Origin of the sequence: Chryseobacterium sp. Marseille-Q3244, assembly GCF_940807095.1 — a bacterium.
Classification (GTDB): domain Bacteria; phylum Bacteroidota; class Bacteroidia; order Flavobacteriales; family Weeksellaceae; genus Chryseobacterium.
This window is the reverse complement of record NZ_CALNWX010000026.1, coordinates 1-49,299: the sequence shown is the minus strand read 5'-3', so window position 1 is coordinate 49,299 and position 49,299 is coordinate 1. Positions and strand designations below refer to the sequence as shown.

48 protein-coding genes are annotated in these 49,299 nt (G+C 35.0%); 26 read left to right on the top strand and 22 right to left on the bottom strand.

What is annotated here, in order from left to right:
- Positions 1-106: 106 nt before the first annotated feature.
- From tatC to NBX25_RS24125, 4 genes are all read right to left on the bottom strand, one after another.
- The gene (gene tatC, locus NBX25_RS24140) at positions 107-934 is read right to left on the bottom strand and encodes a twin-arginine translocase subunit TatC (protein ID WP_123911201.1); all 828 of its coding nucleotides are present in this window, start codon (positions 932-934) and stop codon (positions 107-109) included.
- Between the two features lie 216 nt (positions 935-1,150).
- The gene (locus tag NBX25_RS24135; protein ID WP_250255770.1) at positions 1,151-1,837 is read right to left on the bottom strand and encodes a type 1 glutamine amidotransferase domain-containing protein; all 687 of its coding nucleotides are present in this window, start codon (positions 1,835-1,837) and stop codon (positions 1,151-1,153) included.
- Between the two features lie 97 nt (positions 1,838-1,934).
- Positions 1,935-2,498 carry a Crp/Fnr family transcriptional regulator gene (locus NBX25_RS24130; RefSeq protein WP_250255769.1) on the bottom strand — a complete coding sequence of 188 codons (564 nt, stop codon included), beginning with the start codon at positions 2,496-2,498 and terminating at the stop codon, positions 1,935-1,937.
- Positions 2,499-2,513: 15 nt separating this feature from the next.
- Complete coding sequence (locus tag NBX25_RS24125) at positions 2,514-3,473, bottom strand: KpsF/GutQ family sugar-phosphate isomerase (protein WP_250255768.1); 960 nt, start codon at positions 3,471-3,473, stop codon at positions 2,514-2,516.
- A gap of 158 nt (positions 3,474-3,631) precedes the next feature.
- On the opposite strand from NBX25_RS24125, the gene recQ reads away from it, so the two are divergent.
- The 10 genes from recQ (at position 3,632) to NBX25_RS24075 (ending at position 15,632) form a co-directional block, all read left to right on the top strand.
- On the top strand, positions 3,632-5,836 hold the full coding sequence (gene recQ, locus NBX25_RS24120; protein WP_123911205.1) for a DNA helicase RecQ: 2,205 nt from the start codon (positions 3,632-3,634) through the stop codon (positions 5,834-5,836).
- An 87-nt stretch (positions 5,837-5,923) separates the two neighbouring features.
- Entirely contained in the window at positions 5,924-6,373 is a 450-nt protein-coding gene (locus tag NBX25_RS24115) for a hypothetical protein (protein WP_250255767.1), read from the top strand.
- A gap of 370 nt (positions 6,374-6,743) precedes the next feature.
- Positions 6,744-7,826, top strand: a complete 1,083-nt coding sequence (locus NBX25_RS24110; protein ID WP_123911207.1) for a glycosyltransferase — start codon at positions 6,744-6,746, stop codon at positions 7,824-7,826.
- An 18-nt stretch (positions 7,827-7,844) separates the two neighbouring features.
- Positions 7,845-8,237, top strand: a complete 393-nt coding sequence (locus NBX25_RS24105) for a cupin domain-containing protein (RefSeq protein WP_250255766.1) — start codon at positions 7,845-7,847, stop codon at positions 8,235-8,237.
- 99 nt (positions 8,238-8,336) lie between these two features.
- Positions 8,337-9,449, top strand: coding sequence for a helix-turn-helix domain-containing protein (locus NBX25_RS24100; protein WP_250255765.1), 1,113 nt, complete (start codon positions 8,337-8,339; stop codon positions 9,447-9,449).
- A 79-nt stretch (positions 9,450-9,528) separates the two neighbouring features.
- Positions 9,529-10,170 (top strand): DUF2306 domain-containing protein, encoded by a 642-nt coding sequence (locus tag NBX25_RS24095; protein ID WP_250255764.1) that lies wholly within the window; start codon positions 9,529-9,531, stop codon positions 10,168-10,170.
- A gap of 169 nt (positions 10,171-10,339) precedes the next feature.
- Entirely contained in the window at positions 10,340-10,681 is a 342-nt protein-coding gene (locus tag NBX25_RS24090) for a hypothetical protein (protein WP_250255763.1), read from the top strand.
- Positions 10,682-10,808: 127 nt separating this feature from the next.
- On the top strand, positions 10,809-12,212 hold the full coding sequence (gene lpdA / locus NBX25_RS24085; protein ID WP_123911212.1) for a dihydrolipoyl dehydrogenase: 1,404 nt from the start codon (positions 10,809-10,811) through the stop codon (positions 12,210-12,212).
- A gap of 490 nt (positions 12,213-12,702) precedes the next feature.
- Positions 12,703-13,545 carry a proline and serine-rich protein 1 family protein gene (locus NBX25_RS24080; protein WP_250255762.1) on the top strand — a complete coding sequence of 281 codons (843 nt, stop codon included), beginning with the start codon at positions 12,703-12,705 and terminating at the stop codon, positions 13,543-13,545.
- A gap of 131 nt (positions 13,546-13,676) precedes the next feature.
- Positions 13,677-15,632 carry a hypothetical protein gene (locus tag NBX25_RS24075; RefSeq protein ID WP_250255761.1) on the top strand — a complete coding sequence of 652 codons (1,956 nt, stop codon included), beginning with the start codon at positions 13,677-13,679 and terminating at the stop codon, positions 15,630-15,632.
- A gap of 125 nt (positions 15,633-15,757) precedes the next feature.
- On the opposite strand, the gene NBX25_RS24070 is transcribed toward NBX25_RS24075, so the two are convergent.
- Positions 15,758-16,204, bottom strand: coding sequence for a hypothetical protein (locus NBX25_RS24070; RefSeq protein ID WP_250255760.1), 447 nt, complete (start codon positions 16,202-16,204; stop codon positions 15,758-15,760).
- 127 nt (positions 16,205-16,331) lie between these two features.
- On the opposite strand from NBX25_RS24070, the gene NBX25_RS24065 reads away from it, so the two are divergent.
- From NBX25_RS24065 to NBX25_RS24045, 5 genes are all read left to right on the top strand, one after another.
- A complete protein-coding gene (locus tag NBX25_RS24065; RefSeq protein WP_123911216.1) occupies positions 16,332-17,159 on the top strand; it encodes a CvfB family protein in 828 nt (275 codons plus the stop codon).
- A 227-nt stretch (positions 17,160-17,386) separates the two neighbouring features.
- Positions 17,387-17,980, top strand: coding sequence for a TetR/AcrR family transcriptional regulator (locus NBX25_RS24060; protein WP_250255759.1), 594 nt, complete (start codon positions 17,387-17,389; stop codon positions 17,978-17,980).
- Positions 17,981-18,067: 87 nt separating this feature from the next.
- Positions 18,068-19,435 (top strand): TolC family protein, encoded by a 1,368-nt coding sequence (locus NBX25_RS24055; protein WP_250255758.1) that lies wholly within the window; start codon positions 18,068-18,070, stop codon positions 19,433-19,435.
- Positions 19,436-19,441: 6 nt separating this feature from the next.
- Entirely contained in the window at positions 19,442-20,503 is a 1,062-nt protein-coding gene (locus NBX25_RS24050; RefSeq protein ID WP_123911218.1) for an efflux RND transporter periplasmic adaptor subunit, read from the top strand.
- 7 nt (positions 20,504-20,510) lie between these two features.
- Positions 20,511-23,696, top strand: a complete 3,186-nt coding sequence (locus tag NBX25_RS24045) for an efflux RND transporter permease subunit (RefSeq protein WP_123911219.1) — start codon at positions 20,511-20,513, stop codon at positions 23,694-23,696.
- 331 nt (positions 23,697-24,027) lie between these two features.
- Here NBX25_RS24045 and NBX25_RS24040 read toward each other — a convergent pair whose 3' ends face one another.
- The 4 genes from NBX25_RS24040 to NBX25_RS24025 form a co-directional block, all read right to left on the bottom strand.
- A complete protein-coding gene (locus tag NBX25_RS24040) occupies positions 24,028-24,474 on the bottom strand; it encodes a KTSC domain-containing protein (protein WP_068943585.1) in 447 nt (148 codons plus the stop codon).
- 147 nt (positions 24,475-24,621) lie between these two features.
- Positions 24,622-25,518 (bottom strand): retropepsin-like aspartic protease, encoded by an 897-nt coding sequence (locus tag NBX25_RS24035; RefSeq protein WP_250255757.1) that lies wholly within the window; start codon positions 25,516-25,518, stop codon positions 24,622-24,624.
- Between the two features lie 173 nt (positions 25,519-25,691).
- Positions 25,692-26,456, bottom strand: a complete 765-nt coding sequence (locus tag NBX25_RS24030) for a hypothetical protein (RefSeq protein WP_123911221.1) — start codon at positions 26,454-26,456, stop codon at positions 25,692-25,694.
- Between the two features lie 159 nt (positions 26,457-26,615).
- Complete coding sequence (locus NBX25_RS24025) at positions 26,616-27,374, bottom strand: hypothetical protein (RefSeq protein WP_250255756.1); 759 nt, start codon at positions 27,372-27,374, stop codon at positions 26,616-26,618.
- A 238-nt stretch (positions 27,375-27,612) separates the two neighbouring features.
- Here NBX25_RS24025 and NBX25_RS24020 point away from each other — a divergent pair, with 238 nt between their 5' ends.
- Positions 27,613-29,913: a tetratricopeptide repeat protein gene (locus tag NBX25_RS24020; protein ID WP_250255755.1), complete on the top strand. Its 2,301-nt coding sequence runs from the start codon at positions 27,613-27,615 to the stop codon at positions 29,911-29,913.
- Positions 29,914-29,932: 19 nt separating this feature from the next.
- Positions 29,933-32,395, top strand: coding sequence for an SEL1-like repeat protein (locus NBX25_RS24015; RefSeq protein WP_250255754.1), 2,463 nt, complete (start codon positions 29,933-29,935; stop codon positions 32,393-32,395).
- 134 nt (positions 32,396-32,529) lie between these two features.
- Here the strand turns inward: NBX25_RS24015 and NBX25_RS24010 are convergent, their stop codons facing one another.
- The 10 genes from NBX25_RS24010 to NBX25_RS23965 form a co-directional block, all read right to left on the bottom strand.
- Positions 32,530-32,910: a VOC family protein gene (locus NBX25_RS24010; RefSeq protein WP_250255753.1), complete on the bottom strand. Its 381-nt coding sequence runs from the start codon at positions 32,908-32,910 to the stop codon at positions 32,530-32,532.
- A gap of 598 nt (positions 32,911-33,508) precedes the next feature.
- Complete coding sequence (locus NBX25_RS24005; protein WP_123911226.1) at positions 33,509-34,153, bottom strand: DUF2306 domain-containing protein; 645 nt, start codon at positions 34,151-34,153, stop codon at positions 33,509-33,511.
- An 11-nt stretch (positions 34,154-34,164) separates the two neighbouring features.
- Positions 34,165-34,353, bottom strand: a complete 189-nt coding sequence (locus NBX25_RS24000; protein WP_250255752.1) for a hypothetical protein — start codon at positions 34,351-34,353, stop codon at positions 34,165-34,167.
- Positions 34,354-34,362: 9 nt separating this feature from the next.
- Positions 34,363-34,623, bottom strand: a complete 261-nt coding sequence (locus NBX25_RS23995; protein WP_250255751.1) for a DUF2750 domain-containing protein — start codon at positions 34,621-34,623, stop codon at positions 34,363-34,365.
- Positions 34,624-34,655: 32 nt separating this feature from the next.
- Positions 34,656-35,048, bottom strand: coding sequence for a hypothetical protein (locus tag NBX25_RS23990; RefSeq protein WP_250255750.1), 393 nt, complete (start codon positions 35,046-35,048; stop codon positions 34,656-34,658).
- An 81-nt stretch (positions 35,049-35,129) separates the two neighbouring features.
- Complete coding sequence (gene nudK, locus NBX25_RS23985) at positions 35,130-35,711, bottom strand: GDP-mannose pyrophosphatase NudK (RefSeq protein ID WP_250255749.1); 582 nt, start codon at positions 35,709-35,711, stop codon at positions 35,130-35,132.
- 31 nt (positions 35,712-35,742) lie between these two features.
- Complete coding sequence (locus tag NBX25_RS23980; RefSeq protein ID WP_123911230.1) at positions 35,743-36,651, bottom strand: TIGR01777 family oxidoreductase; 909 nt, start codon at positions 36,649-36,651, stop codon at positions 35,743-35,745.
- A gap of 28 nt (positions 36,652-36,679) precedes the next feature.
- The gene (locus tag NBX25_RS23975) at positions 36,680-37,024 is read right to left on the bottom strand and encodes a hypothetical protein (protein ID WP_123856133.1); all 345 of its coding nucleotides are present in this window, start codon (positions 37,022-37,024) and stop codon (positions 36,680-36,682) included.
- 6 nt (positions 37,025-37,030) lie between these two features.
- A complete protein-coding gene (locus NBX25_RS23970) occupies positions 37,031-37,633 on the bottom strand; it encodes an HPP family protein (RefSeq protein ID WP_123911231.1) in 603 nt (200 codons plus the stop codon).
- 124 nt (positions 37,634-37,757) lie between these two features.
- Positions 37,758-38,480 carry a polysaccharide lyase family 7 protein gene (locus NBX25_RS23965; RefSeq protein WP_250255748.1) on the bottom strand — a complete coding sequence of 241 codons (723 nt, stop codon included), beginning with the start codon at positions 38,478-38,480 and terminating at the stop codon, positions 37,758-37,760.
- A gap of 187 nt (positions 38,481-38,667) precedes the next feature.
- On the opposite strand from NBX25_RS23965, the gene NBX25_RS23960 reads away from it, so the two are divergent.
- On the top strand, positions 38,668-39,693 hold the full coding sequence (locus NBX25_RS23960; protein WP_250255747.1) for a methyltransferase: 1,026 nt from the start codon (positions 38,668-38,670) through the stop codon (positions 39,691-39,693).
- A gap of 290 nt (positions 39,694-39,983) precedes the next feature.
- On the opposite strand, the gene NBX25_RS23955 is transcribed toward NBX25_RS23960, so the two are convergent.
- The 3 genes from NBX25_RS23955 to NBX25_RS23945 form a co-directional block, all read right to left on the bottom strand.
- Positions 39,984-41,150, bottom strand: coding sequence for an iron-containing alcohol dehydrogenase (locus tag NBX25_RS23955; RefSeq protein ID WP_250255746.1), 1,167 nt, complete (start codon positions 41,148-41,150; stop codon positions 39,984-39,986).
- A 67-nt stretch (positions 41,151-41,217) separates the two neighbouring features.
- Positions 41,218-42,093, bottom strand: coding sequence for an AraC family transcriptional regulator (locus NBX25_RS23950; protein WP_123856128.1), 876 nt, complete (start codon positions 42,091-42,093; stop codon positions 41,218-41,220).
- 283 nt (positions 42,094-42,376) lie between these two features.
- Positions 42,377-42,733, bottom strand: a complete 357-nt coding sequence (locus NBX25_RS23945; RefSeq protein ID WP_250255745.1) for a helix-turn-helix domain-containing protein — start codon at positions 42,731-42,733, stop codon at positions 42,377-42,379.
- A 327-nt stretch (positions 42,734-43,060) separates the two neighbouring features.
- On the opposite strand from NBX25_RS23945, the gene NBX25_RS23940 reads away from it, so the two are divergent.
- The 8 genes from NBX25_RS23940 to NBX25_RS23905 form a co-directional block, all read left to right on the top strand.
- The gene (locus tag NBX25_RS23940) at positions 43,061-43,393 is read left to right on the top strand and encodes a single-stranded DNA-binding protein (protein WP_250255744.1); all 333 of its coding nucleotides are present in this window, start codon (positions 43,061-43,063) and stop codon (positions 43,391-43,393) included.
- Positions 43,394-43,407: 14 nt separating this feature from the next.
- Positions 43,408-43,863 carry an HRDC domain-containing protein gene (locus NBX25_RS23935; RefSeq protein ID WP_228412790.1) on the top strand — a complete coding sequence of 152 codons (456 nt, stop codon included), beginning with the start codon at positions 43,408-43,410 and terminating at the stop codon, positions 43,861-43,863.
- A 124-nt stretch (positions 43,864-43,987) separates the two neighbouring features.
- Positions 43,988-45,355 carry a histidine--tRNA ligase gene (gene hisS / locus NBX25_RS23930; RefSeq protein ID WP_250255743.1) on the top strand — a complete coding sequence of 456 codons (1,368 nt, stop codon included), beginning with the start codon at positions 43,988-43,990 and terminating at the stop codon, positions 45,353-45,355.
- A 226-nt stretch (positions 45,356-45,581) separates the two neighbouring features.
- Positions 45,582-46,442, top strand: coding sequence for an SHOCT domain-containing protein (locus NBX25_RS23925; protein ID WP_250255742.1), 861 nt, complete (start codon positions 45,582-45,584; stop codon positions 46,440-46,442).
- A gap of 11 nt (positions 46,443-46,453) precedes the next feature.
- Positions 46,454-47,308: a PH domain-containing protein gene (locus tag NBX25_RS23920; protein ID WP_250255741.1), complete on the top strand. Its 855-nt coding sequence runs from the start codon at positions 46,454-46,456 to the stop codon at positions 47,306-47,308.
- An 18-nt stretch (positions 47,309-47,326) separates the two neighbouring features.
- Positions 47,327-47,968 (top strand): GNAT family N-acetyltransferase, encoded by a 642-nt coding sequence (locus NBX25_RS23915; protein WP_250255740.1) that lies wholly within the window; start codon positions 47,327-47,329, stop codon positions 47,966-47,968.
- A 65-nt stretch (positions 47,969-48,033) separates the two neighbouring features.
- Positions 48,034-48,567 (top strand): PH domain-containing protein, encoded by a 534-nt coding sequence (locus NBX25_RS23910; RefSeq protein WP_123911240.1) that lies wholly within the window; start codon positions 48,034-48,036, stop codon positions 48,565-48,567.
- A partial coding sequence (locus tag NBX25_RS23905; RefSeq protein WP_123856119.1) for an ABC transporter permease occupies positions 48,564-49,299 on the top strand: 736 nt, incomplete at its 3' end. The genes NBX25_RS23910 and NBX25_RS23905, both read left to right, overlap by 4 nt.

Below are 49,299 nucleotides of genomic sequence, written 5' to 3'. Positions count from 1 at the left end.
AAATACATGTAGAAGAAGGGTTTAAAAAGGGTTAAAAAGAACATCCGGTTTTCAATTTTGAAAACCGGATGCTGATTGTAATATTTTTAAGGATTTTATATCCTGATTATTTCTGTACTACTGGAAGATTTCCATTGCTTTTCTGTACTCTTTTATAAGTAAAAGTACACATCATAATACTGAATTCATATAAGATAAGTAATGGGAAAGCGGCCATCAGCATACTTAATACATCCGCTGGAGTTATAATGGCTGCAACTACCATGATTAATACAATAGCATGACGACGGTAAGTCTTCATGAATACAGGAGTAAGAATTCCGATACTGGTAAGGAAATAGATCAGAATAGGGAACAGGAAAATAACCCCCATTCCTAAAACAACCTGTAAAAATAATGTCGTATAATCACTCAGGTCATAAAGAGGCACAATGATATCCGAAATTTTAAAGATTACCCCAAAATTAACCGCGAAAGGAAGAATTAAAAAGTATCCGCATAAAACACCGGTCATAAAAAGCATCCATACTGCATTAATAATGTATATTGAATTCTTTTTCTCTCTTGGATGTAATGCCGGGCTGATGAAACGCCATAATTCCCAAACGATATAAGGAAATGCAGCTACCATTCCACCAAAAACAGAAACGGCCATCATCACATTAAACTGCTGATACAGTCTTTGTACACGCACCGGAAAATCTTTCGGAAGATGAATGCTATCTTCTCCCAAAATCATCCTTGAAAAGTGATTGACAATTTTGAAAGTCGGGAAATCATTTCTGGTAGGTCCAAAAAAGATATGGTCCATAATCCAGTTGATATTAAAACCAACCACAAAGGCTGCAACGATGATAGCAATAATTGAACGGACCAAGTGTCCTCTTAATTCTCCAATATGCCCCAGAAAGGACATGTCTTTTTTGTTGTCCATATAAATAGAATCTGTCAAAATACCAACCGTAAAGGCAAGCAGTTTAAGTCTGCGAAATTATGAAATAATAATCAGTATTTAGAATTTATTAGTCATGAATTTGTTAAGGTTGATGTTACAGATTGTTGACCTATTTATAAAGATAGGTTCGAATGTAAAAACAGACCCCTTAAAACAATTATTTCAAGAGGTCTGCCGTGCTCTATCCGGTTAAGGTTATTTTTCCAGAATCTCCAATACTTTTTCTGCTACAGCAGCTCCGGATTGTGGATTTTGCCCTGTTACCAGATTTCCATCTGCTACGGCAAAAGGAACAAAATCCTGGTCTGCTTTTACATAATGAGTGCCTTTGCTTTTCAATACATCTTCTGTAAGATAGGGCATATGATCTGCCAGTTCTGCTGCAATTTCTTCTGAATTTGAAAAGCCGGTTACCGTTTTTCCTTTAATCAGAAGTTCTCCATTGGAAAGGGTAATATTAAAAAGAGCTACAGCTCCATGACATACGGACGATACAATTCCTCCGTTTTCATATATATTACGGGCTATTTCCTGTAATTCTGTATTGTCAGGAAAGTCCCAAATTACTCCATGTCCACCTGCATAATAAATAACACTATAATCTTTAGAGTTGATATCACCTGGTCTTAAAGTGTTTCCTAATTTGTTTCTAAATGTATCATCAGCGTAATATTTCCAGTCTACAGGCTGTACAAACATTTGGAGGGAAATAGGATCGAGTGGAGTATACCCTCCTTTCGGACTTACAAAATCAATTTCATAGCCTTGTTCTTCCAGTTTTTCATAAAAATGAACTGCTTCGCCCAGCCATAAGCCTGTTGCTCTTTCCATATTAGGATATTTTTCCACACTTGTCACTACGATTAATGCTTTCTTTTTCATTGGTATTGTTGTTTAAAATTATAGAACAAAGATTGGATTTTTACAACACAATGATAAGGATATACCTCAAAAAAAAGATGTGACACATATCACATCTTTATAAATATAACCGGCTTAATGTTTCTCTTGAAACTCCCAGATAGCTTGCAATAAGCTGTTTCGGAATATGATCTATAAAACCTGGATATTGTTTTATAAAATCTTCATAACGCTCTTTGGCAGATTTACTCATTAACGAAAGAATCCTCTGTTGTAAGGCAACGTAGCCGAAATTAGATTTTACCCTGAAAAAATGTTCCATCACAGGAACTTTTGAACAAAGGATATTTAAATCTTCAAATGATAGGGCATGTACTTCAGCATCTTCAATGCAATCAACAGCCAATGATGAGGTTTCCTGCTTAAAAAAGCCTGCGAAATCAGAAATCCACCAGTTGGCCGCTGCAAACTGAAGAATATGTTCTTTTCCTGTATGATCTATGAAACTGCTTTTAAGAATACCTTTTTCTATTAGAAAAATTTCATGTACAGGCTGGTGTTCCTGTATCAAAAACTGTCTTTTCCTGAATCTTTTTTCTACAAAAAAGCCTTGAATCATCTCAAATTCATCATCCGCGAGGGTAACAATTTCCTGAATATGTTCTTTTAGAAAATGGTTCATCTTAACAATCGATGATTAATTGATTCCTTCATCAAGCAATGTATGCAGATCAATAATCCCGAAATACTTTCCGTTTTCGGTGACTACCAACTGACCGATGTTATTCCCTTTTAAAATTTTCATGGCTTCTTTCGCAAGGGCATCCTTTTCAATAGTTCTTGGATTGGAAGACATAATGTCTTTCGCCAAAACTTTAGTGATCTCTTCTCCTTTCATCAGCATTCTTCTCAAATCCCCGTCGGTAATCACTCCAATAATCTGATCTTCATTAGTAACAACCGTAATTCCATGACTTGATGCACTGATGGAAATAATAACATCTCTAATGGTAGCTTCTTCTGAAACCTGAGGCTTCTGTGAAGAAAGAAACTGTTCAACCTTTGAAGTCAGATTTTTACCCAGGCTTCCTCCAGGATGGAACTTCGCAAAATCATTCGCTTTGAAATCATTCAATTCCATTAAAGCGACAGCAAGCGCATCTCCTAATGCCATTTGAATTGTAGTAGAACTTGTAGGAGCGAGTTTATTAGGACACGCTTCTACATCAACATGTGTATCCAGAATAATTTCTGAAACTTCAGCAAGTTTACTGCTTTTGTTTCCGGTCATTCCGATCAATGCTGAAGAATAATCCCTCAAATAAGGAACCAGATTTGCTATTTCAGGAGAATTTCCGGAATTGGAGATACAAAGTACCACATCCTGTTTCTGGATCACTCCAAGGTCACCATGAATCGCTTCCGAAGCATGCAAAAATTGTGATGGAGTTCCCGTAGAGTTCAGAGTAGCAACAATTTTATTGCCTACATGGGCTGATTTTCCGATTCCTACTACAATTAGTTTTCCTTTGGCAGAGTGAATAATTTCTACTGCCTGTGCAAATTGGTCGTCAATTCTGTTTTTTAACTTTTCTAATTCTGAAATTTCAATTTCTAAAGTGCTTTTAGCAATTGATATAATGTTGGTTCTATCCATTTTATGACGATAAGGTATACAAAAAAGTTTTCTAAAAACGTTATATTTTAAAAACAATATTTAATATAAATTTTATTTTTTATAAATTCGTTCGCTTTTATTTTAAGCAGAATTTTTATAACTTTGGGTTAGATGCAAATTTAGCAATTGAAAATTAGATGAGCGCAAAAAAAGCCAATTTATCAGGCGAATTGAAAAAGTATTTTGGGTTTTCTACATTTAAGGGACAACAGGAACAAATCATAGAAAATCTATTGAATGGGAAGGATATATTTGTTTTGATGCCTACAGGTGGTGGTAAATCATTATGTTATCAGCTTCCGGCACTTATTTCGGAGGGAACAGCAATTGTTGTTTCACCTTTAATAGCGTTAATGAAGAATCAGGTAGATGCCGTAAACGGGCTATCATCTGATGATGGGGTAGCGCATGTATTAAATTCATCATTAAACAAGACACAGACAAAACAGGTTTTTGACGATATTAAAAGCGGGAAGACCAAGCTTTTGTATGTAGCTCCTGAATCATTGATAAAAGATGATTATCTGGACTTTTTAAAAGAAGTTAAGATTTCTTTCTTTGCGATTGATGAGGCTCACTGTATTTCAGAGTGGGGACATGATTTCAGACCGGAATACAGGAACCTTAAACAGATTATTGATAAGATTGCCAATGTACCGGTGATCGCCCTTACGGCAACAGCTACGCCCAAGGTGCAGGATGATATTCAGAAAACACTGGGGATGACCAATGCTTTGGTCTTCAAAGAAAGTTTCAACCGTCCGAATTTATATTATGAGGTATGTCCTAAAATTAATATAGATAAGGAGATCGTTAAATTTATCAATCAGCATAAAGGAAAATCAGGGATTGTCTATTGTCTGAGCAGAAGAAAGGTGGAAGAATTCGCTCAGCTTTTGCAGGTCAATGGAATTAATGCCCTTCCTTATCATGCAGGTCTTGATCAAAAAGTGAGAGTAGCCAATCAGGATAAATTCCTGATGGAAGAAGTAGACGTAATTGTAGCTACCATTGCTTTTGGAATGGGAATCGACAAACCGGATGTACGTTTTGTAATTCACTATGACTTTCCAAAATCGCTGGAAAGTTATTATCAGGAAACTGGGAGAGCAGGAAGAGATGGCGGAGAAGGTCATTGTCTCGCATTCTATGATCCTAAAGATATCGAAAAACTAGAAAAATTTCTGGCCCAAAAACCTGTATCCGAAAGAGAAATCGGTTTACAGCTGTTGAATGAAGTGGTAGGTTATGCTGAAACATCCATGAGCCGAAGACAATATATTCTTTATTATTTTGGGGAAATCTTTGATCCGGTAAAAGGTGATGGCGCTCAAATGTGTGATAATTCATTCAATCCTCCAAAATTAAAAGATGCTACTTCTGATTTAACGAAGACACTCGAACTGATTAATGATACTGGAGAAAAATTCAAGGCAAAAGATCTTATTTCTGTTATTGTAGGGAAGGAAACTGCGGTTACTAAGTCTTATAAGCTGGAACAGAATCCTCATTTCGGTTTTGGAAAAGAAGAAAAAGATAACTATTGGAAAACCATACTGAGACAGGCAACCGTTCAGAATTTCTTACAGAAAGATATTGAAACGTATGGTGTTTTAAAGATTGCAGAAAAAGGAAGGAATGTATTGGCGGGTAAATCCAAAGATGTTTTCTTAATTGCTGAAGACAGGGAATTTGATCTTACACAAGCCAAGGCAGATAGTGATCAGTTACAGCAGCAAGCCGGAGGTGGTCTAGATCAAAAACTGTTTACCTTATTAAAGGAACTGAGAAAGAAAGTAGCCAAAAAGCATGGAATTCCTCCATATACCGTATTTATGGACCCAAGTTTAGAGGATATGACGGTTCAATATCCGATAACGGTAGATGAAATCAACAAAATTTATGGAGTAGGAGAAGGAAAAGCCAAGAAATATGGTAAAGAATTCGCCGATTATATTAAAACTTATGTTGAGGACAATAATATAGAACGTACCCAGGACATGGTATTGAAGCAGGTGGCCAATAAATCAAGCCACAAAGTTTTCATTATCCAAAGTACTGATAAAAAAATAGATCTGGAAGATATTGCAAGAGCAAAGAACCTTTCTATGGATGAACTTCTGAAAGAAATGGAAAGAATCGTTTATCAGGGGACCAAATTAAACATCGATTATTATATTGAAGATAATTTTGACGAAGATATTGTGGACGGCTTCATGGAATTCATGAACGAATCTGAAAGTGACAGCATGAAAATTTTGCTGGACGAATTTGGAGACGAACTGTCTGATGAAGAGGTAAGAATGCTGAGAATTAAGTTTATCAGTGACGTTGCCAACTAAGGAATGAAATATGAAAAAATAGTAAAAGCTCTTCAATTGAAGAGCTTTTTTGTTGTAGTTTAGTAAAAACGAATGCAATTATACTGAATGCAATTTTTAAAGAAAAACTACCTTGTCATTTTATTTTTTGTCATAATAGGTATCATTACTTACGACTACTTTTTTAGGCAGGATTTCAAGAATAACTATCAGAAAACCGGAGAATATGCTATTGGTACAATTCATGAAATTAAACCCTATGGAAGAGGTACTGGTTATAATTACCTTTACCTATTTAAGGTAGATAATAAAGAGTATAAAGGACGATGTGATGGAGAGATGCCTTTTTCTAAGGGACCACAAAATGTAGATAAAAGATTTCTGGTATTATATTTAAAGAATAATATTCATAGCAATGCTCTTTATATCAACATTCCTGTACATGATAGTATAAAAAATAATGCTGAATTAGAGAAATGGGTCTCAGAACATCCTGAAGTTAGATCTAAACTGGATTCAATTCCGGGTACTGGATGGTTCTTTGAAAACTATTTTTAGGATGATGAAATTGTGGATTTTCTTGCCACTGATGCAAGAATTTCTTTTTACATTCTAACTCATTTTTTTGAAAGTTTATATATACATTATAATATTCTATGTGCCTATATGGTTCGAAATTTTTTAAACCGAATAGGCACATAGATTTTACAAATAAGATGATTAATGATAATTAAAGATAAAAGTAGATTTTAACAGTATACAATTTTATCGGAGATAAAATCTTTGCGCCTTATAGCATTCACCTATTCTATAATCTTCGCGTCTTTGCGAATGCCAACCAATATATATTTAAAAATTGAGATTGTTTTACCAGCAATGCTAAAAGGAATATTTGACTTGTAATTAAACTTTTTAGTAACTTTAACTGATGAAAAAAATATCTGTCATATTTATTCTGCCGGACTTAGAAACCGGAGGCGCAGAAAGGATAGTTACCACCATAGCAAATCATCTTTCCAGGGATCGTTTTGAGCCTAAGATTTTGCTATTGCGTAAACAGGGCGGATATCTTGATTTTTTGAAAAAAGATGTTGAAATTATTGACATTAATACTGAAAGGATCAGACATTCTTTAAAACCTATTTTGGGAGAAATTTACAGAAGAAGACCAGATATCGTATTTTCCGGTTTTGGAGAAGTAAATGCCTATTTGTCGTTGTTTATCAAGCTTTTTCCAAGAACAAAATTTATCGCCAGGGAAACAAATGTAGTTACTCAACATGTGACGAGAAAGGAAATTAAATTCTTTTATCATTTTTACAATAACTATCAGAAAATCATTGCGCAAAGTGATGATATGATGAAGGATTTGGTTGATAATTTTAATATCAAAAAGAAAAAAATCGTTAAAATCAATAATCCGGTGGACTTTGATTTTATTGATGAAAAATTAAAGTTTTCTTTAAAACCCGAAGGATTTAAATACAATTATAAGAACGTAGTGGCCATTGGAAACTTATCGGCCAGAAAAGGATTTGATAACCTGTTAAAAGTGTTTTCAAGGCTGAAAAATGAAAATATCATGCTTCATATTCTGGGCGATGGAAAGGATAGAGAAGTGCTGCTTCAGATGAAGGAATTTTTAGGACTAAAAAATGTTATTTTCCATGGCAGACAAGAAAATCCTTATCAGTTCTTAAAGTATGCAGACCTGTTTATTCTTTCTTCAAGGTATGAAGGTTTTCCCAATGTACTTCTGGAAGCAGGAGCATGTGGAACCTATTCTTTAGCCAACAATTGTCCGGGAGGAATCAATGAGATCATTCAGCATAATGTGAATGGAGAAATTGCCAATATTGAAAATTATGAGGATTTTGCGCAGCAAATCATAAAAGTAATGCATGAGAACTATAATCGTGATGCTATAAAGAACTCCATTAAATCCAGATTTTCAAAAAATATTATTTTAGATGAGTATGAAAGGGTATTATTGGATCTAATTTATAAATAATTAATAGCACAAAGCCTTATGAAGAAAACAATTCCATGTATTGCTTTCATGCTGTTTTCTATAACGGTAATGGCCCAGAAAAGCCGGATTGCCAGAAAAGAATTATTGAAAGCTCCAATGAATCAAAAAGTCACTACTGCTGAAGTTCAGGAAATAACAATGCCGGGAGGGGAGACTGCTCCCAAACATTTACATCCATGTCCGGTTATCGGAATTATCAAATCCGGAGAGGCCATTTTTCAGATAGAAGGAGAAGAAAGTATTATTCTTCATGAAGGAGATGTCTTCTATGAACCTAAAAATGTTAACATTCTTCATTTTGATAATGCCTCAAAAGAAAAAGCACTAGTTTTTACGGCAATGTATCTGAAAAAAGGGTATGAAGAAAATATACAGTTTCTAAATAAATAATTGAAATAAGGTGGTCATTTTAACTGCTAATTCAGCTTGCGTAGGTGCTTTTTTATTTCGAATTTTTCGAGCCCCTGTAATTTAAATCAATTATTTAACATGATATTGGAAAGCATTGCTTTTTCGGGAATCGTTGTTGCATTCATGTGCATTGCTTTACTATTTTCCAAAAATAAAAATGTTTCTTCCGATTATTACCTTATCGTTTGGCTGTTGGTTGGTGCAGCTAACCTTGTATACTATTTATTTCCGTTTTTACTTTCTGAAAGGCTTCAACCATTTGGTTTTGCTCTTCCTGTGCTAAGTATGGGAATGCTTTATCTGTATGTTATTTCGATTACCTTTAATATCCCATTTCGTTTTGGGTATTTGATTAAGCACTCTGTATTTTTTATGGGGTATAATCTGTTTTTTATTGTTGTTTCAACGTTTTATAGCCAGATAGGGTTTAAAAACAGTATTCCTTATTTTATTGAAAAAGACCAAAATGGGATGTTGAATCTGATGACGTTTCCAATGGCTGTTGTGCCTGTGGTTTATATTGTTTTATGTTTTCTGGCCTTAAGAAAATATCAGAAAATGCTTCCTGAATATTATTCTGCTCTTGAAAAGATCAACCTTAACTGGCTGAAGTATATCATTGTTTCATTAATTATCCTTTTTATTGGGGTTTTCTGTATGATTGCTTTAGGAACACGGACGGATATCATTCCTTTTGACAAAATCTTCCGGATCGTTGCGGTGGTGCAAAGCGGATATTTGTTCTGTATTGTATTCTTTAGTTTACGACAAAGTCTTGTGTTTCATCAGCAGGGAAAGCTGGATATGAATAATGTTGCTGCCAAAGAAGAGAAAATCAATATTCTGGATAAAAATGGCTCTGATACTGTATCTCAAAAGCTGTTAAAGTTTATGGAAACAGAGAAACCTTACCTTGATGAGGAGCTGAGCCTGCAAAAATTATCTTCGTTAATGAATATATCCACTCATCAACTTTCACAAACGATCAATCAGGCACTTCATACTAATTTTTACAAATTCGTAAACGCTTACAGAATAGAAGAGGTCAAGAAAAAATTGAGAGATCCTGAGTTTGAAAAGTATTCAATCCTGGGAATTGCTTTTGAATCAGGTTTTAATTCAAAATCTACTTTTAATAAGATCTTTAAAGAAGAAACCGGGATGACTCCATCTGAATTTAAGAAGTCCTGATCTATCATAAAAGGGTCCTAATCGATCATTTAGGACGATCATATTGATGTTTTATAGGATTTTTGCCATCAAAAAAACTATGGACACACCTCTTCATGTAAGCAACATCATTACACATGTTATCAGCGGAACCATTGCATTGATTGTTGGATTTTTAATCCTATTCAAAACAAAAGGAACACCAACCCATATAAAGCTCGGGTATCTTTTTATCTATTGTATGATGTTGGTAGTAGCCACAGGAGCTTTCGGAGTTATTGTATTTAAAAGAAATCTTTTTCTACTGTTAATTACAATTTTGGCGGCCTACAACACTTATTCTGGATTCAGAATCTTAAAAGAAAAAACAAACCGTTTTTATTGGAAAGACCTTTTGGCTATGTTAGGAGCGTTAACTATTGCTTTGGTGTTTATGTATTATCTCAAATTTATTGGCTTTTATTGGAATCCAGTGGTTATTTATTCAGGGGTAGGATATTTGCTGCTGGTGGTTTCGTATGATGTATTCCGTTATTGTATTCCGGCATCCCGCTATGGTAATCTTTGGCGATATGAACATTCTAGTAAAATGATAAGTGCAATGGGAGCTCTTTTATCAGCATTTATAGGAACTCTTCTTCCGGATTATAAACCTTATAGCCAGTTTCTTCCCTCTTTGGTAATGATCTTAATCATGATCTTTTTTAATATTAAAATCTATTTACGTTTAAAAATCAAATGACCCTTTAATCAACACTTTTCCTGAAGCTTTTATTTCCTCAGAATATTAGACTTAGCGAATAGAAATTCTTGAGAATAAAAACAAACATCATTTTTTGTATGCTATTGATCGTAACTTCATATTAATACGTTTTTAGTATTTTTGCGTTTCAAATAAAAATAGAATGAAAATGATTCCTAAAATAGGATGCGCTTGTGAAAAACCTGACCACAATTATACTGAATTTAGAAGTTCCGAACTAGGGGTAGACCACACTAACGGAAGATATGGGGAAGTAAGTATTCAACAGTGCAAGTTATGTCAAAGAATATGGATTCATTATTTTGTTGAATATGAGCATTATTCCAAATCAGGAAGATGGTACAAAGGAATTGTTTCGAAAAAAGACCGTTCACAGATAACCCCTAAAAACGCAGTGGAATATCTTGAGAATCTGGAATGGTATGTTTATGGAGGTTCGTTTTTTGAAAGCACAGGAACGATCGGAAAAGGTAAGCTACAGCTGGATTGATAACCGCGTTAAGGTATTTAAAATTTTTTGATCTCAAAATTGATAAAACTCACTTTGGTGCTTGGTAATTTATATGTAAATTTGTGAGACTTAAGATAGATAATAATAAACAAATTCATAAAATAACATGAGTCAATTCGATGTTACCGTAATAGGTTCTGGTCCTGGAGGTTATGTAGCTGCGATCCGTGCAGCACAGTTAGGTTTCAAAACAGCAATTATTGAAAAATATTCAACTTTAGGCGGAACTTGTCTTAACGTTGGATGTATTCCGTCAAAAGCGCTTCTTGACAGCTCTGAGCATTTCGAAAATGCAAAACATAATTTTGCAGGCCACGGAATCATCATCAACGAGCCTCAAGCGGATATCGCAAGAATGATCGAGCGTAAAAACGAAGTGGTAGATCAAACAACTAAAGGAATCAACTTTTTGATGGACAAGAACAAAATCACTGTTTTTGAAGGATTAGGAAGCTTTGAATCTGCTACTCAGATCAAAATCACTAAAAAAGACGGTTCTTCTGAAACAATTGAATCTAAATATACCATCATTGCAACAGGTTCTAAACCATCTTCTTTACCTTTTATTACTCTTGATAAAGAAAGAGTAATTACTTCTACTGAAGCTTTAAATCTTAAAGAGATTCCTAAGCATTTAGTAGTAATCGGAGGAGGAGTTATCGGTCTTGAATTAGGATCTGTATACTTAAGATTAGGAGCTCAGGTAACTGTAGTTGAGTTCATGGATAAAATCATCCCTGGAATGGATGGAGCTTTAAGCAAAGAATTAACTAAGGTTCTTAAAAAACAAGGAATGAAGTTTATGCTTTCTACTGCAGTTTCTGCGGTTGAAAGAAATGGAGATACTGTAAAAATTACGGCTAAAGATAAAAAAGGAGAAGAGGTAGTTGTAGAAGGAGATTATTGTTTAGTTTCTGTAGGAAGAAGACCTTATACAGAAGGTCTTGGTCTTGAAAAAGCAGGAGTAGAACTTGACGAAAGAGGAAGAGTAAAAACAAACGATCACCTACAGACTAATGTTGCCAACATTTACGCAATCGGAGACGTTATCAAAGGAGCAATGCTTGCTCACAAAGCTGAAGAAGAAGGAGTTCTTGTTGCTGAAATATTAGCAGGTCAGAAACCTCACATCAACTATAACTTAATTCCAGGTGTTGTTTATACTTGGCCGGAAGTTGCAGGAGTTGGTAAAACTGAAGAGCAATTGAAAGAGGAAGGGGTAGCTTACAAAGTAGGATCTTTCCCAATGAGGGCGTTAGGAAGAAGCCGTGCAAGTGGTGATACTGATGGTCTTGTGAAAATTATTGCAGACGAAAAAACGGATGAAGTTTTAGGAATGCACATCATTGGAGCAAGAGCTGCTGACCTTATTGCAGAAGGAGTAATTGCTATGGAATTCCGTGCAAGCGCTGAAGATATCGCAAGAAGTTCTCACGCTCATCCGACATATGCAGAAGCGATCAAAGAAGCTGCATTGGATGCTACAGCAAAAAGACCTATTCATATGTAATATCTGATTAAAGATTTAATCATTTAAATAGTAAAAGAGGAGCCATTGCTCCTCTTTTTTGTATTATATAGTTAAGGAATGTTTTGTCATTGCGAACCAAAAGTGAAGCAATATCAATTTTATATAGGTGTTGGAAATCGCAAAGCTGCAAAGTTTTCTTTAAGGTGCAAGGATTTTATCTGAGATAAAATTGAATGTAGATAGATGTTCTCGCAGGTTTTACTGATTAAGCAGATCAATTAAAAAAATAAAATAACGAAAGATAATTTGGATACATCTCGTTTGCAGGGAATCTTTGATTCTCTTGCGTCTTGAAACATTATATTATTTAAACTCTTTACGTTGCTCCAACCACTTTATTAATTGTAATAGTAGAACATCTTTTTTATTCCTACATATCAGATAGAAACCAAGGGTAAGAATTTCAGTTTTGATGATATAATAAACCTTTTTTGGCATAGAAATGGAGATTGATTTTTGAAAATTAAATATGAAGAAAATTTTTATCAGCTTAATGCTTTTGATTGGAATGAGTTCTTTTGCTCAAGAGGCGGGGAAAGCGGGGGAATTATTAAAAAATGAAGCTTCTAAAGCCGAAATGAAGGAGGCGAAAGGAATGAATGATAAAAATAAAGCACCTGATTATAAGACCTGGGGACCCATCATTCCGGATAGAGTCAAAAACTATAAGTATATACAGAAAAACTACGGCTATGCAGAAGTTTTTTTGAGAATTCCTGAACAAGGTTTTTTCACTGTAGAGGTTGGAGATCAGGTGATCGCTAATGGTTCCGGCAAATATCGTTTTTTTGATCTTCAATTCGGGAAAATGCCAATATCAATTTATGAAAATGGCTTCTTAATCTATAGAACTTCATTGATGCTTCGAAATAATAACAGAATGATGTTAGACTTTTTTATCAATGAAGGGTTGTATCTGCTGGATTCATATCCGATACAGGGACAATATGCATTTAATGATTGGAACGATCTATGGAACAACCCTTACGGAAATCAATCCGGAAATTGGAATAATTCAGGAAATGTGATGGATAATGCTACTTTCCGACAATTTTTTGAAATGCTGCAGAGAACCGAAAAATTTGACGATGGAAAAGTTGCCTTGATTAATCAACAGATGAAAAACTCTATGTTTACCGCTGCACAGATAAGAGATCTGGTAAAATCATTAAGCTTTGATAAGAATAAATTAATAGTGGCAAAATCAATGTATTTGAGTTGTGTAGATAAGAATAAATATTTCATGGTGTATGAAGCCTTTGATTTTGAAAACAGTAAAAGAGAGCTCAGGGATTATATCTCCAGTTTATAAGAAGTAAGAGAAGCGGTTGCTTCTCTTTTTTGTGATTTATCTCATAATAATAAGAGTGTTTATTTATTTTTATTTAGAAAAAATATAAATAAATTTATTGCTTAATATTTAATAACCTAAAATTCTATTTTATGAGAAGATCTTTATGGGTATTGAGCTTTGTACTCTCACTCATGGCATGCAGTTTTGTAAATGCACAGCTACAGGATGTGATAACCCTTAAAAAAATTGAAGTCTACGGGCAGCAGCAGACTTCTAATGTAACCCTTTACAAAAATGCACCGGTCACCATAAAGGTATCGTATTCTGTATTGAAGCAAACCCCTTCATTTACTAAAATTGCGTCCTCTGTATATTTTGTTGCTGATATGGCAACAGGTTCTCCACTGCAGATTCATGTCCATTCAGGGCCAGGATTTCCGGTTTCAGCTGGGGAAAAGCAGGATTATGAATTCTACACAGTAGTACAGAATGCATCAATGCTGATTAAATCTTTTAACTCAGGTAATTTATACTTAAGATTATTTTCTTCGTCAGATGGGGTCCTTGCTTATTCTAATAAGTTTACTACAACTTTTTCCGATCCTACCGTGTTAAACAATACAATTAGTATAAGTGGTAATGCCAATTATATGGAAAGTGGTCCCACTATTACTGGGTCTGCACCTAGCGTAATGCCATCCGGAGGAAATGTTAAATACTATTGGCAGAAAAGAGAAGTATCTGCTAATCCAAAATTTGCCAGCAGCTGGCAGAAAATAAATGTGAATGCACAACACTATACACCAACGGCCGCTATGAACCAGACCCGTTATTTCATGAGAAGGGCTGTAGAAACAGATCAGTTTGGGACTTATTTCAGCAATGAAGTTGAAGTGAAAGTGAATGTAGGGAACAATCTTCTTGAATTAAGAATGGATGGCGTTACCAGCTCACTTTATATTAAAGGGCAAAAAGGAGCTGGAGGTGATGGAACTGCTTTAATGACCTATAAATGGCAGGAGAAATCCAATTCGACATGGAACAATATTACAGTTCCATCGGGAGATGATTTTATGTTATCTATTCCTTCTACGGCAATTCCGAAATATTATCGCAGACTTATTTCATCACCAGGACTTCCGGATAGTGTAAGTAACGAAATTGAAGTTTTACCGGGTATTCATAACAATACGATCATTAGAACTAAGAATCCGATGTTAGATGTATTTTACGAGGGAGATAAACTCTTACCGGGACAAATTCCTATGGAAGGAAGGTTAACAACTGGTGATACATTTTATACTACTGAAAAACCACTGACTTATCAATGGCAGAAAAAAGAACAAAACACTGCTTGGGAAGATATTGCCGGAGCTAATGGCAGATATTATGATATTAATATTCCGGTATATGACGGTACCGAGTTCAGAGTGAAGTGCAATACACCAAATTTAGGAGATTCTTATAGTAATGCCATCAGCTTTGCTATTTCTCATTTCCCGGCTATTGAAAATAATACCATTCAGTTTGATCCCGGAAATGTTGAGAATATTCTTGGAACGATTCCCACTGGAGGAGACGGCAATTATCAATACTATTGGGTGGTAGATATATATAAGGAGGAATCAATAGGAGCTTTGCCTACATTGATCCATACCCAGAATAGTACAATTGAGGAACAGGCAAGCAGATATCCTATTACTCATGATGAATATTATTTCACCCGCTATGTAATATCAGATGGGGTGTGGAAAGCTTCAAATACCCTGAAATATTCTTATACTAATGGTGTCCTTCTTAAGCAGGCTCTTCAGGCCCGAAATTTAAAGATGGCTGTAAATGAATCTGAAAAGAAAATTTTGGTAACGGAAAATAAGGGCGAAGTAGTATTTAATTTTAAAAATTACAATAAGGAGAATGCTCAGATCTATATAGTAGGTCTAAACGGAATGAAAGCAGAGAAAATTATGACAACCACCATTGAAGGTGATAATTTTGTAAACAGCTGGCAAGTTCCTCATAGCTACCTTCCTGGAGTTTATATTTATAAAATTATATTGAACAATGGAGAAGTAAAAAGTGGAAAGGTAATTTTGAAAAAATAATAAGAGAAGAGGAGCAGTATAAACTGTTCCTCTTTTTTTAGAAAAAATGGTATGCCCCCTTTAGAGTATTCTTTATAATTCAAATAATGGTTAAACATTATCCGGAATTTAGTAAGTAGGTTGCTCTACATAATCTTCATTTTATCATAAAATTTTGAATGGCTGGGAGCAATATTGAATTGTATTCCAAAGGTGATTCCTTTAAAATATTTTTCTTTGTGTATAGGAAAAGCATATCCGGTATTAATAAAGAAGGCATTGAACAGGGAGATGCCAATTCTTGGTTCCAATGCATATTGGTTTATCGAAGTCCCATATAGCAAGCCATTATTGATGTAATAAATGTTGGCTTCCGGAATAAATTTATCAGTTTGATTGATGCGTGTATAAAGTATGGAGGGACCCAAAACTATAGATTGATGATTAGAATCTCCAAGTCTGAATTCAAGTCCGGCTTGTAAAACATTTCTTCCGGAATAGCGGTAGGCTAGGTTAACCGCTGTTCTATCCAGAACTTGTGCATGAGCGGTTATGATAGAAAGAAGAAAAGCCACAGCAAAATACTTTTTCATAATTTTAGATTTTTTATTTAAATATAAGGGTTTTGAAGGCTGTCTGAAAGATAAAATGATTCTTAAAAGTATTCACTAGGTTATAATCTTCAAATTTCCGTACCTTTGTCAGCTAATTTTATCATCAATGCAACTCGGAAAAACTCAGACTTTACAAATTTCAGAAAAACTCAATTCAGGATGGATCTTAATAGATGAAGAATCCGGTGAAAAAGCTTTTCTTCCTAAAATCTTCATTCGTGAAGAGCAGGAAGTAGGAGAGTATGTAGAAGTTTTTGTATATCAGGATGATGATAAATTGAAGGCTACCACTGAAATTCCGTTGGCAGAAGTAGGGGAATTTGCAGTAATGAGCTGTGTACAAAGTCTTCCAAGTGGTGCTTTTATGGATTGGGGAATTATTAAAGACCTATTTATTCCTTACAAACAGCAGAAAACTAAGATTATTGAAGGCAAAAGATACCTTGTTTATCTTTACGTAGATGAGGATATGAAGCTGATTACCGGAACAACAAAGTTCAAAAGAAATCCTCAATATCAGGATCTTCCGTTCAAAAAAGGAGATAAAGTAGACCTTATTATGATGAATGAAAGTGAACTGGGATGGAATGTCATCATTAATAAACAGTATATTGGTTTGATATATGCTTCTGATGTTTTCAAAAAACTATATCCGTTGTCAGAGGAGAAAGGATTTATCAAGGTTATTCGTGAAGACGGGAAAATTGATATTTCCCTGCAGCCGGAAGGATTTGAAAACATTGATGAATTCAAACAAAAGATTTTGGACAAATTAGAAGAAAATTATGGACTTCTGTATGTTTCAGATAAATCTTCTCCTGAAGAGATCAAGGATGAGCTTCAGATGAGTAAAAAGAATTTTAAAAAAGCAATCGGAGGACTTTATAAAGATAAGATTATCGATATTTTAGACGACAAAATCAAATTACTATAAAATTAAAAAGAGCAGAATTTTCTGCTCTTTTTTGTTGATACCTATTTCTAAAACTCTTTTAGAGTGGAACTTCTATAGTATTCACTACAATACTATGCAATCTTAAAAACCAAACCTTTGTTTCAAAAACATGATGCATATCATAACAATTTAGTTTAATTTTTTTGTTTAACAATTTTGTCAAAAACAAAATTCGATATACATTTGCACAAATTTGTTTAACAAAAATGTCAAATCAAGCAAAAAAAGACCAAACACAGGAATTGATCAAGGAGACAGCGAAGAAATTATTCTTTGTGAAAGGAAAATTTGATGCTACTACGCAGGAGATTGCCGATGAAGCAGGAGTGAATAGAACCCTTATAAATTATTATTTCCGATCAAGAGACAAACTGATTCAGATCATCTTTGATGAAGCTCAGAAAGTAGAGGAGGAAAAATCAAAGATCATTCAGAATTCGGATCTTCCATTTAAGGAGAAGATCAGTAAGTTTATAGAAAGCAGCCTTTCTACGAGCCTTCAATATCCATACCTGGAAACTTACATCGTTTCACAGATCAATAAAGGAACCTGCCATCACCGAGAAATAGAGGAAGATATCCTGGAAAAAATGTACAGTAATATTGAAAAAGAAATGGAATTAGGGAATATTGAGAAAATGGCCCCTGTTCAGTTTATTCTGAATATGGTTTCACTATTGGTATTTCCAAGTGCCGTAAGACCCTTATTTATGGAGAATTTATTGATTAGTGATGAGGAATATGATAAGATTATTTCCGTGAGAAAAGAGATCATTCTGAATATGTTATTTAAAAATTAAAAAAATCTAAAGTATTTCTTAAAATGATTCGTCAGTTAGAAATAAAACAAGGATAAAAATTAAAAAAATAAACGAAGTATAAAAATTATGAAAAGAAAACGTATAACTGCTATAAAGCTAAAGATTGGGATAGCTGCAGCATTTATGATTTTCGGTTTTTCATCAGTGTCTGCCCAGCAGCAGGTTTCTCTGCAAGAAGCAATAAAACAGGCACTCCAGAATAAGGCAGAAGCTAAAAAAGCAGCCTTACAGGTTAAAAAAGCCGAATATAAGATTGATGAGGCCAGAGCTGGGGCCTTACCTCAGATAAGTGCGACGATCAATAACACGTACAATCCTATTTTACAAAAAACGGTTCTTCCGGGAGAGATTGTAGGTAAACCAGGAGAGCTTATTCCCGTTGCTTTCGGAACCAAATGGCAATCTGTGAATGTGGTTACTCTTAATCAAAATATTTTTGATCAAAGAGTTTTTATCGGTCTTAAAGCTGCTAAATCAACACGTGAGTTTTACCTTTTGAACTCTGAGCTGACGAATGAACAGATCATTGAAAATGTTGCTACAGCATATTATCAGGTATTTGTTCAGGAGGAAAATCTGAAAACGATACAAGAAAGCTATGCTAATACAGAGCGAGTAAGAAATGTAATCAAAAGTTTGGTAGATAACGGATTAGCTAAGCCAATTGATCTTGATAGAACGAATGTTCAGCTTACCAATATAGGTTCTAATAAGCAACAATTGATTAATGCGGTAGAGGTTTCAAAAAATTCATTGAAGTTTTATATGGGAGTTCCTATTGAAAGCTCTATTGAACTTGAGGAAAAAGAAATTATCCCTAATCCTGAGCTATTGGCAACCAATGTGAATCTGGAAACCCGTTCAGAATTAAAAGTTTTAAATAAACAAAAAGAACTTTTACAATTCAACAAAAAAGCAACCATAGCCAACTTATATCCTACAGTGGGACTTACGGCTAACTATGGATGGCAAGGACTGGGAAATAAATTTCCTTATACTACAGGATCAAGCCAGGGAACAAACTGGGGGGATTACGCTTCAATTGGTTTAGCCATTAAGATTCCTATCTTTATGGGAGGAGCTACCAAGGCTCAAATCCAGCAGTCGGAAATTGATATCCAAGATCTGGATCAGGATATTCAAAACAAAAAGCTGAACCTGAGTTTAGATTATAAAAATGCTATTTCTAATATGGAAAACGCCATTATCAATATTCAAAGCACGAAAGATAATGTGGATCTTGCAGAAAAAGTACAAAAAAATACCCAGTCTAACTACCAGTACGGTTTAGCAACACTTACTGAAGTACTAGATACTGAGAATTCTCTTACGCAGGCAAAACAAAACTATGCTAATGCATTGCTGGATTATAAGCAAGCTGAGATCAAGGTAATTAAAGCAAAAGGAGAGTTAAACACATTACAAAACTTATAATAAACAATGAAAAAAACTTTAATATATATCATCGTAGCAGCTGTACTCGTAGGGCTGGCAGCTTACAAGATTGCTGGTAACAAAGAAAAGCAGACTCAGGAAGTAAAAGAGGTTGCCAAGCAGGTAGATAAAATCAACGTTAATATTGTAACGGTAGCAAGAGAAAATATCGATACAGACTATTCTGCGAACGGGACATTTTTACCTAAGCAGGAAATGAATCAGGCTTCTGAAATTTCAGGACGTATTGTGAGTGTGTTGGTAAAAGAAGGTTCAAGAGTAGGAGCAGGACAGGTATTAGCAACTATTAAAAGAGATGCTATCGAAGTAGATGTTACCCAGGCTCAGAATAACTTACAGAATGCTATCATCGACAACCAGCGTTACGAAAATGCATACAAAACAGGTGGAGTTACGAAACAACAGCTTGATAACTCAAGACTGCAATTGAAAAATATGCAGGCTGCAGTGAAAGCTCAGGGAGTTAAAGTAAATGATACAAGTATCCGTGCGGGAATCAGTGGTACAGTTAACAAAAAAATGGTTGAGCCTGGAACTGTAGTCTCTCCGGGAACAGCAATGTTTGAGATCGTTAATATCAACAGCTTAAAGCTTTCTGTTTTAGTAGATGAAAGTCAGGTTGGAAAAATTCAGTTAGGTCAGGAAGTTCCCATTAATGTTAACGTATTACCTGAAGATTCTTTCGTAGGTAGAATTACATTTATCGCTCCCAAAAGTGATGCTTCTTTGAATTTCCCTGTTGAGATTGAAGTTCAGAACAGAGGAAACCTAAAAGCCGGTATGTATGCAACAGCTACCTTTAAAACAAACCATGGGGCAGAAACTCAGAATATGCTGACTGTTCCTGCGGAAGCGTTTGTAAATGGAGTAAGCTCAGGACAATTATTCGTAGTTGAAAAGGGTGTAGCTAAATTGATTAAAGTAACTGTTGGTAAAATTTACGGAGATAAAGTACAGGTGTTAAGCGGACTAAACGGTGGTGAGCAGGTGGTAACCAGCGGACAGATCAACCTAGATAACGGATCTAAAGTAAACATTATAAAGTAATCGGTTTATGAAGTTAGCAGAAATATCGATTAAAAGACCCTCGTTGGTAATTGTATTATTTACAATTCTGACGCTGGGAGGTATCCTGAGTTATACACTCATGGGATACGAATTGATTCCGAAATTTGAAACCAACATGGTAACCATTTCCACGGTGTATCCGGGAGCTTCGCCAGCAGAGGTGGAGACCTCCGTCACCCGGAAGATTGAGGATGCCGTAGGTTCTTTGGAAAACGTAAAAAAAGTAGAATCTTCTTCATACGAAAGTTTATCCGTTATCATGGTTCAGCTGAACAATGGAGCAGATGTTGACTTTGCCTTGAATGATGCACAGCGTAAGGTAAATGCTATTTTGGCTGATTTCCCTAAAGACGTAAAAGCACCATCACTGAATAAATTCTCTTTGGATGATTTACCTATTATCACAATGAGTATTTCATCAGATAAACTGAACAGCAAGGATCTTTATGACTTATTGGATAAAAAGATCGAACCGATTTTCTCCCGTGTAAATGGAGTAGCACAGGTTGATCTTGTTGGGGGACAGGAAAGAGAAATTCAGGTGAATCTTGATGAGAAAAAATTGCAGGGGTATGGCCTTTCAATAGGAGATGTACAACAGGCGATTCTTTCATCAAACCTTGATTTCCCTACAGGAAGTTTGAAAACAAGAACTACAAAATCTACAATCAGACTATCCGGAAAATATAAGTCTACGGAGGAAATGAACAATCTTGTGGTTTCTAACAAAAACGGAGCGCAAGTACGTTTATCTGATGTTGCAACCGTTTTTGACTCTCAGAAAGATGTTGAGAAAGTAGCAAGATTCAATCAGTTTCCGACTATCTTAATGCAGGTGAAAAAGCAGTCTGATGCGAATGCGGTAGCTGTATCTGAAAGTGTTCAGAAAACAATTAAGACAGTAGAAGAAGCATATAAAATTCAGGGAATAAAAGTAAAAGTAGTCAATGATACTACAGACTTTACCCTGGAATCAGCGAATCACGTTATTTTCGACTTATTCTTAGCGATTATCCTTGTGGCTATCGTAATGCTATTGTTCCTTCACAGTATCAGAAACGCATTTATCGTAATGGTTTCTATCCCGGCTTCATTGGTGGCAGCGTTCATCGGAATGAACCTTATGGGATATACTTTGAACCTTATGAGTTTACTAGGGCTTTCCCTTGTGGTAGGTATCCTGGTGGATGACGCGATTGTGGTACTTGAAAACATTTACCGTCACATGGAGATGGGTAAAAGCAAGATCAGGGCAGCCTATGACGGAGCATCAGAAATCGGATTTACAGTAGCAGCGATTACTTTGGTAATTGTGGTAGTATTCTTACCGATTGCGATGAGTTCAGGTCTTGTAGCGAACATCCTGGCACAGTTCTGCGTCACGGTAGTTATTGCGACCTTATTATCATTACTAGCATCATTTACTATTATTCCTTGGTTGTCATCAAGATTTGGTAAACTGGAGCACTTAACAGGTAAAAACTGGTTTGAGAAATTTATCCTTTGGTTTGAAGGATTAATCGACAAATTTACACACTGGATTACAGATATCCTTGAATGGTGTCTGAAAACAACATTGAGAAGAATTTCAACAGTGGTGATTACATTCATTGTCTTAATCAGTTCATTCTCATTAGTAATCTTTGGATTCATTGGAGGAGAATTCTTCCCGCCGATTGACCGTGGTCAGTTCTTGGTGCAAATGGAGCTTTCAAAAGATGCAACGATTGAAAAAACCAACCAGCTAACCCTGGATGTAGAGAAATTCTTAAGAAATGATAAAGATGTTGTAGACCTGATTACAACGGTGGGGCAGCAATCAACAGGTTTTGGTGGTGCTCAGGCAACTACTTACCAATCTGAGGTTCAGGTAAACTTAACAGATAAGTCTGAACGTTCTGAAAGTACCAATATCAAAGCGGCAAAAGTAAAAAGAGCATTAGAAGAGAAATTCACAGGAGTGGAATTCAAAACAGCTCCAATTGGGATCATGGGTGCGGAAAATGCTCCGATTGAAATGGTAGTAACTGCTCCGGATAATGAAACGGCTGTAAAAGAAGCTACAAGAATCCTTGAATTGTTGAAAAAAGTTCCGGGAGCAGTAGATGCAGAATTATCTACGGACTCTGGTAACCCTGAAGTACAGGTAACACTTGACAGAGATAAAATGGCTTCTTTAGGCTTAAACCTTTCAAGTGTAGGACAGACAATGCAAACCGCATTCAACGGAAATACAGATGGGAAGTTTAAAGCCGGAGAATATGAATATGACATCAACATCCGTTTTGGTGACTTCAACAGACAGTCTATTGATGATGTTAAAAACCTGATCTTTACAAATCCTCAGGGACAACAGGTTCGTTTAAGCCAGTTTGCTGATGTTAAAATGGGTTCAGGACCAAGTTTGCTTGAGCGTAGAGATAAATCTCCATCTGTAAAAGTAAGAGCTAAAGCAGTAGGTAGACCAGTAGGAGACGTAGCTAACGAATGGGCTGCCAAATTTATGAACGGTAAAAAACCTATTGGTGTAGACTACATCTGGAGTGGTGATATGGAAAACCAACAGGAAGGTTTCGGTACGTTAGGAATTGCTTTATTAGCAGCTATCGTATTGGTATACCTGGTAATGGTATCCTTATATGACAGTTTCGTATATCCTTTCGTGGTATTGTTCTCTATTCCGTTGGCGATGATCGGGGTAATGGTAATCCTTGCCTTAACCGCTAACTCATTGAACATCTTTACGATGCTGGGGATGATTATGTTGATTGGTCTTGTAGCGAAGAATGCAATTATGATTGTTGACTTTACGAATGCGAGAAAAGCAGCCGGAGCAACCACTCACGATGCATTGATTCAGGCTAACCACGCCCGTCTTCGTCCGATCCTAATGACAACGATTGCGATGATCTTCGGTATGTTACCGATCGCATTGGCAACAGGAGCTGGAGCAGAGATGAACAAAGGTCTTGCATGGGTAGTAATCGGTGGTTTGACATCGTCTCTATTCCTTACCTTGATCATTGTACCGGTAGTATACTCTTTATTTGACTCTATCCTAAGAAGAATGGGTAAAGACAATAAAGTAGACTACGAAGCTGAAATGAAGGCAGAATATGTACACAGAGAATTAAATGAAGATGGATTTACACCTAAGCATTTAGACAAATAAAATATCATATACCTTTAATTAATCGAAAGCGCCTCAGATTTTTCTGAGGCACTTTTTTTGTTTGACACGAATTCACGAATTTCTTATATTAAATAATATTATAGGATAAATAGTTAGTCCTTTTTAAGATCTTAATTCTTTTAAATATTACTATTCTATGTCTCTCTGTGGTTTAAAAAAATATAACCACATAGGTACATAGATTTACTGTGTGAAAATAAAGTTATTCGCGCATTGATGGCTATTAGAATCATTTTTTATTTTGAGTCTAGTTAATAAAAAAGGCTTCCAGTATAAACCGAAAGCCTTTATATATTGTAATTGAAAAAAATTAGTCTGCCATAGCCTCTCCAGCTTTTCTGAATACAAAGTTTCCGTAGATGTGTCTCCTTGCAAAACGGCTTGGAGAATCAGCATTCACCATTTTGATGTAAGTATTTCTCGGAACTCCCATATATTCATAGGTTTTTCCATTCAAATGCAGAACCGTTAAAATCGATTTTTCAAGATAAAAATCCTGAATGTTAGATTGAGTAATGGTTTCTGTATATTCTTCTTTATATTTTTCCTGAGTTTCAGGATTAATGCTTACCAGGAAATGATAGGCTTCGATCACAGACTTGCTTTTTGCTTCTGCTTCCAGTTTTCCTGCTTCATCATTGATAAATTTATCAGGATGTGTATCTTTCATCACATTTCTGTAAATGGTCTTTAACTCTTTTAAAGTTACATTTTTATCAACTCCAAGAAGTGTTCTGTGTTCACCTATTCGTTTCATATTTTGAATTCTTATTTTCGGGGTGCAAAATTAAGGAATTTAATTGAGAATATCATAACTTATTCATTATTAATTTATTTGGTGTTGTAAAGTGGGGGAGTTATCATGATTTCAAACAGATAGAATTTGTAGAGTTAGCTTGTACAGTTATTTAAACTCCGCATACAGATGTTTGTTCAGTTTAAAATAAATGAATCCGTTCTTAAAATCGATAATCGTATTAAACCTTTTTAAGAAAGCATTACCAAAAAATCCCGCCATTTTTTCTGAAGAATCAATGCCTTCCGTAGAGCTGGAAAGCGTAATCGGGACATTGTAAATAAATTTATGAGCAAATGTAATGGATGGGCAAAGAACCACTGGCATTTCATAAACAGAACCATCTGAGCCTTGCGCAGTAGCTTTTCCTATCGTTTTCATGGTGTTGGCTAAAGAATTTTTTTTGACATAAGGAGAAGCAATGGTAAGGGCGTCATCCGCACCGCTATCCAGACCAAAATACCCGGAATATTCTTTACCATTAACGGTTATAGAGCTTTCCACAGCAGGATAATTATCTATGAGATGAAGTTTCATTTTCTCGTATCCTGCAAAATCAATTGAGGGATCATTTTCATCAAAAAAACGAATCACATTTTTGTGGTAATCAATTTCAATAATCTTTCCTTTCATTAAATCTGTTCCGAAAACACCATCAAAATTAACATCCCCATAAGGAATGAGGGTAAATGAAACATCCGTTTTCTGGATATTTCCGAACTGAACGGTATTATGATTACTATAATCAACCGTATTTACTCCGTTTGAACCTTTGTTTTGAGCCTTTCCGTCAATTTTCAGATCTACTTTTTTCTTTGAATTGATATTAATGACAGATCCATCTGCTCCGGTATCAAACAAAAAGTTGACGTTTTCTGTTTTGTTTACTTTACAATGCAGGTAAATAGAATTGTTTTCCAAAGAAAAAGGAATTACTGTAGGATCCTTCTGAGCCGAAATAAATGTACTGACGAATACTGTTAAAAAAAGATAAATGAGTTTCATATGAGTGGTATTAGTCTCACGAAAATAAATCTATTGAACACCACAGCAAAAGAATATCAGTACATTAACCTTCCCTTAACCGTTTCCAATAATTAAAAGAAAAAGATCTCCAGATAAAAAAACAGTACCCAATTGGGGTACTGCCATTATAATTTTTAATTTTTCAATTAATATTAAGGTTCATCACAATTTTTCTTCAATTTTGTGAAGATTTTGTCGAAATCCCTGTACATATTTCTTTCCTCATCAAGCTTTTGTCTGAAGCTGCTGTTGGCACAGTTATGAAAACTAAGTCCAATCATATCGATCAATGCATAATCTTCGCTTTGAGGATCATTTAACTTGGCATTAAAACGGTTCATTACCCCTTGTGGATCTGCATTGTTCTTACTTTTAAGCTCAGTGTAGGCCTTCCAGGAGGCGAACATTTTTTCTCTGTCAGGAGAAGAGATCGCATCAATAGATTCTCTGCAGGTTTCGTAAAATCTACTGTTTTTAAGCGTGGTAGGATCGGAAAAAGCGATAATTTCTTCTTTGTTCAGCTCATATTCATTCTCAAATGTTTGTATGGCATTTTCATACAGTTTTTTCCAAACTGGCTGATTGATGACTTTAAGGCTGTAAAGTTCCTGTTTTTTTTCCTGGTACTGTTTTTCCAGGTTTTCAAGATGCTGCTCTTTATTTCTACGGACTTCTTCCAGGCTGGAAAGTTTAAAAATAGGATTCGTATCAAAATGAACCCCATTAAACTTGTATAAAAGTTTATTAACCCCGTCTATTTCCTCTATTTCATATTTGGAAGCATCAAAATATCCCTTGTTGTCACAATTGAATGTCTGATAGCTGTACGGTGTCAGATTATTGGTTTTTACCGGGCCTTTTTGCCCCCAAACAATAGCAGATAAAGCCAGGGAGAGCCCGACCATCATTTTTTCCATGCGCATAGTTGTAGAAAGAATCCGAATTTTCTAAAATTTCAGTGCAAAATTAAGGCTTTAAATTCGAAAACTAAAGAATTTAACCAATTTTATGTAGTTATTTTTATTATTTAATGAGAATTTTAATTTTTTGCTTTAAACAGGCCGTTTTCTGAAATTTTAAGGTTCGTCGCAATCCCTTTTTACAGTAACAAAAACCTTTTCAAAAGTTTTGAATAAAGTGTTATCCTCATCAGCCTTTGGTCTGAAACTATGGTTTGCGCAATTGTTGAAAGCATTCATGAGATCAATAAAGGCATAATCATCCTTTCGCGGATCTTTCCATTTAAAATTAAAAGCTTCCAGCGTTCCAGAATATGTTTCTTCTCCTTTTTTAGGTTCAAATAAACTTTTCCATACCAAATACATTTTCTCCTTATCCTTGGTTGTCATGGCATCTGCATATTCTTTACAGGTGTTGTAAAATTTACTGTTGAGAAGAGATTGTGGATCAGCATACCCCATAAGAATTGATTTCTTAAGCTGATATTCATTTTCCAAAAGCTTAAGAGCCTCTTCGTGTTGCTTTTTCCAGATCGGAAGATCTATGACTTGGAGTTCATCCAGTTCTTTTTTTCGTTCCAGGTATTCTTTTTCAGTCTGTTGCAGAAGTTGTTGGCTATTGCTGCGAACCAAATCAAATTTGGTAGGATTAAAAACAATAAGAGAGGTAAACGGAGACCAGGTTAAAGAAGATAAAAGTTGGTAAGTGCCCTCTATTTCTTCTTTCTTATATTTTGAAGGATCAAAGTATCCTTTAACGTCACATCCAGAAGTTTGATAACTGTAAAGAACCAGCGGACTTTTCTTTGCAGGAATTTTTTGAGCGATCAATACCACCGATAGAGCCAATGAAAGTCCTGTCAATAATCTTTTCATATTGTTATAGTTGAATAATCCTTATTTTTTATTTGGGCTTAAAATTAAAGCTTAAAATTTCAAATCCGGCAATAAATCAGAATTAAATTATTTACTCACTGGTTTCCGGGATTTATAAGGGTTGTCATTTGTTTTTCCTTTTGTTTTTTATATTTTGCAGCATCCATATCATGAATTTTTACCCTGTCAGGGGCATAAAGGAAATGTAATGATTGAATTATAGAATAAAATATTAATAATGTACGACAATTTAGAGCAACTGTTTTACAGAGGAGATCTGGAACAGTGTATTGCAGAAGGAGAACAATATCTATTATCTTATCCTGAAGACGAAGAAGTCTTATTTTTAATGGCAGTAGCTTATCACGATATTGTTTATGATGAGGGGCATGAAGCGGTTTATGATGCCATCAGGGACCATGTTATTCCTTACTTAAGAAGAATACTTCAATTAAATCCAAGCAATCAGAAAGCACTATACAACATTCTGGATTACCCTTTAGGAAATGAATATGCCCTGATGCAGATTGCCAGAAGTAAAAAGCATATCACCCAGGAAAATAAGGAAGAGTTTATAGGCTATGCGGAACGTATGCTGGAGGATACTGATTATGTAGGCTATGGTTATGATTTTTTGGTTAAAATATATGAATCCCTGGAAGAGAATCAGGCACTTTTGAACAGTCTGGAAGCAGGAATATATTATTCTAAAAAAGCAGATGCTGGCAACCGTGAGATCAGGGACAAAAATACCTCGCTTTACTGGATCAAAAAGATCTATTTACTAGACCGTACAAAAATGGTTTCAGGAGAGGAACTTACAGTACTTATTGCCAAGGAACATACTGCTTTCGTGAGCCGGAATGAATATGATTTTATCAATCTTGCCGATATTGCGTTTGAAAATAATGCGCCCGACCTTTCACTGAAGATGATGATGAAGGCCATTAAAGGGGAGAATTCAGCACTTCATATTCATGAGAAACTAGTAGAATGGCACCAGCGTTTTGCAGAACTTATTAAAAACGGATACAATAATCCTGATGTTTTCTATTATCAGCTGATTATAGAAAGAAATTATAATGATCTGCTAAACGTTTCTACGGATTTTTACTACCATCATGCCCTTGAAGTTATCAATTCCCATCCAGAACTGTTCTCAGGATATCATTTTGCAGGTACATTCCTATATGAAAACGAGCGCTATGCTGAAACTATTCCTTTATTGGAAAAAGCCGTGCAATTATCATCTAACGCTACGGCCTGGAGAAGAAGAGCAGACTCAGAATATCTTTTGAACGGAATGATATTATTTGAAATTCCTGTATTTTCCGATTATCCTGCAGATATTTACAACGAAGGGGTTTTACTGAATGAGTGTATAGATGCGTTAGAGGATGAAAGTGATAAACTGAAATGGCATAAAGTGGGTCGTATCGTATATGAACAGGCCCATGAAGCATTCCGAAAGTATTTTGAAGAAGACCAATTTGAAAGTGATTATTATAATGATCTGCATACCAGAGCAATGTGCTGTAATAATTTAGCGATTAAACATTTGGTGCTGGAAGATTATCAGGCAGCTGCTGAAATAGCTTCTGAAGGGCTTAAATACTCAGAATTTATGGAGCTCCATCTTGTCATGATTGATGCTTTGCTGGATGGTGGAAAATATGAAGAAGCAGAAAAGGCACTGAATCACTATTTCAGTCTTTACGGAGAATCCGATGATTATTGTTCTAATAGTTTTTACTACAGGGCAAAACAGATTAGGCTTCATGAGATGATGGGATGGAATGATGTTCAGAGAGAAGCTGAAGAAGTTCTTACCTATGCTTATCAATACACCTTAGAGAATCCGGAACTTGAAGATCATCAGTACAGAGATATGGAAGCTGCTAAGAGTATATTGGAAGGGATTTTATATCAATATTTAGAAGGAGAGAATGTAAATACCAGAAAATCATATTATGAAAAGGTCGCAGAACGTTTTCCGCTGGAAGCTAATCCTCAGTATGCCCTGATGCAGATTTATAACGAGGAAGAAAACTATGGAAAAGTAACCTTAGCAGCGAAAAGATATCTTGAAAATAAAAAAGAATTTGTTTTAGATGCTTTTGATAAAGCGAAAACCATTTATATGATCGTTAAAAGCGATTTTCTTCAGGGGAATTATCAGGAAGCAGTATCTGTTTTTAGCCAATATGACGATGAGTGTGAAGCAGCCATGGCTCCTGAAGAATATGTACTTTGGTTAAGTTACGGCATTAGAGCTTATGAGAAGTTGAATAATAAAGATCAAACTTTAACTCTGGCTGATAGATTCATTACCATTTATAATGCTGAAGAATGGAGTTATGATGACCTTGTAGAAAGTGTTGAGCTGGCAAAAGCTGTAGTATTATATCAGTCCGGAAGCTTAAAAGAAGCACATGCGATTTTGGATCAGGTACGTTCGGTGGCAGATTATGATTCTATTGCAGATGAATATAAAGCTTCATGGAAAAAACCAGGATTGTTCTCTAAATTCGGATTTTAATCACTAAAGAATAAAAAATATGGCACACCGCCTTTATGTATATAATGTGGATTCCAAAACAGGAGACCAGTATTCGCACTATTTGGGAGAATGGAATTATGTGATCCCGGATTTGCTTTTTCCTCTGTTTTCGTGCGATCCAAGGTCAAAAGGAAAATTGCTGTACTTTGATAAAATAAATGGTGTAGCAAGACTTAAATCATTCTATCAACTGTTGGGTGAACACTATCAGCTGCTTTACAAAAAGGTATATTATGAGCCTGTCAACAAAATGTTTGAAATGTTGGATGATCTTCCTTATGATACTTTTATGATCAATGGATGGGACGTCTTCAATATGAGTGAAGAAAAGCATTCCGATCAGGCCAAAGACTGGGTACTGCAAATTAAGGAGAAGAGCAGGCTATATGATAAAGCAATCTCTAAACAGAATCTGGAATGGCTGGAAAAAGAAATTGTAGTCAGAAGTGGCTATACATCCTTTTTAGAGATGTTGGAAACAGACTGGATTGATTATGGTCTTGGGTACTGGAATGAAGATTTGTATAAAGATATTTCGGAGTCTTTTGAAGACAATGGTCTTTGGGGATTGAAGGATAAAAAAGGAAATATCATCACTCCGGCAGTTTATGAAGAAATATTTGCCTTTACTGAAGAAGGGATTGCTGTAGTACAGAAGAATGGTAAGTACGGATACCTTAGAAATGACGGGAAAGTACTTGTTGAATGCATTTACGAAGAAGTTTATGATTCTCTTTTTATCGACCATAAGAATTATGGAGTGATAGAAGTAGATCAGAAATCAGGATTAATTAATATTGCTAACGGAGATATTGTGATCCCCTGTGAATATGATGAGTTGGAGATGTTAAGGCATGTCTGCCTTTTTAACGCTAAAAAAGCAGGGAAATATTGTCTCATTGATACATCCAATAAACCGGTTATTGCAGAATCTTTTGATGAGCCTTTTGAATTTAATTATTCTGGATTGCTTTATCGTAGGCTGGAAGGAACTTCCAAGAGAGCCTTTTATACCTTTGAAGGTATTTTCCTGGGAGAGCATCCCGAAGAGGTATTAATTGAAATTGGTGAAGGGTATTATTGGGTAAAACCCAATAAATTTCAGAAAAAAACCAGCATTATAAAATCAGATGGAAGTATTCTGGATACTGATATAGATATCCTGATGATTTTGAATGATTATTATACTTCTTTTCCCTACAAAAAAGCTAAAGAGTGGTACATATATGATATAAAATCAGAAGAATTCAGATTGAAAGAACATACCATTGAAAATATCCACAGAGATTGGTATACTCAGTTTATGAAGAATGTGTTCCTGATGTCTGATGAAAATGGCTGGGGGTTGTATAATGCTGCTGAAGACCGTTGGCTGCTCCCTTCCTCTAAAGAATATAAGAAAATAGAATCTTGTAGAGAAGAGATTTTCCGGGTTACTACCTCAAACGGAATGTTCTATTTTGACCAGAAAACAGAAACTCAAAGCGGTATTTACGATTATATCGGTGAAGGAATAGATTATGATAAGCAGATGCTTTGTCTTTATAAAGGAAATGAGATGTTTATTCTTGATACCGGAAGAAAGCTGCATCAGGTTTCTGATCATCAGCTGGGAGCTTTATATGAAAAAAGATATAACCTGCGGGGAAAAGATCAAAAGTATTTTCTTGATTTTTATAAAGGATGGACGGAAAGAAAAGGTTCCGGCTACGAGGAATATTTTGACGATGATACCCTAATGTCACAAGCCGGAGAATATACTAAGGAAGGAAAGATTAAAGAAGCTGTAAAACTTTATACAATAGGAATAAACCGAGGAAATACAGATATGATGGTGGAACTTGGATATATTTTTGTCCATGGCGATTATCCTGAATTTTATGATTTAGAGAAAGGACTTGCGCTCTATGAAAAAGCAGCTTCAAAGGACCATCCCATTGCCTGGAATAACCTTGGATATCATTATCAGAGTGGTGTTGGTTATCCTCAGGATATTAAAAAGGCCTTAAAGTGCTTCAAAAAATCTGCAGAACTAGGAGATGGCCTGGCGATGCAGAATCTGGGCCTTCTGTATTTTTATGGAGAGTATGTGTTACTGGATTATGATCTTGCATTAGACTACTATAAACAGGCAGAAAAGAAATTCTATTATAATGATGAGAAATTGGCTGAAATCTACTATCAGAAAGGGGATTATGCCAATCTTCAACGTTATTTAAGAAAAGATACTGAAGGGACTTATTCCGATATTTATTACGGAATTATGTATGACGAAGGATTAGGTATGAAGGTAAGCCCTAAAAAAGCAATCAAATACTATGAAAAATCTCTGGAACATGGCTATTATCCTACAGCATTGAGCAGGCTTTTATATTTCTATAAGGACGATCCTGCCTTTGCCAATCCTGAAAAATATCAGTACTGGAAAGCATTTGGTGAAGATAACGAGATGGATGTATGATAACAACTTTTTAAAATCACACCATTCATAATGATATTCTATGTCTCTATGTGGTTCAATCTTTTTACCACATAGAGACATAGGCTTATAGGCTAACGTAGAATTATTTTATTGGTGTATTCGCGGTTATTAACTTAAGAATAGTTGCTCACTTCGATGAGATTTTGATCCGGATCACGGAAATAAATAGATCTTATCTTTCCTACAGCACCCGTTCTGTCTACAATGCCTTCAATAATCTCCACATTTTTCTGTTTCAATTCGGCCATCACCTCATGAATATCCGTTTGGGCAATAAAACAAAGATCTGCAGAACCACAGGTAGGAGTTTTTGCTTTAGGCTCAAATTCATGTCCTTTTTGATGAAGATTGATCTTTTGATTTCCAAAAGTGAGGGCTTTTCGGTGGTCACCAAAGGTTACCGCTTCAAACCCCATGATCTCAGTGTAAAATTCTATGGTTTTACTGATATCTGCTACAGTTAATACAATGTGGTCTATATTCTTAATCTTCATGACTTTTGTTTTGAAACACTAATACTTTACAAATATCAGGATTTGTAGGTTATTAATTAGTATTATTTTATAGCTGGAATTGGGGATATTTGTGCTTCCTGTTCTTTTTTTAATTTTAAAATAATAGATTTACATGAATTAATGATAGGCTTATGATCTACTTTTTTCTCATTTTTATTGTTGCCATATTGGGTGGGATTTCTTATCTGATCATGCATTTCTGCAATCGATGGACCCGAAAGCACAAGTATGAAGTTCTTTTTAATACTTTGATCTTTATCGGATCATTCCTTCTCATATCATTCCTTAGCCTTTATGTTTTCATTGCAAATCTTGATCTATCCAGATAATAATTAAATTTTAAATACCCATTTTTATATAAATATCATTCTATGCATTTTGATTGGATTTACCTTATTGTCATTCTGTTTTTAATCTTTGTCATTGTAATTTTTGCGGCAGTTTCCCAGGTAATTGTACGTTTTTGTAACCGCTGGACTCAAAACTATAGATATAGAAAACTGTTGAATACTTTAATCTTTATAGGATCATTTGCTCTGATATCCTGTATTAGTCTTTATATTTTCTTTACGAATGTCTATTTAGGACGATAGTGGAAATTTCTTCTAAGAAAATAATAGGCAATCAGCAGATTGATGGCAAGAGCAAGCCATACATTGATGCCGTAGAATAGCTCATAATCATGCTGTTGTTCATTATAAAACAGATTCTTAATAATTCTGAAAGTGATGGCCGTTGTTGTCACGGCATAGCTTAAAATCATAAAGTTTTTATGCCTGATAATATTGCCTTTTTTAATAGTAAGGACAGCAGCTACCGTAAAATAAGCCCAAAGAATATCCTGAATCAGAAATCCTGTAATTCCTATCAATCCGCCATTCGAAAATAATCCCAATACAAAACATGCCGGAACATTGATAATAAGAATATTATACACGTAAACTTTTCCAATGATTTTGTGTAAGTTTCTGTTTTCTCTCAGGAATTGGGCAGAAAATTGAGTCAATCCAGCTAAAAGACAAAGTGTTATTGAAAAGATATGGATATAGAAAAAAGCCATCCAATACGGATTATTGACTACTTGTTGTTTAAAGGCAAGAAATCCTATCGTTTTATCAAGAGAAGTATATTGGGAAATTGTTTTCAGCATCAGAATACTGAAAATAAAAACAGAAAACACTGCTATAATTTTAGCAATCTTTATTCCCAATGATTTTATCATGAATCTGTTTTTTAATCCTTTAATACCTCTTTTATCTGGGTTTCCATATCTTCAAGATCGTTGAATTTTCTTAAGATCACAGATTTATTGTTTTTTGTAAGCTCTTCAATAATGGCAAGCGCTAACTCTAAGGGCTCCGCTTCGTAGCCAAATAGATTGATATCAAAATTAACGCCTACAAGCAAACCATCACTATTCATTCCCAGGCATCAGTTTTCCAGGAACTCATTAAGAGGAATGGAAGATGCTTCATAACGATTCCATTCTTTGTCTACGCAAGATTTTGCCCTTGCTACATATGACCAGAAGCAAATAATTTGTACGGGTTCACCATCATCATATTCCAAATCGTTGGAGTAGGAGGTTGCGTATCCTTTATCATCTTTTAAACCATATACTATTTCTGTTTCAATTACTTTTTTAATGAAATCTTTATAGCGGTTCTTTAGGGTAATTTGGTCCTGAAGCATATTTATTAGTTATAAATTGATTTTTTTTTGTTTTACAATGAATTTTCACTGGTGTTTATATACACGATCTCAGGATTTTCACCATCGCTATTTCGCTTTGATCTTCCGTATAAGCCTATTTCCAGATCATTAGGTGTTTCATGATCCAGCTCTGATGGATGTACATAAGTATACATGCCATATCCATGTCCGGAAACAAGCCAGCTTTCTGTAAAATTCAAATGAATAACATTGAAGTCTCCGGCAGAGCCTCCTGCAAATACAGGTCCGAATTCTTTCATTAGTTTGATTGCTTCATCCCGTACATTTTCAACATTACTAACATCATCAAAAATAATATATGTGTCGTTTTTAAACAGAACCCAGTCCTGAAATTGAGGATTAATGGCAATTTTTACATGCTCAAGAATTGATAAGTTATTCATGATTTAAATATAATTATTAAAAAAAAAATCAAACGGTTATCAGAAATGTATATTGTGTTTTTACTTTGTGTAGAAAAAGTTTTACAAAATCCCCTTAATCCTCAAATGCTGCAACAGCATCATTGTCTTTGCATCTTTAATCTCTCCGGTATCAATCATAGTAAGAGCCTCATCAAAAGATAATTCCAGCACTTCAATATTTTCTCCTTCCTCTTCAAGACCGCCACCATCATTAATCTTCATTTCGTTGGAATATTCAGCGATGAAAAAATGAAGAATTTCCGTTACGGAACCGGGAGACATATAGGCTTCAAATACCTTTTCAACTTTAGAAATCTTGTATCCTGTTTCCTCTTCCGTTTCTCTTTTGATACAATCTTCAGGATTATCATTGTCTAAAAGCCCGGCACAGGCTTCAATAAGCATTCCGGATGCATTTCCATTAATATAAGTGGGTAACCTGAATTGTCTTGTGAGGATGATCGTATGAGAAATTTTGTTATAAAGCAAAATAACAGCTCCATTTCCACGGTCGTAAGCTTCTCTGCTTTGAGTTTCCGTAGTTCCGTCCTTTTTGCGAACCGTAAAAGTAACTTTGTTTAAAGTATACCAGTTGTCTGATAAAATATCTGTTTTTAAAATAGTAATATTAGGATTTTGCATAGTGTTGTTTGAATTCTTTAGATATATAAAGTTATTGAGTTTTTAATAAATCTCTTAAAGCATCTTTCAGATCAGGAAACTTAAAATGAAACCCTGCATTCTGTATTTTTTGTGAAGAAGCTCTGGAACCTTCCAAAATTGCGCTTGCCAGTTCACCAAATAACATCTTCAAAACAAAAGCTGGAACATTGGGCATAAACAGAGGTTTCTTAAGAACCTCGGCAATCTTTTGGGTTAACTCAGCATTGGTAGCATGCTGAGGTGAAACAGCATTATAGGCACCATGGAAACCTGTATTTTTTAATGCAAATTCATAAACGGAACAGATATCTTCAATATGAATCCATGGCATATATTGTTTACCGTTCCCCAAAGCAGAGCCGATGCCATATTGTATTGGAGGAAGCATTTTCTTTAAAGCTCCTTCTTTTTCAGAAAGAACAACGGCAGTCCGGATTTTTACAATTCTGTCTGCAAGGTTGTGTTCTTTAAAATGATCGGCAGCTCTTTCCCAAAGCACTACAACTTCACTAAGGAAGTCATGTCCTGGCGGATCATTTTCCGAAAATATTTTTTCTGTAGTCTTGGTTCCGTAAAAATTGATTCCTGAAGCTGAAATAAAAGATTTAAGTTTAATTTCTTTTTTTCTTAAAGCATTTCTTAGCAATGTGGCAGAATCCACTCTGCTGGCAATCAGTTCTTTTTTTCTTTCTGCTGTCCAGCGCTTTTCTGAAATATTGGCGCCTGCGAGATGAATGATGTGGGAAACATTTTCCAAAGCAGATTCGTCAATGGTTCCTTTTTTAAGATCCCATTCATATTCATTTGCTTGTCTTTTTTTCCGGGTAAGAAACCTTACCTCATAATCATTGCTGATTTTTTTTGCCAGTTCTTTTGCAATCAAACCGTTTGCTCCGGTAATCAAAACAATTTCTTTCATAATGATATATTTTGTGGTGGGGTGTTGATTATGCTTGATTTTTAACAATCAAAACAAAGTCTTCTTCTAAAAGTTTATAGCCATAATCGTAAATAAACTTGTACTCAGAACCGTTTTTATAAACCTTTAGATTGGTGAAATAGTCAAAATCAAAACCGAGACTTTCCAATTTGGATTTAGCAATCTTTGTTTTGCCATCTATATTGACTTCTACGAGAATACGGTAGTTTTTGCGGAGTTTATTATTGATATTCCGCATCAGATTTGTAGAATCTTTATTCTGCTTGTTGTTATAGGCATTCCGGCAGGCGTCGTTGCAGAATTTTTTATCAGACCTCCCAATGATTTTTTCGCCACATTCCAGACAATTCATACGTTTTTACTTTTTCATTTTGTGCCCGTGAGCATGTTTTTTTCTTAACAATCTTATAAACCTGCTGTGAGAAGGGTAGCTTCTGTTGGGCGTTATATTGTTAAAAAACAAAGCCACAAGCAACAGGATAATACACCCCGAAAGAACCGGAGAGATAACATACCAATAGCCTAATTCCGGAATTTTTCCGGTTGAACTTACCGCAATAAGAGCTGTTGCTCCACCTGGCGGGTGCAGGGTTTTTGTGTATTGCATCAATACAATAGAAAAAGCCACAGCCAATGGAGCAGAAATCCATATAATATCCGGTACAATTTGATACACTGTAACCCCTACTAATGCTGAAAGTACATGCCCACCTATCAAATTTCTAGGTTGTGCTAACGGACTTTGAATGGCTCCATAAATCAGAACACTGGAAGCCCCAAAAGAACCGATCAGAAATATGTTTTCTGTCTGTGCCAAAGAATGAGACTGTATAAAAGCAATCAGTCCAATTCCGAAAAAAGCACCTAAGAATGACCAGAAATGCTCCTTGTAATCAACCAGTGTTTCCTTATAGATCACATATTTCGAAACTCTGAACGTTCTTTTTATCGTCTTCTTCATTGAGGTTGTCTTCTTTTTTGATGATAGTACAAAGATACAGAATTATCCGTTTGTAAATGGATAGTATGGAGATTGCAGCCTTCAAGAGTAAAAATTATTACCAGGCTTTAACCGGTCTTTCAGATTAGCTGTTTGTTTTAATTTGATAAATAGCCACAGTACCGGAGGTTACCGGAAATTTATTGTCTTGCAGATAATTCCCGGCTTTAAAATAAACTGATTCCTGTTTCCAGCTATTTCCAAGGCTAAATACAGTCGTTTGTTGGTTTATTTTTACCTGAATATTTAAGTTGTTTTGTTCAATAGAGTATTCAAATACTTGTCCCAAAGGAATGTTTTTCAAAAGAGTAATGCGTTGTTCTTTATCATCAACTTCTTTTTTGAAACCAACCTGAAGGTTACCATTATTCCACCAGATTTTTACAGCTTCTGTTCCCTTGGAATTACCATGAATCTGTCCAATGATTATCTTTCCCGTACCAGGCTGCTTTAATACCGCCATTTTAACCTGTAAATGATGTTGGTTTTCAAAATGCCATTCGCTAATTTGTCGTAGTTCTGTTCTGGGGTAGTGAGATCCCTGAGTAGTTTTGCCATCGGAAGAACAAAAAAGACGGATGCTCCTGTCCTCTGGTGAAAAATAAAAATTCTCGGAAGAAAACTTAGGAATATCTGCTCCTTTAATTATGGTTATAGAATTGTTTTTCTCAATAGGAAGCTGAAGGTTAAAGTCACTTAAGTCAAATTGAGATTGGGGAACAGGGGTATATGTTTTTTGAGCATATGAAAAATTTGAACATAGGACAAACAGTCCTGCTTTTGCAATGTTTTTAAAACGATTCTGCATCTCTAATGGAGTTTTGATTGAACAATGAAGACTAATTTAAATAATTTCTTTGATAAATTTTTACATAAGCTAGTGGTTATAATTGTTTTTTTTATTTAAATGTCAGTAAGTTATGAATAAAATCATAATTTCACTTATTATTGAATTATGATATTGTAAACTTTAATTTCAATTAAAAACTATTTCTATGAAAAAACAACCCGTAAAGCCTGAATTTACCTTGAAGATGTTTCAAGTATTAGGTGGTGTGTGGATTGCCGGCTGTGTAAAGACAGCCGCAGAATTAAACATTGCAGATCATTTGGCAGCTGGCCCGAAAACAATTTCGTCGCTGGCAAAAGAAATACAGTCCAATGAAAAAGCATTGTATAGAATCATGAGAGCATTAAGCAGTGTGGGTATTTTTGAAGAATCAGAGAACCAAATCTTTGCATTAAATGATTTTGGGGCAGCATTGCAGACTGATGTGCCAGGAACAGCAAAGAATTTTGTACTTACGATAATGAAAGAACATTTTCCTGCGTATGGAGAGCTTACCTACGCTGTTCAGACAGGTGAAATCCCTTTTGATCATATTCACAGAATGCCTCTTTGGGCTTACTATAAAAAATATCCGGAAATAGGGGAAAACTTCGGAAAAGGGATGACCGGAATGTCAGGAACGGAGCTAAAAGGAATTATGGAAAATTATGATTTCAGTCCCTATAAAAAATTAGTAGATATAGGCGGAGGAAATGGAGTGATGATGTATACTATCCTGGATGCTGCTCCCGATAGTTCAGGAATTATTTTTGATGAAGAAAATGTGATCGGAAAGACTGTGGAACTTATCCCCGAAAATTTAAAAAGAAGATGTTCTGTTGCCATCGGTAGTTTTTTTGAAAAAGTTCCGGAAGGAGCAGATTTATATACCATGAAATGGATTATCCATGACTGGAATGATGAGGAATGTATTCAGATTTTAAAAGTTTGCTATGATGCAATGCCAAAAGGAGCAAAACTATTGATTATAGATGCCGTTATTCCTGATGATTCTCTAAATCAGCCTCATATTGCCAAACTTTTGGATATTGTAATGCTGGCTTGTCTTACCGGAAGAGAAAGAACATTGAGTGAGTTTAAAGTTCTTTTGGAAAAATCAGGATTACAATTCAGCAGGCTTGTTCAGATTGGTACAGAAGCGAAAAGCATCATTGAATGTGAGAAAATTTAAAACAGAGAGCGTAATGAATAGCAAAAACAGGAAGTTTATCAGACTTCCTGCTTTTTGTATGCTAAAATTTAAATATAAAATTATAGTGGCTATATACAATTTTACGTCACTGTCATTGACTACGTTAAATACTCGATTTCTGACGAAGGAAGAATCTCATAATATCGCTTAGATTCTTCATTTCACTTCTGAACTACGTTCGCAGACCTTCAGTCTGTATTCAGAATGACAGAGTCATAGTAATAAGATAACCGCATTAGTGTAAAATTGTATATAATTACCAAAATTAATTATCCTGCCACCAATTCTTCAGTGTAAACAAGTCCTTCATAACAAGCATTATAAATTGACTTTAATTCATCTAAAGAAGGAACTCTAGGATTGAAACCGGTACAAGGATCTGCAAGTGCATTAGCCGTGATATAATCAATATTTTTGTCCCAATCTTCTCTTGAAATTCCAAATTCTTTTATGGCTGATGGATTATTAACCTCTAAACGTAATGCCTCTATGGCCTGCGCAAGATCTTCAGCTGTTTCTTTACCAATAACTCTGGCTAAATCAGGATAACGTTCTGTAGCTTGAGCGTTATAACGGATAACATTAGGAAGGAAAATAGCATTAGATGCTCCGTGAGGAATTCCGTATAAAGCTCCAACCTGGTGAGATAATGAGTGAACAATTCCTAACCATGCATTATTGAAAGCTAAACCTGCCATAAAAGAAGCATCATGCATATTCTGACGGGCTGTAATATTGTTTGGATTTTCTACCGCTTCTTTTAAATTGTTAAAAACAATCTCAAGACCTCCTTTTGAAAGCGCATCTGCGATATTATTGTCAATATTGGAAACAAAAGCTTCCACACAGTGAGTCAATGCATCAAGCCCCGTATTGGAAGTCACATGGGCAGGCATTGAAGCACAGATTTCTCCATCTACGATAGCAATATCCGGTGTTAATTCATAAGAAACGATTGGATATTTTACCCCTTTTTCTCTGTCGGTAATTACAGCAAGACCTGTAGTTTCAGTTCCTGTACCACTTGTGGATGGAATGGCGATAAATTTTGCCTTATTTCTTAAAACAGGAACCGTGAAAGGTTTTATCATCGCATCAAAATCGGCATCAGGATATTCGTAAAATACCCACATGATTTTTGCGGCATCAATGGCAGAACAGCCTCCTAAACCAATCACCCAATCAGGCTCAAATGTTTTCATGATTTCAGCTCCTTTCACACAAGTTGCTGATGACGGATCTTCTTCTACACCTTCGAAAATTTGTGCTTCTATTCCTGCTTCTGTAAGATAAGTGACCGCCTTATCCAGAGTTCCGCTTTTTCTCATTGAGCTTCCTCCTGTTACAATTACCGCTTTTTTACCTTTAATATTTGCTAATTCTGAAAGACTTCCGGCACCATGGAAAACTTCTCCTGCAATGAATAATTTGCTCATTTTTTTTGTTTGATTTTAATGAGACAAAATTAGATAAGCCCAGACGGACCATGTTATACAAACAGGATTATGTGTTATACATTTGCGCCAATTCCTGTTGAAGAGCAGTAGGGGTTTCCTTCAATTTTGCCTTTACAAACTTATTGAGAGCAGAAGGTGAATTGAAACCAAGATCAAAGGCGATTTCTTTATGAGAAAGATCTGAAAACATCAATTGCCGTTTGATCTCTATTAAAATTCGGTTATGAATGGCTTGAATGGCCGTTTCTCCACAATGCTTTTTTGTAATGGAGTTTAATTTTTTCGGGCTAATAGCCAGTTCATCCGCATAATATTGAACCGTTCTGTATTGTTTGTAATGTTCATTCAACAATTTTTTAAAACGAACATATATTGGTTTGTCGGGTGTTTCTTTATGCAAGATAGGATGAAGTCCATGAACAGATTCAATTAACCCCAACAGAAAAATTTTGATATGAAACCTTGCCTGCTCCTTTTTGATAAGGCTTGGATGCTGATAAATTCCTTTGATGATGGAGATTGTATATAAACTTTGCTGAAAGTCTTCTGATGACAAAACGGTACAATGAAGCTGCGTGGAAAGGTTGACATTATAAGTACTCAGCTCGTTTTTCAAAATATCTGAACAGAATAATATTTCTTCAAACAGAATGATTTTTCCTTTCAGGTCATTACTTATATCAGAAATAAAATGCACCTGCTCCGGAAATACCACAGAGATTTTCCCTGGCTTCAAAAAATGAATCTTATCCTCAATATGCAGTTGTAAAGTCCCATTTTCAATAACGATAATAAAAAAATGATCTTTTTTGTGTGGCTTACCATACTCTTTCAAAGAGTCATTGGTTAAATCAAAAACCCGAAAAGAAAGATTTTTATCCTCTTCCTTTTGAATATTCTTTTTAATCTCCAGCTTCTTCATATACTCATTTTTCTTATTATCAAAAAACCTTTGCTGTATAAAACAGACTGCAAAAATAATTTAAATCTGAATAACATGGTCACTTATAAGAATCATCTGTAGTTAAAGATTGATTTTGATTGTAAGTTTGAAGCTATCCTTGTCAAGGTTTAAAACCTTGACAAGGATAATCAACCCAATCTTTTCCCAATCTAAAGGTATTATTGGTTTAAAAAAAAAGTCAAAATAGAAAGATTCCATTCTGACTTTTATATCTTTTAATGATAATTGTATTACACAGTTTTTATTTTTTTAGTCTTACCACTTCTTCTTTTAACAGACTGATATATTCTTGTAGGTTTTTAATGATTTCTATGCTTAATTCATTATTAATAGTAGCATTATTATTCCCAACATTGGCTTGTGTATTATCATTAAAAACAGGATTTTCAATAATTATTTTTGCTTCTTCCTCTTCATAAATTTCCTCAACTGTCACCTCAAGAAACTTTGCCAGTTTATCCCATTCAGACTCTATGATTTTTACAGTTCCACTTTCTTTTCTGCTATAATTAGAAACATCTGTAGCAATAGCATCAGCAACTTGCTGCTGGGTATAACCTTTTCTCTTTCTTACTGTACGTAGTTTTTCTTTTTGCATATTAGACGTTTTTACAAATTTGCAAAAAAATAACGTATAAAATATAGAGGTTTTCGAAATTTTTATCAACAAAAATAAAATTTATTATTCCTGAGTAAGTTCCCATTATTCACTTTTATTTTAAAACAATATCAAAATTTTTTACAATAAAAAATAACGATAGCTAAACAATTTTAATTTTACTTATCCGATAACAAACGACTACAAACGAATTTAAATAGTTTATAACCGACTGAGCTTTGGTGGGATCTGCAACTTTGCCACAGAGATTTGAGAAAACAGTGAACGTCTCTTATCTGAAATATTAATCATTAAAATCTAAAAGTTATGTCACTAAGAAACAAAGTAACATTAATTGGTTACACAGGTAAGGAAGTTGAAATAGTAAACTTCGAAAACGGAAATGTAAAAGCAAATGTATCCTTAGCTACAAGCGATCATTACACAAACGCTAAAGGCGAAAAGGTAGAAGAGACGCAATGGCATAATCTGATTGCTTTCGGGAAAGTAGCAGAAATTATGGAAAAGTATGTTCCTAAAGGAAAAGAAATTGCGATTGAAGGTAAACTTACGTACAGGTCTTATGACGATAAGGATGGCGTAAAGCGTTACATTACGGAAATTCGTGTAGATGAGATCCTGTTGTTAGGAGGTAAATAATTCTAAAAACTCAAATGATGAAAGTAAAGGTTTTTAAGATCAGACTTCCGGAAGAACTTCTCTACAAAGATCAGAAAATGCTAGATGATTTTCTGGAAGGTAATGAGATTATAAAAGTGGAAACTGCTTTTGTAAACGATGAATGTTATTGGTCTGTAATTCTGTATTTCGAGGAGCCAAAATTGGTGAAAAATACAGTGAAAGAACCAAAGGCTGTTAAATATTCTGCAGAAGATGATTTCCTGAATCCTGATGAAGAAAAGATTCTCAATGCCCTGAAGCTTTGGAGATCAGAGAAAGCCAGAGAACAAAATCTGCCAAGCTACTTCATTGCCAGCAACAAAGAGCTGATCTCTGTAGCCAAGTATAAACCAGCCAAAAAAGAAGAACTGCTGGAGATCAAAGGATTCGGAAAGCATAAGATTGAAAATTATGGCGAAGAAATACTGGAAATCCTTGAAAGTGTATGATTTTTCAAAATAAATGATCCTATTAACTTTAAAAGCTGGGGAAGATTGCTTCTTCAGCTTTTTTATGCTGTGTAAAGTCCCTGCAATTCCTTACTTTTGTACTTATCAAAATGACATACAATAAATGAAGCCAAGTTTAGCAAAAGGAACAAGAGATTTTACGGCGCAGGAAGTTTCCAGAAGAAAATATATCATCAGTATTTTACAGAATAATTTCGAATTATTCGGATTTCAGCCATTGGAAACACCAAGCTTTGAAAATCTTTCTACTTTAACAGGAAAGTACGGAGAAGAAGGAGACCGCTTGATTTTTAAAATCCTCAATTCAAGCATTAATGAAGCCAAGGAGGATAAAAAACATCAAATGCTTCATGACTTCCAAAGAGCATTGGAGAAGCCTTTCAGTGCAGAAAGCTTAACAGATAAGGCGCTTCGTTATGACCTTACCGTACCTTTTGCAAGATTTGTAGCGATGAATCATGGGAAATTAACATTTCCATTCAAGCGTTTCCAGATCCAGCCGGTATGGAGAGCAGATAGACCTCAGAAAGGAAGATACAGAGAGTTTTATCAATGTGATGCAGACGTTGTAGGAAGTGAAAGCTTATTGCAGGAAGTGGATCTTGTTCAATTATACTTGAAATCATTTGCTGATCTGAAAGTACCTGTGACGATTCACATGAACAACAGAAAAATTCTTTCCGGGCTAGCTGAATATGCAGGGATTACGGATAAACTGATCGATTTTACTGTCGCTTTGGATAAGCTGGATAAGATTGGAAAAGAGGGAGTGGTTAAGGAATTATTAGAAAGAGAAATCTCTCAGGAATCTATTGATAAATTAGACTTCTTATTCAGTCAGTCTGATGATGCACTGGAAAATCTTCTTCAGCTAAAAGAAAAATTCAAAGGCAATGAGATCGGATTGAAAGGAGTAGAGGAGTTGGAATTTGTTCTTACACAATCTCTGAACCTTGGAGTTGATATGCAGAATCTTGTATTCAATATTACGTTGGCAAGAGGTCTTGATTATTATACCGGAGCTATTTTCGAAGTAAAAGCTGATGAAGTAGCAATGGGTTCCATCGGTGGAGGTGGTAGATATGATAACCTTACAGAAGTGTTTGGGGTTAAAAATATCCCTGGAATTGGTATTTCGTTCGGGTTAGACAGAATTTATCTGGTAATGGAAGAGCTGAACCTTTTCCCTGAAGAAGCTTCTTCTAAAATAGAATATCTGTTTGCTAATTTTGGAGGTGAAGAAACTACAGAAGCTCTGAAATTAATTATGCAGTTGAGAGCAAAAGGTATTTCAGCAGAACTATACCCTGAAAGTGCAAAAATCAACAAACAGTTTACCTATGCCGAGAAAAAAGGAATTAAAAATCTTGTTTTCTTAGGGGAAGAAGAACTTAAAAATAATACGGTTACCTTTAAAAATCTTGAAGCCGGAGAGCAGAAGACTGTTTCTTTGAATGAGTTTTTAGGATAAAATAGGATAAAAATATAATCAAAACGGCTCAGGGTTCCAAAACCCTGAGCCGTTTTTTTGAATGAGAGTGTAAATTTCAAGAATAGGAGAAAAAAATATCTGAAAAACAAGAAGATTTGAATATTTTTGAGGGTAAATATAGAATCAAAATTTGTAATTTGGACTGAAAGAACAAAAAAACAGATTAAAACTGTTTTAGTCCATACCATTTAAAACTTAAAACCAGATGAATACTATTTGCGCATTATGCGGAACTCCGCTGACGTCTACGGATATGCTTGTTGGGAAAAATAAACTTGCAGATGGCGGTTATCTATGTGCCGGTTGCTTTACTAAAGCAGTTACTATCAATAGAGATCTTATCAATAATTTGGATCAGTTCTATTTTGCTGAAATAACAGGAATGTTTCTTAAAAGCAAAATTGATGGGAGCCAGAGTCCGGGAATTCCATCCTCAGGAACGGGCAACTATGAATATGATGCTCCCACCAGACTAGACGAAATAAAAGACCAGATTGTAGCCCTGAAAGCCAGATTGAGTGTTTTAGCCAATGAAGAAGTAAATGAACTGGATAAAGTCCTGGATCCGGGTGAACGTTTGATTGCGATTGCAGAATGTATCAATCTTCATAATAAGAGGGAAGGAATTATTTTTTCAACCCAATGGAGGGTGATTTTCATGGATAAAAAATTCCTGGGTGGAGTGGTGAAAAATGAATATAACCACAAGGATATTATCTCTCTGGATCAGGTGGAAAATCTTTTGTACTCGGTGTTAAGAGTCAATACAAAGGGTGGTGCTGTAGAATTTAAGCTGCATAATAAAAGTGACGGAAGAGCATTTTTAAATATCAAAAATAATAATACAAACTATTCTGAAAATGAATTCAGAGCAGACCCTAGCCCATTACATGCATTTTCTCAAATAATTCCGGATTTGGTGCAGGAAAACGTCTACAATACAAATAAGACAGATTCGGGAACTATTATTGATCAATTGGAAAGATTGGGTAAACTCAAAGAAAGTGGAATTCTAACAGAGGCAGAGTTTGCAGAACAAAAGAAAAAGCTTTTGGATAAATTATAAAAGAAGAAGAAATGAGTAATACTTGTTCATTATGTAATACAGAATTAACCTCTATGGATACGCTTCTGGGAGAAAATAAGCTTTCGGATGGTGGTGTTTTATGCAATAAATGTTTAGATAAAATAAGCTACATCAATCAGGAAGTATTATATAACCTTAATCAGTTCAATATTGATGATATTCACCGTATCATTCAGGATAAAAATTCAGAACAGAATTCACTTGCTATAACACAAGAAAATCTTCCTATGACTGTGGAAGAAGAGGCTCAAAATATTTCTAAAGAAGTATATAAAAGGAGAAAGCAGAAGATAAAAACAGAGTTGGAAAAGCTGAATGCAAGTCTTTCTGTATTTACCAAAGGTGAAATCAAAGAACTGCCTTATCTTATTTCTGAGGAGGAGAAAATCATTGGTATTACAGATGCTCAGTTTGTTAATACACTGGCTGCAGGAATCCTGGTGGCAACTTCCAAAAGAATGATCTCTGTTTCAAAAGCAATGTTTGGGACAGCCAAAATCAACGATTATCCCAATGAAACGATCAAGTCAATAAGTTTTGTAACAGATCCGAGATCTCCAATCATAAAATTACATCTTGATGAAAGAGTGGTAGAGTTTGAATGTTTTATGGATAAAGAAGATGCAGAAAAGTTCTATGATATTATAAGACCTATCTATAATAACCCGATACAGCAACTTCAGCAACAGACAAATCCCGTAAATACAAATGCAGCTGCAAACGCAACACGCTCCCTTGATATTCTTGAGCAGTTGGAAAAATTGGGAAAACTGAGAGAAAATGGTATTCTTACCGATACGGAGTTTACAGAACAAAAAAGAAAGCTGCTGGAACAATTAAAATAAAACTCTTAACACCCAATCATGAAGGATAAAACGGAAATAGTAGAAAACTGGCTTAAAGGATGGTGTTTATCAAGAGAAGTATCTTTTCCTGTTCAATATAAGTCTGGATTCAATGTATTTGTGGGAGATGAAAAACAAAAAGAACGGTACGTATTTCCTGACCTTAATGAAGATTTTTTTCAACTTGCCCGGTCAATTGATGAGCCCTGGATTTATCTGAAAGTAAGTACCTCTCCTGATCGGTTTATAGGGGATATTCCTGAAAAATGGCAATTACAGGCACAAGGGTATTTGATGACCTGCTTTCATCCGATGAGTTTTCCCAAAATCAGTCTTGCAAAAGGATATCACTTAGAGTTTTCTGAGTATAATACAACTTTTGTTGTCAGGATTGTAGCAGAGAATGGTGAACAGGCTTCTATAGGTCGTGTTTCACTTATAGATAGTGTTGCCGTTTATGACAGGATTATTACCGAAAAAAATCACCAAAGGAAAGGGCTTGCTTCTTTTTTATTGAAAGAACTTGAGAAGATCGCTTTGTCGAAAGGGTTTTCAAATAATCTTCTGGTCGCAACAGAAGAAGGAAAACGGCTGTACGAAACCTTAGGCTGGAAAGTGTATTGCTTACACTCTTCCATTGTAATTCCTTCTCAGGTGTAATTTTTTAATCAAATTAAATTATTATTTTCCTAAGAAATAGTAATTTAGACCCATAAACTATAGCTATGAGTGAAAAGTCAAGACTCGACGAAATAAGAGAAGAACTTGAAAATCTGGATATCAGCCCTACCATATTTGCCAGAAAAGAAATCCGGGAATTACCGGATATCATCTCAAAAGAAGAAAAAATTGTTTACCTCGTTGAAGGCAGAAATAAAATAAACAATCATCATATCATTTTAGTAGCTACAGACAGAAGACTGATCTTTGTAGATAAGGAATTCATGTACGGATTGAAAGTAGAAGACTTTTCTTATAGCAAAATAAGTTCAATACAGTATGAAACTGCATTATTGCTGGCTTCTATAGATATTCAGGTTACTGATGACATTGTAGAGATTGATGGAGTAGGAAGATACCATGCTGAACTTTTTTGTGAAAAGGTAAGAGACTTCATGTCCCGTCCTGAAGAAAATTTTCATAAAGCTGAACCCACTGTTTTAGATCAATTGGAACAATTGGGAAGGTTAAAAGAAAGTGGAATTTTGAGCGAAGAAGAATTTAATGAGCAGAAGAAAAAACTTATAAGCAAATTATGATAAAAGAAGTCGTATTTAGAGCATTAAACTGGAGATGGTATTTTACCTCTTTACTCACATTATTTATAGGAATTTTCTGCTGGGTACTCATCCTTATTTTACCAATCAGCAGTTTTACATGGAATTTTTTCTCGGCTTTACCATTTCTGGTTGCTGGAGTAAGCTTTATATTGGGAATTTCGAGGATGTTCAAAAAAGAAGAATTTAAAAACGGTCTTTGGCAATGCCTTTTAAGCTTTATTATGTTTTTTATCATTGGTGGACTATTCGCTTTTTATCCGCCTAAAAGTCCTTATAAGCCTTATCATAATGATATTAAAAATCCTAAGAATGCAAAATTTTCAATGCCTTTGAAATTATTCTCAGATGAGAAAGAACTTGTAGAAGTTACCCAACCAGATATTCTTATCTATGATTATTTACAACCCGGAACTTATAAATATGATGTTTTCCTGAATACAATAGAAAAAGGCAAGATCTATTTAAGAGTGTATGATTTTAATACCAACAGGATTCTTTCTGAAAAAGAAATTAAAAAACAATCGATGAGAGAGGTTTTTAATCCCAATGATGAATTGAAAGAATTTTCAAGTGACGATAAAGATTTTACAGTGAAAGAAGGAGATTGGGGAGACTATTATGGAAGCAGGATTGAAGTTTGGTTTCAGCCGGATAATTCCAATACACCTGAAAGAAAATTATTAGAAAAAAATTATATTATTCAGGGAAATT

What these genes read in the sequence shown, in the direction of transcription:
- tatC (WP_123911201.1), bottom strand. Translation starts at nt 934, where the DNA reads ATGGACAACAAAAAAGACATGTCCTTTCTGGGGCATATTGGAGAATTA.
- NBX25_RS24135 (WP_250255770.1), bottom strand. Translation starts at nt 1,837, where the DNA reads ATGAAAAAGAAAGCATTAATCGTAGTGACAAGTGTGGAAAAATATCCT.
- NBX25_RS24130 (WP_250255769.1), bottom strand. Translation starts at nt 2,498, where the DNA reads ATGAACCATTTTCTAAAAGAACATATTCAGGAAATTGTTACCCTCGCG.
- NBX25_RS24125 (WP_250255768.1), bottom strand. Translation starts at nt 3,473, where the DNA reads ATGGATAGAACCAACATTATATCAATTGCTAAAAGCACTTTAGAAATT.
- recQ (WP_123911205.1), top strand. Translation starts at nt 3,632, where the DNA reads ATGAGCGCAAAAAAAGCCAATTTATCAGGCGAATTGAAAAAGTATTTT.
- NBX25_RS24115 (WP_250255767.1), top strand. Translation starts at nt 5,924, where the DNA reads ATGCAATTTTTAAAGAAAAACTACCTTGTCATTTTATTTTTTGTCATA.
- NBX25_RS24110 (WP_123911207.1), top strand. Translation starts at nt 6,744, where the DNA reads ATGAAAAAAATATCTGTCATATTTATTCTGCCGGACTTAGAAACCGGA.
- NBX25_RS24105 (WP_250255766.1), top strand. Translation starts at nt 7,845, where the DNA reads ATGAAGAAAACAATTCCATGTATTGCTTTCATGCTGTTTTCTATAACG.
- NBX25_RS24100 (WP_250255765.1), top strand. Translation starts at nt 8,337, where the DNA reads ATGATATTGGAAAGCATTGCTTTTTCGGGAATCGTTGTTGCATTCATG.
- NBX25_RS24095 (WP_250255764.1), top strand. Translation starts at nt 9,529, where the DNA reads ATGGACACACCTCTTCATGTAAGCAACATCATTACACATGTTATCAGC.
- NBX25_RS24090 (WP_250255763.1), top strand. Translation starts at nt 10,340, where the DNA reads ATGATTCCTAAAATAGGATGCGCTTGTGAAAAACCTGACCACAATTAT.
- lpdA (WP_123911212.1), top strand. Translation starts at nt 10,809, where the DNA reads ATGAGTCAATTCGATGTTACCGTAATAGGTTCTGGTCCTGGAGGTTAT.
- NBX25_RS24080 (WP_250255762.1), top strand. Translation starts at nt 12,703, where the DNA reads ATGAAGAAAATTTTTATCAGCTTAATGCTTTTGATTGGAATGAGTTCT.
- NBX25_RS24075 (WP_250255761.1), top strand. Translation starts at nt 13,677, where the DNA reads ATGAGAAGATCTTTATGGGTATTGAGCTTTGTACTCTCACTCATGGCA.
- NBX25_RS24070 (WP_250255760.1), bottom strand. Translation starts at nt 16,204, where the DNA reads ATGAAAAAGTATTTTGCTGTGGCTTTTCTTCTTTCTATCATAACCGCT.
- NBX25_RS24065 (WP_123911216.1), top strand. Translation starts at nt 16,332, where the DNA reads ATGCAACTCGGAAAAACTCAGACTTTACAAATTTCAGAAAAACTCAAT.
- NBX25_RS24060 (WP_250255759.1), top strand. Translation starts at nt 17,387, where the DNA reads ATGTCAAATCAAGCAAAAAAAGACCAAACACAGGAATTGATCAAGGAG.
- NBX25_RS24055 (WP_250255758.1), top strand. Translation starts at nt 18,068, where the DNA reads ATGAAAAGAAAACGTATAACTGCTATAAAGCTAAAGATTGGGATAGCT.
- NBX25_RS24050 (WP_123911218.1), top strand. Translation starts at nt 19,442, where the DNA reads ATGAAAAAAACTTTAATATATATCATCGTAGCAGCTGTACTCGTAGGG.
- NBX25_RS24045 (WP_123911219.1), top strand. Translation starts at nt 20,511, where the DNA reads ATGAAGTTAGCAGAAATATCGATTAAAAGACCCTCGTTGGTAATTGTA.
- NBX25_RS24040 (WP_068943585.1), bottom strand. Translation starts at nt 24,474, where the DNA reads ATGAAACGAATAGGTGAACACAGAACACTTCTTGGAGTTGATAAAAAT.
- NBX25_RS24035 (WP_250255757.1), bottom strand. Translation starts at nt 25,518, where the DNA reads ATGAAACTCATTTATCTTTTTTTAACAGTATTCGTCAGTACATTTATT.
- NBX25_RS24030 (WP_123911221.1), bottom strand. Translation starts at nt 26,456, where the DNA reads ATGGAAAAAATGATGGTCGGGCTCTCCCTGGCTTTATCTGCTATTGTT.
- NBX25_RS24025 (WP_250255756.1), bottom strand. Translation starts at nt 27,374, where the DNA reads ATGAAAAGATTATTGACAGGACTTTCATTGGCTCTATCGGTGGTATTG.
- NBX25_RS24020 (WP_250255755.1), top strand. Translation starts at nt 27,613, where the DNA reads ATGTACGACAATTTAGAGCAACTGTTTTACAGAGGAGATCTGGAACAG.
- NBX25_RS24015 (WP_250255754.1), top strand. Translation starts at nt 29,933, where the DNA reads ATGGCACACCGCCTTTATGTATATAATGTGGATTCCAAAACAGGAGAC.
- NBX25_RS24010 (WP_250255753.1), bottom strand. Translation starts at nt 32,910, where the DNA reads ATGAAGATTAAGAATATAGACCACATTGTATTAACTGTAGCAGATATC.
- NBX25_RS24005 (WP_123911226.1), bottom strand. Translation starts at nt 34,153, where the DNA reads ATGATAAAATCATTGGGAATAAAGATTGCTAAAATTATAGCAGTGTTT.
- NBX25_RS24000 (WP_250255752.1), bottom strand. Translation starts at nt 34,353, where the DNA reads ATGAATAGTGATGGTTTGCTTGTAGGCGTTAATTTTGATATCAATCTA.
- NBX25_RS23995 (WP_250255751.1), bottom strand. Translation starts at nt 34,623, where the DNA reads ATGCTTCAGGACCAAATTACCCTAAAGAACCGCTATAAAGATTTCATT.
- NBX25_RS23990 (WP_250255750.1), bottom strand. Translation starts at nt 35,048, where the DNA reads ATGAATAACTTATCAATTCTTGAGCATGTAAAAATTGCCATTAATCCT.
- nudK (WP_250255749.1), bottom strand. Translation starts at nt 35,711, where the DNA reads ATGCAAAATCCTAATATTACTATTTTAAAAACAGATATTTTATCAGAC.
- NBX25_RS23980 (WP_123911230.1), bottom strand. Translation starts at nt 36,651, where the DNA reads ATGAAAGAAATTGTTTTGATTACCGGAGCAAACGGTTTGATTGCAAAA.
- NBX25_RS23975 (WP_123856133.1), bottom strand. Translation starts at nt 37,024, where the DNA reads ATGAATTGTCTGGAATGTGGCGAAAAAATCATTGGGAGGTCTGATAAA.
- NBX25_RS23970 (WP_123911231.1), bottom strand. Translation starts at nt 37,633, where the DNA reads ATGAAGAAGACGATAAAAAGAACGTTCAGAGTTTCGAAATATGTGATC.
- NBX25_RS23965 (WP_250255748.1), bottom strand. Translation starts at nt 38,480, where the DNA reads ATGCAGAATCGTTTTAAAAACATTGCAAAAGCAGGACTGTTTGTCCTA.
- NBX25_RS23960 (WP_250255747.1), top strand. Translation starts at nt 38,668, where the DNA reads ATGAAAAAACAACCCGTAAAGCCTGAATTTACCTTGAAGATGTTTCAA.
- NBX25_RS23955 (WP_250255746.1), bottom strand. Translation starts at nt 41,150, where the DNA reads ATGAGCAAATTATTCATTGCAGGAGAAGTTTTCCATGGTGCCGGAAGT.
- NBX25_RS23950 (WP_123856128.1), bottom strand. Translation starts at nt 42,093, where the DNA reads ATGAAGAAGCTGGAGATTAAAAAGAATATTCAAAAGGAAGAGGATAAA.
- NBX25_RS23945 (WP_250255745.1), bottom strand. Translation starts at nt 42,733, where the DNA reads ATGCAAAAAGAAAAACTACGTACAGTAAGAAAGAGAAAAGGTTATACC.
- NBX25_RS23940 (WP_250255744.1), top strand. Translation starts at nt 43,061, where the DNA reads ATGTCACTAAGAAACAAAGTAACATTAATTGGTTACACAGGTAAGGAA.
- NBX25_RS23935 (WP_228412790.1), top strand. Translation starts at nt 43,408, where the DNA reads ATGATGAAAGTAAAGGTTTTTAAGATCAGACTTCCGGAAGAACTTCTC.
- hisS (WP_250255743.1), top strand. Translation starts at nt 43,988, where the DNA reads ATGAAGCCAAGTTTAGCAAAAGGAACAAGAGATTTTACGGCGCAGGAA.
- NBX25_RS23925 (WP_250255742.1), top strand. Translation starts at nt 45,582, where the DNA reads ATGAATACTATTTGCGCATTATGCGGAACTCCGCTGACGTCTACGGAT.
- NBX25_RS23920 (WP_250255741.1), top strand. Translation starts at nt 46,454, where the DNA reads ATGAGTAATACTTGTTCATTATGTAATACAGAATTAACCTCTATGGAT.
- NBX25_RS23915 (WP_250255740.1), top strand. Translation starts at nt 47,327, where the DNA reads ATGAAGGATAAAACGGAAATAGTAGAAAACTGGCTTAAAGGATGGTGT.
- NBX25_RS23910 (WP_123911240.1), top strand. Translation starts at nt 48,034, where the DNA reads ATGAGTGAAAAGTCAAGACTCGACGAAATAAGAGAAGAACTTGAAAAT.